44 protein-coding genes and 2 pseudogenes are annotated in these 57,671 nt (G+C 37.9%); 29 read left to right on the top strand and 17 right to left on the bottom strand.

Going from position 1 to position 57,671, the window contains the following annotated elements; all coding sequences use genetic code 11:
* Positions 1-580 precede the first annotated feature (580 nt).
* From ACFINW_RS06740 to parA, 7 genes are all read right to left on the bottom strand, one after another.
* Positions 581-799 (bottom strand): EexN family lipoprotein, encoded by a 219-nt coding sequence (locus tag ACFINW_RS06740; RefSeq protein ID WP_375621545.1) that lies wholly within the window; start codon positions 797-799, stop codon positions 581-583.
* A gap of 3 nt (positions 800-802) precedes the next feature.
* The gene (locus ACFINW_RS06735; RefSeq protein ID WP_375621544.1) at positions 803-1,072 is read right to left on the bottom strand and encodes an EexN family lipoprotein; all 270 of its coding nucleotides are present in this window, start codon (positions 1,070-1,072) and stop codon (positions 803-805) included.
* 46 nt (positions 1,073-1,118) lie between these two features.
* Positions 1,119-1,331, bottom strand: a complete 213-nt coding sequence (locus ACFINW_RS06730; protein WP_375621543.1) for an EexN family lipoprotein — start codon at positions 1,329-1,331, stop codon at positions 1,119-1,121.
* A 3-nt stretch (positions 1,332-1,334) separates the two neighbouring features.
* Positions 1,335-1,601 carry an EexN family lipoprotein gene (locus ACFINW_RS06725; protein ID WP_375640962.1) on the bottom strand — a complete coding sequence of 89 codons (267 nt, stop codon included), beginning with the start codon at positions 1,599-1,601 and terminating at the stop codon, positions 1,335-1,337.
* A gap of 189 nt (positions 1,602-1,790) precedes the next feature.
* Positions 1,791-2,078, bottom strand: coding sequence for an EexN family lipoprotein (locus ACFINW_RS06720; RefSeq protein WP_375621541.1), 288 nt, complete (start codon positions 2,076-2,078; stop codon positions 1,791-1,793).
* Between the two features lie 1,087 nt (positions 2,079-3,165).
* A complete protein-coding gene (locus ACFINW_RS06715; protein WP_375613561.1) occupies positions 3,166-3,396 on the bottom strand; it encodes a plasmid partition protein ParG in 231 nt (76 codons plus the stop codon).
* Positions 3,393-4,022, bottom strand: coding sequence for a ParA family partition ATPase (gene parA / locus ACFINW_RS06710; protein ID WP_375613562.1), 630 nt, complete (start codon positions 4,020-4,022; stop codon positions 3,393-3,395). The genes ACFINW_RS06715 and parA overlap by 4 nt, the downstream gene beginning before the upstream one ends.
* Positions 4,023-5,019: 997 nt before the next feature.
* Here parA and ACFINW_RS06705 point away from each other — a divergent pair.
* Positions 5,020-5,349, top strand: coding sequence for a TIGR01244 family sulfur transferase (locus ACFINW_RS06705; protein ID WP_375610590.1), 330 nt, complete (start codon positions 5,020-5,022; stop codon positions 5,347-5,349).
* A 2,116-nt stretch (positions 5,350-7,465) separates the two neighbouring features.
* Here the strand turns inward: ACFINW_RS06705 and ACFINW_RS06700 are convergent.
* Both ACFINW_RS06700 and ACFINW_RS06695 read right to left on the bottom strand, forming a co-directional pair.
* Positions 7,466-8,467, bottom strand: coding sequence for a bifunctional riboflavin kinase/FAD synthetase (locus ACFINW_RS06700; protein ID WP_375640963.1), 1,002 nt, complete (start codon positions 8,465-8,467; stop codon positions 7,466-7,468).
* Positions 8,467-9,312, bottom strand: a complete 846-nt coding sequence (locus tag ACFINW_RS06695) for a TIGR01459 family HAD-type hydrolase (RefSeq protein WP_375612197.1) — start codon at positions 9,310-9,312, stop codon at positions 8,467-8,469. The genes ACFINW_RS06700 and ACFINW_RS06695 overlap by 1 nt, the downstream gene beginning before the upstream one ends.
* Positions 9,313-10,506: 1,194 nt before the next feature.
* On the opposite strand from ACFINW_RS06695, the gene ACFINW_RS06690 reads away from it, so the two are divergent.
* Complete coding sequence (locus ACFINW_RS06690) at positions 10,507-10,866, top strand: helix-turn-helix domain-containing protein (protein ID WP_375613566.1); 360 nt, start codon at positions 10,507-10,509, stop codon at positions 10,864-10,866.
* Positions 10,867-11,907: 1,041 nt separating this feature from the next.
* Here the strand turns inward: ACFINW_RS06690 and ACFINW_RS06685 are convergent.
* Both ACFINW_RS06685 and ACFINW_RS06680 read right to left on the bottom strand, forming a co-directional pair.
* Positions 11,908-12,120, bottom strand: a complete 213-nt coding sequence (locus ACFINW_RS06685; RefSeq protein WP_375640964.1) for an EexN family lipoprotein — start codon at positions 12,118-12,120, stop codon at positions 11,908-11,910.
* 1,059 nt (positions 12,121-13,179) lie between these two features.
* Positions 13,180-13,905 carry a hypothetical protein gene (locus ACFINW_RS06680; RefSeq protein ID WP_375638527.1) on the bottom strand — a complete coding sequence of 242 codons (726 nt, stop codon included), beginning with the start codon at positions 13,903-13,905 and terminating at the stop codon, positions 13,180-13,182.
* A 398-nt stretch (positions 13,906-14,303) separates the two neighbouring features.
* Here ACFINW_RS06680 and ACFINW_RS06675 point away from each other — a divergent pair, with 398 nt between their 5' ends.
* The 26 genes and pseudogenes from ACFINW_RS06675 (at position 14,304) to ACFINW_RS06550 (ending at position 47,309) form a co-directional block, all read left to right on the top strand.
* Positions 14,304-14,627, top strand: coding sequence for a TrbC/VirB2 family protein (locus tag ACFINW_RS06675; protein WP_375613587.1), 324 nt, complete (start codon positions 14,304-14,306; stop codon positions 14,625-14,627).
* Entirely contained in the window at positions 14,628-14,936 is a 309-nt protein-coding gene (locus tag ACFINW_RS06670) for a type IV secretion system protein VirB3 (protein WP_273723684.1), read from the top strand.
* A 22-nt stretch (positions 14,937-14,958) separates the two neighbouring features.
* Positions 14,959-17,313: a VirB4 family type IV secretion/conjugal transfer ATPase gene (locus tag ACFINW_RS06665; protein ID WP_375673973.1), complete on the top strand. Its 2,355-nt coding sequence runs from the start codon at positions 14,959-14,961 to the stop codon at positions 17,311-17,313.
* A complete protein-coding gene (locus tag ACFINW_RS06660; protein WP_375621534.1) occupies positions 17,310-17,795 on the top strand; it encodes a type IV secretion system protein VirB5 in 486 nt (161 codons plus the stop codon). Before ACFINW_RS06665 ends, ACFINW_RS06660 begins: the two co-directional genes overlap by 4 nt.
* A complete protein-coding gene (locus ACFINW_RS06655) occupies positions 17,782-18,768 on the top strand; it encodes a type IV secretion system protein (protein WP_375610597.1) in 987 nt (328 codons plus the stop codon). Before ACFINW_RS06660 ends, ACFINW_RS06655 begins: the two co-directional genes overlap by 14 nt.
* A 210-nt stretch (positions 18,769-18,978) precedes the next feature.
* Complete coding sequence (locus tag ACFINW_RS06650) at positions 18,979-19,281, top strand: type IV secretion system protein VirB7 (RefSeq protein ID WP_375610598.1); 303 nt, start codon at positions 18,979-18,981, stop codon at positions 19,279-19,281.
* The gene (locus tag ACFINW_RS06645; RefSeq protein WP_375621533.1) at positions 19,235-19,939 is read left to right on the top strand and encodes a virB8 family protein; all 705 of its coding nucleotides are present in this window, start codon (positions 19,235-19,237) and stop codon (positions 19,937-19,939) included. Before ACFINW_RS06650 ends, ACFINW_RS06645 begins: the two co-directional genes overlap by 47 nt.
* The gene (gene virB9 / locus ACFINW_RS06640; RefSeq protein WP_375612192.1) at positions 19,936-20,802 is read left to right on the top strand and encodes a P-type conjugative transfer protein VirB9; all 867 of its coding nucleotides are present in this window, start codon (positions 19,936-19,938) and stop codon (positions 20,800-20,802) included. The genes ACFINW_RS06645 and virB9 overlap by 4 nt, the downstream gene beginning before the upstream one ends.
* A complete protein-coding gene (gene virB10 / locus ACFINW_RS06635) occupies positions 20,795-21,955 on the top strand; it encodes a type IV secretion system protein VirB10 (protein ID WP_375612191.1) in 1,161 nt (386 codons plus the stop codon). The genes virB9 and virB10 overlap by 8 nt, the downstream gene beginning before the upstream one ends.
* On the top strand, positions 21,952-23,022 hold the full coding sequence (gene virB11 / locus ACFINW_RS06630) for a P-type DNA transfer ATPase VirB11 (protein WP_375610602.1): 1,071 nt from the start codon (positions 21,952-21,954) through the stop codon (positions 23,020-23,022). Before virB10 ends, virB11 begins: the two co-directional genes overlap by 4 nt.
* A gap of 61 nt (positions 23,023-23,083) precedes the next feature.
* Entirely contained in the window at positions 23,084-23,302 is a 219-nt protein-coding gene (locus tag ACFINW_RS06625) for an antitoxin VbhA family protein (protein WP_375621556.1), read from the top strand.
* A gap of 10 nt (positions 23,303-23,312) precedes the next feature.
* On the top strand, positions 23,313-24,947 hold the full coding sequence (locus ACFINW_RS06620) for a BID domain-containing T4SS effector (RefSeq protein WP_375630152.1): 1,635 nt from the start codon (positions 23,313-23,315) through the stop codon (positions 24,945-24,947).
* 155 nt (positions 24,948-25,102) lie between these two features.
* The gene (gene traG / locus ACFINW_RS06615) at positions 25,103-27,019 is read left to right on the top strand and encodes a Ti-type conjugative transfer system protein TraG (protein WP_375630151.1); all 1,917 of its coding nucleotides are present in this window, start codon (positions 25,103-25,105) and stop codon (positions 27,017-27,019) included.
* A gap of 516 nt (positions 27,020-27,535) precedes the next feature.
* The gene (locus tag ACFINW_RS06610) at positions 27,536-29,164 is read left to right on the top strand and encodes a BID domain-containing T4SS effector (protein ID WP_375640965.1); all 1,629 of its coding nucleotides are present in this window, start codon (positions 27,536-27,538) and stop codon (positions 29,162-29,164) included.
* A 248-nt stretch (positions 29,165-29,412) separates the two neighbouring features.
* Positions 29,413-29,595, top strand: a pseudogene (locus ACFINW_RS06605) (type IV secretory system conjugative DNA transfer family protein); the annotation flags it as partial.
* Between the two features lie 703 nt (positions 29,596-30,298).
* Positions 30,299-30,475: a hypothetical protein gene (locus tag ACFINW_RS06600; protein ID WP_375621528.1), complete on the top strand. Its 177-nt coding sequence runs from the start codon at positions 30,299-30,301 to the stop codon at positions 30,473-30,475.
* Positions 30,476-30,791: 316 nt separating this feature from the next.
* Positions 30,792-32,390 (top strand): BID domain-containing T4SS effector, encoded by a 1,599-nt coding sequence (locus tag ACFINW_RS06595; RefSeq protein WP_375640966.1) that lies wholly within the window; start codon positions 30,792-30,794, stop codon positions 32,388-32,390.
* 309 nt (positions 32,391-32,699) lie between these two features.
* Positions 32,700-33,869 carry a BID domain-containing T4SS effector gene (locus ACFINW_RS06590; protein WP_375673972.1) on the top strand — a complete coding sequence of 390 codons (1,170 nt, stop codon included), beginning with the start codon at positions 32,700-32,702 and terminating at the stop codon, positions 33,867-33,869.
* Positions 33,870-34,212: 343 nt separating this feature from the next.
* Entirely contained in the window at positions 34,213-35,172 is a 960-nt protein-coding gene (locus ACFINW_RS06585) for a BID domain-containing T4SS effector (protein ID WP_375640968.1), read from the top strand.
* Between the two features lie 353 nt (positions 35,173-35,525).
* Positions 35,526-36,806: a BID domain-containing T4SS effector gene (locus ACFINW_RS06580; RefSeq protein ID WP_375640969.1), complete on the top strand. Its 1,281-nt coding sequence runs from the start codon at positions 35,526-35,528 to the stop codon at positions 36,804-36,806.
* 292 nt (positions 36,807-37,098) lie between these two features.
* The gene (locus ACFINW_RS06575; RefSeq protein WP_375640970.1) at positions 37,099-39,063 is read left to right on the top strand and encodes a BID domain-containing T4SS effector; all 1,965 of its coding nucleotides are present in this window, start codon (positions 37,099-37,101) and stop codon (positions 39,061-39,063) included.
* Between the two features lie 316 nt (positions 39,064-39,379).
* Complete coding sequence (locus ACFINW_RS06570) at positions 39,380-42,625, top strand: BID domain-containing T4SS effector (RefSeq protein ID WP_375640971.1); 3,246 nt, start codon at positions 39,380-39,382, stop codon at positions 42,623-42,625.
* 789 nt (positions 42,626-43,414) lie between these two features.
* Positions 43,415-44,986: a murein biosynthesis integral membrane protein MurJ gene (gene murJ / locus ACFINW_RS06565; protein ID WP_375621521.1), complete on the top strand. Its 1,572-nt coding sequence runs from the start codon at positions 43,415-43,417 to the stop codon at positions 44,984-44,986.
* A gap of 60 nt (positions 44,987-45,046) precedes the next feature.
* Positions 45,047-46,117 (top strand): tryptophan--tRNA ligase, encoded by a 1,071-nt coding sequence (gene trpS / locus ACFINW_RS06560; protein ID WP_375640972.1) that lies wholly within the window; start codon positions 45,047-45,049, stop codon positions 46,115-46,117.
* A gap of 62 nt (positions 46,118-46,179) precedes the next feature.
* Positions 46,180-46,671 (top strand): universal stress protein, encoded by a 492-nt coding sequence (locus tag ACFINW_RS06555; protein ID WP_375621519.1) that lies wholly within the window; start codon positions 46,180-46,182, stop codon positions 46,669-46,671.
* A 59-nt stretch (positions 46,672-46,730) separates the two neighbouring features.
* Entirely contained in the window at positions 46,731-47,309 is a 579-nt protein-coding gene (locus ACFINW_RS06550) for a NifU family protein (protein ID WP_375612176.1), read from the top strand.
* A gap of 448 nt (positions 47,310-47,757) precedes the next feature.
* Here the strand turns inward: ACFINW_RS06550 and ACFINW_RS06545 are convergent.
* The 3 genes and pseudogenes from ACFINW_RS06545 to ACFINW_RS06535 form a co-directional block, all read right to left on the bottom strand.
* Positions 47,758-47,838: pseudogene (locus ACFINW_RS06545) on the bottom strand (DUF4102 domain-containing protein); the annotation flags it as partial.
* Positions 47,839-48,714: 876 nt separating this feature from the next.
* Positions 48,715-49,050 carry a zinc ribbon domain-containing protein YjdM gene (locus tag ACFINW_RS06540; protein ID WP_273790940.1) on the bottom strand — a complete coding sequence of 112 codons (336 nt, stop codon included), beginning with the start codon at positions 49,048-49,050 and terminating at the stop codon, positions 48,715-48,717.
* 1,081 nt (positions 49,051-50,131) lie between these two features.
* Positions 50,132-51,760 (bottom strand): alpha-D-glucose phosphate-specific phosphoglucomutase, encoded by a 1,629-nt coding sequence (locus tag ACFINW_RS06535; RefSeq protein WP_375613582.1) that lies wholly within the window; start codon positions 51,758-51,760, stop codon positions 50,132-50,134.
* Positions 51,761-51,977: 217 nt separating this feature from the next.
* On the opposite strand from ACFINW_RS06535, the gene ACFINW_RS06530 reads away from it, so the two are divergent.
* Positions 51,978-52,502: a peroxiredoxin gene (locus ACFINW_RS06530; protein WP_375613588.1), complete on the top strand. Its 525-nt coding sequence runs from the start codon at positions 51,978-51,980 to the stop codon at positions 52,500-52,502.
* Between the two features lie 882 nt (positions 52,503-53,384).
* On the opposite strand, the gene ACFINW_RS06525 is transcribed toward ACFINW_RS06530, so the two are convergent.
* The 3 genes from ACFINW_RS06525 to pyrF all read right to left on the bottom strand — a co-directional run bounded on the left by ACFINW_RS06525 (position 53,385) and on the right by pyrF (position 57,185).
* Entirely contained in the window at positions 53,385-53,918 is a 534-nt protein-coding gene (locus tag ACFINW_RS06525) for a replication protein (RefSeq protein ID WP_375613583.1), read from the bottom strand.
* 588 nt (positions 53,919-54,506) lie between these two features.
* A complete protein-coding gene (gene hisS, locus ACFINW_RS06520) occupies positions 54,507-55,991 on the bottom strand; it encodes a histidine--tRNA ligase (RefSeq protein ID WP_375673971.1) in 1,485 nt (494 codons plus the stop codon).
* 348 nt (positions 55,992-56,339) lie between these two features.
* Positions 56,340-57,185 carry an orotidine-5'-phosphate decarboxylase gene (gene pyrF, locus ACFINW_RS06515; RefSeq protein ID WP_375621514.1) on the bottom strand — a complete coding sequence of 282 codons (846 nt, stop codon included), beginning with the start codon at positions 57,183-57,185 and terminating at the stop codon, positions 56,340-56,342.
* Between the last annotated feature and the right edge of the window lie 486 nt (positions 57,186-57,671).

The following is a 57,671-nucleotide window of genomic DNA, read 5'->3' as shown; positions in this document are numbered from 1 at the left end:
AAGATGTGGAGAGCGCTCAATTCCTCACACATCCAGCAAAACCGTCCTAGCAAAACTGTCTCACAACTTAACTAATGTTATAATATTCTCAAATCAAAAGAAATTTTTTAAAAATAGTTTGAGAAAAACATTTGAGTATGAAACGATAATAATTCTATTCTGAATGTTTTTCTCTTTATTAAAACAGAGAAAGTAATTTCCAAACAAATGTTTCCTCCTAATTTTTCCGAAATTAGCCGCAACACTTAAAGACGATCTTAGTGTGATGAAACATTTATTTGTGATAAAGGCAAAAAAACACCCCAAAGATAGATTTAATCTCATATTTTAAATACATATAACCAAAACATTAAAAAATTAGCAGTAACACGTAACAACTCATTGGGAGGCAATACTATCTACAATTGAAAGCACTTTTGGGCTGAACAAATGACAGTATAGCATACGTTTACACAAAGAGTACTGATCGTAAACAACTAATTCTTGAAGCCATAAAAAGACTCTCTAAAAGTTAGAGAGAGCCTAAAAACGCAATAGAATCAAGAACTAAACAATTCCTTATTTATTGAACTGTATGTTTTTAATTAATGCCAAACATAAGTTCCATATATGCTTGTCTGGCATGTTGGCAATTTTTAGATTTCTCCATAGAAGATTGATCCAGCTTTTCACATTTTTTTGCCCACTCTTCAAGTAATATTTTATCTTTCTTAAATTCCGCTACGCTGTAGTTTTTTTCGCAACCAGCAACGACAAGTCCAGTACAAAGCAGCAATGCTGTAATAATAACTTTATTCATGATTTAATTCCCTTCCTTTTTCTCTTCAGTTTTTTTCTCGTCATCATGTACAAAGCTTGAACCAGGCCAATCTCGGGCATGAACTTCACGATACGCTTTATCTGCATTTTTACAATTTTGAGAATCTAAATCCTCTGATATCATGCATTTCATTGCCCATTGCTCGAGTAATTTGGGATCCTTCTTAAATTCCGCTACGCTATAAGTTTTTTCACAACCAGCAACGACAAGTCCAGTACAAACCAGCAATGCTGTAATAATGGCTTTATTCATCAATAAAATTCCCCTTTTTTCAAATTTACAAAGTTTAGGACACAATTTAGGGCCTTAAAAAAAGTTCTACATATGCTTGTCGAAGGTTTTTACAATTTTGAGAGGATTTGAGCGGTGAATCATCGTTCTCACATTTCTTTGCCCATTCCTCGTATAATTTTTCATTTGTTTTAAATTCTTTTACACTATAAGTTTTTTCACAACCAGTAACAGCAAGTCCAGTACAAAGCAGCAATGCTGTAATAATGACTTTATTCATAATTTAATTCCCTTCCTTTTTATCTTCAGTTTTTTCTTGGTCGTCCTTTCCAGAGCCAAAAATTCCCCATTTTTTACGTGTCTCTAATTCAGCTTGTTCTGCGTTTTTACAATTTTTTGAATCAAAACTTCCTGCAATAAAACATTTCTCTAACCACTGATTGAGTAATTTGGGATCTTTCTTAAATTCCGCTACGCTATAAGTTTTTTCACAACCAGAAACGACAAGTCCCACGCAAAGCAGCAGCGCTGTTATAATGGCTTTATTCATCAATAAAATTCCCCTTTTTTCAAATTTACAAAGTTTAGGACACAATTTAGCACCCGATTAAAATTGTACATTCGGTTCATTGTGCATTTTCAAAAATTTAAAAATCTACTTCTGTACGCGATTTTTCCCAACCTATGATGATAAATCGCGTACAAAGAAAAATACCGCTATCAATATATTTTTTATGATTTAATTGTTATCCTGCTTTTTTTCAGTTTCATTCCCCTTTTTGCTACTTTCACGAAGTTCCTTTGCAAGATTTCTATAATGCTCTTGAAAAAGTTCCATATCGGCTTGCATGACATTTTGACAATTCTTGGTTTCAAAAGCAGAGGGGCCCATTTTATCGCATTTCTTTCCCCATTCTTGCATCAATTTTTTATCTTTCTTAAACTCTGCTACGCTATAAGTTTTTTCACAACCAGAAACGACAAGTCCCACGCAAAGCAGCAGCGCTGTTATAATGATCTTGTTCATGATTTAACCCCTCTCTTTGTTTTATATTTTATTAACAATATCTTTGGGTTCACATCCCCTCCTATATTGTGACCTTGCGTCTAATTTTCCTTTGCAAATACGCACATTTTCAACGCAAACATGTTAAATCATGAGAGCCGCTTTCATTTATCAGACTTGCATTTGTAACATTATCTGCACGGCAGCTCTTTGTATTTGAAGTGTTAAAACTTCAGCAAAAATTCTGATATCTTGACATTCTCAAAAAGCTTTTTAATCATTTTTTTTCCTTCAAGAACCTCTTGGTAACGAGAAGCAGCACGATTTCTTACCCCAAATTCGTCATGCCTATACCCATTGCAAATTCCCTGCAAACGAAAGAATACAGCTTTTAGTCAACTAATTGCGCTCTTATCATTTCTAAACCACCGGAAAAGAAAGAAAGCTTTAAGTCCCCTGCACTTTTTAAAAGCCAATAGAAATGCTAAAAAAGCAATCTTATACATTCCAATTGAAGAAAAAAGCCTATTGCCTTGCGTACCATTACAGCTGGCATTAACTATTTAAGACTATAAAATCATATAAATGTAAGAAATATTGTCTATAATATGCTCAATGAATTCTTTTGTTTATTAGGAAAAATTATAGCGCGTCAATATCAGTAAATTTTACTTATTTTTATCCCCCCCCTTTATAAACATGAATATAATTTAATAAAACGGATTACTGCATAACAGAAAAAAATAATCAACGCTACTCTTAATTACATTATTGACGCATGTATTAAGTACAATAAACAAAAATAACCTGATGTTTAAAATCATTATCAAGATAATTTTTATGGAAGAATAAACTTATCTACTCATCTAGCGGATAAGATCACAAGTAGTATGATGATTATCACATTTATAGGGAAAAGTTTGAAACGGAGAATTTTTCGCAAACTCATAGCTCTTTCATGCGATGATACAGAACCTTATGAAAAACAACTTGAATGAAGCAACCATCGTGAAAAAAGAAGAGCACTTTTATTATTAACTTCGTATAAAAACAATCGATATCATCTCTAGAAAAAGAACTCAAACCAATGAAATTATCGTATCATTTTTTACACTTTTCCGTATTTTTGTGAAAGCAATTCGCGGACCTCATCAGCTATTTTAGTTCCACGACTTGCACAACTGACCTTAATCAACCGATGCAAACTTTCTGGTATATCAATCGTGAGGCGCTTCATACCTCCACTCATGCTCCCTTTGTGGCTTCCTATCCATGCATCCGCTGTTAAAGGAATTGATTTATTGGTTGGTTTTGTGCCAATTTTAATTTTTTTACTCATCGTGCTAACTCCTTGATTTCCGCTGCAACCGCTTCAATCTCTGCCGCTGCGGGTCCTTGCTTATCAACTTCATAAACGGCCTTCCCCTGTGCTGCTGCTTCTGCAAAAATCACGCGCTGCGCAACACTAGAAGAAAGAACATGCACAGGGTATATGCCAAGAGCTTCGTTCACATCGCGCCCTATCGCTGTATTGACGATTTTACGATTAATAACAAAAGCAGATTTGAGATTCTCTTTATAAACGCGTGCTTCATCAATCAGCTTTACAATTCCATCCGCTGCCCAAATATCATAGGGACTAGGCAAAACAGGGATAAGCACCAAATCCGAAGCCATAAGAGCACTACGAGCAAGATCCGTCACACGCGGAGGACCATCGATAATAATATGATCATAACCATGACCAATCTGTGTAATCTCTTTGTGAACCGTTGCACGCGGTAAACCAATAACTGAAAACAAAGGAGCATCTTCACGTACAGCAGCCCAATCCAATGCGCTTCCCTGTGGGTCAACATCAATAAGCAATACCCGTGTACCAGTACGTGCAAAACTGGCAGCAAGATTAACACTCAACGTCGTTTTTCCGACACCTCCCTTTTGATTCAAAAGTCCAATGATCATCCATTACGCCTTTCAGTATTATCGTTTTTACGATTATACTGAAAGTAATAAAAGAAACAAGCATCCAATACGTGCAAAATAACCATTTCTCCCATTTTCAGGATAAATAACAATAGCCCGCAATTTTTTATAATATTCTTTAACATGAGCAAAACATTATGAAGATGATATTCTTGAAAATAACAAAATAAATTTAAAAGAGGCATGCTCTTCTTCCCCCCCACCCTAAAACGAAGTTTCTTAATTCCATGTCGATCTGTAAACAATGCGCTGTAAATGATCCAGCTTCTTATTTTGCACCGGCCTTTTGGGATTCTCCCTTCATGCAATCCACTTAATGCAACTCTACAAACAAGCTCCACTCTGAATATACAACAAACTATAAGGAGAATTCATTGTTTTGCACGTTGAATGAGAGAGCCGAAATCAGGAAGATTCTCTCATTTCATGCCTCTTATATTAAATTAATCAAAATCATATCTCTTGTACGTACAATCAGGGCTGGCGTGTGGGTAAAAACTGTACAAGAAAGGATTTAAAATGCTTCTTATGCAGAATCTCCAAGTACCAAGAACTATTACAATATTGGAGGTTGGCAAATATAACAATGGTACCGACTTCCTTCTTCATAAGCGTAAAAAGGGTGGTGATCCATGAATTTTATACTCTTTGACGCTCGACAGAGTAAAATGGGCTTAAGAGAAATAAGGGTACCTCTAGCAAGCGCGTAAACAAACAACACAATGAAATGTCTATGCTGAGTAAACACTATAGATTATCCATAAAGACCAAACATCCGTCTTTTATAAGATCGCATAACGAACATGTTGCGGAATGAGATATTTTGCATCTTACAGCTCATTTTTCCCAAATAGATCTTCTCGACAAAAAGAATATTTTTGTTAAGATGCCACTGAAAAACTTACCTTCATTATGTTCTTTCTATATATTAGACCAGAGGGTATCGTGAAGATCGTGCAATTGAGAATAAATAAAAATGAATTTACAACAAATTGAACCTGATATTTTTATCAGCGCCCAACTTAGCATAGAAAATATCAAAACATTGGCACAAGCTGGTTTTAAAACAATTATCTGTAACCGCCCCGATCACGAAGAGCTCCATCAACCTGACTTTTCTAGCATTAAAACGGTCGCAAATGAATATGGCATAAAAGCCTATCACATTCCCATTTCTCCTCCAACTATAGAAAAGTCAGCTGTTGAAGCCATGCAAACAATTTTAAAAACAGCCTCTCTGCCTCTTCTTGCCTATTGTCATCACGGATCACGCTCGCTGCATCTTTATCGTTTAGCGCGTCTTTAAACAGAGGGGTTGCACACTTCCGCCTCGCCTTAAAAGACGAAGATTCTTAAATATACATCGATCTATAAAAAAATAATCAGTCAATAATCTTTGTCTTGCACCTTTCCACTCAGGCTTCACATTTCATAAAACTCTATGAGCAAGCTTTGCTCCTCAATATACAACAAGCATGCACACCCGAAGCCATAAAAATGCATGAAAATTCATATGATGATCAAAGAAAATTATTTTCACCTCACTTTTTATCACTGCTCCACCTTCTTTTTCTCTTCCTTTACCAATACGAACTCATTCGTACGCCACAGACACCTAAAATGACAGTAAAACCACTAAGAAAACCCTATATTCCGAATAAAAGGCGTGCAGAGTATTTTATAAAAAAAGTCGTAAGCCATAATCTATGGTTAACTACAACATATTGATTTATAACAATTAATTATTTTGCACGTTGAATGATAAATCCTAATACCGTAAGATTCTCTCAAGCCTATTTATAGTGAAGCAATCAAAAGCGTGTTTCTTGCATGTCACAAGCAGGAAGTGTTCGTGTGAAATAAAACGAGTTAAGAAAAAACTCTCATAAGCGCTCTCAAATAGCCTAGACTGTACAACACTAAAGGCTTGTCAATATAACGGATGGTGTCGGATTGCTCTTTTATTAGGCATAAAGATGATAGCCCTCAACGAAGCTTTCAAGATACCATTCATGAATGTCATCATGAAAATGAATATGGGAAGCGTTGAAAGATATTTCTTTAAAAGAAGTGCATAAATTAGCAACACAAGGATATTCCAGCATTTTATTTTACCTGTAGGGCGTGATATCCTATTCAAAGAACAAGAACAACCTGAAACTGTTATTTTCATGATTTAAGAGATATTGCTCTGGACCCTTTTGAAAGTGGCAAACCCGAATGTAAAAAAGACTGTCATCTGGACTGATTTTCTCCTTTATAACTTCATATTTTTCACCAATAAGGCTGTAAACCGGTTTCAGAGATTACGCAAATGGATAATGCAATAGGGCTCTCCTCATCTAGTATACAAAAGCTGTAACAGCAGAGAGAGCATTAAAGCGCTTTAATCTTCGTCTCAAACATACTGCTCGCGTTGAGGAACACTAAAGCAAAAGTTTTATGAGAAAAACAATACGATACAGTCACGAATAGAGCGAACATAGATTGGAAAGATGTCCCAACTTTTATCCAATATTTCTATCAAAAAACAACAAAACATTATTGGCTTTGTGTTTTCATATCCTTACAAGACTGTCTTTCCTTTGCATTATAGGCGTTACATTTGTGAAAGACAAAGGAAATATATGGATAGTTTTTAACTTGAAAATCTGAAAGATTGACGTGTTACGACAACAAAATTGTGCCTTTATCCATCAAAAGCATTAGAAATTTTGAAACAATACACCTGCTTTCTCGCAATGATTTCTTTTTATCTGCAATCAATCGCAGTCTCCTTAATATGCATTCCCCATCACAATATACAAGAGAAAGGAGACTTAAAGCATTTTCCAGCAGCTTCATTCTCGTTTACGTGATTGGTCAGCACGAAAACTGCTGCTAACCACTGATCTTCTTCACAAGACTCGACAAACAAAACTTTTGTAAAAATATTCATTACATAATACAAAATATCACATGCGTAAGGTTACACGAACCAACTCTCATCATAAACGATGATACGGCATAAATGACATAATAAGCCAAATTAGAAAGAAGAAACAATAACCTTTTAAAATAAAAAAAGTCATCAATTAAATTTTATCAAACTATAAGCTTAAAATCGCAAGAAATTTTAAAAACAGCCTTTCTCCTTCTTCACGTCTATTATTGCTAAATAGGCTGGTTGCTTATTCTTTACTGCATCTTTTATGACGAGTTTTAACGGATCAGAAAGAAACAAGCAGTAAAGTTTTGAATGACAACAAAAACCATAACGTTAACTTTGAAAAAAATGATGCCAAAATCAGATCTTCAGATATTCGATTCTCCCTCTCAACAACGGAAAAAACATATATTCCACGATGTTTTGGAATATATCTTTGTGATTATAATCACTTTAAGTGCTATTTTTACAGCTCTTCTCTCTTTTTCAGATCAGTTTAGGACATATTTTTAAAAGTAAGCAGCCTATCCAACGTTGATAATGGTTGTACTGTCTTTAAAACTTCTTTTGCTTTTTTTTCATCACGATGCATTTGCACAATCAAAGGTTCAAGTCCATCAAATTTTTCTTGTCCTCGCAAAAACTGGAAAAAAGAAACGGTACAGCTTTCCCCATAAAGGTCGTCGTTAAAGTCAAACAAATAGGTTTCCAAAAGGGGCGCCCCATCCTTAACAACCGTTGGACGACAACCAAAGCTTGCAACACCATCATACAAAACACCGTTCGCACGACGCAAACGTACCGCATAAACACCATGAGCCAAACGAACTTGGGGAGGCAACATTTGATTAGCGGTAGGAAATCCCAAAAGACGTCCAAGTTTTTCACCTTGAATAATATTGGAGCGTATCCGATAGTGATACCCTAACAAATGGGCTGCTTTGTCCACTTCCCCTTGTGAGAGAAGTTGCCGAATAAAACTCGAGGAAATGATCAAAGATTGTGACTCTTGAGGACGAGCAACGCAAGAAACTTGCACAACCTCAAATCCATATTTCTCTCCTCTTTGGCAAAGAAGATGTACATTTCCACTTTTCTGATGACCAAATTGAAAATTTTCGCCTGTCACCACAACTGAAACATCAAAAACTTCCTTTAAAAACGACTTAATAAATTCGTCCGCTGAAAGAGCGGCAAACTGTGCATCAAAGGGCTGTTCAATCACGCCGTCAAAACCAAGGGTTTTAAAAATTTCAGCTTTTTCAGCTGCCTCTGTCAAACGATAGACAGGAGCTGAATGTTGAAAAAAACTTCTTGGATGGGGTTCAAAAGTTAAAACAACAGATGGTTTCTTTTTTATACGCGCGAAATCAAGTGCTTTTTGCAACACCACCTGATGCCCACAATGAACACCATCAAAATTTCCAAGTGCCAACACTGCTCCCCGCCAAGCCGAGGGAAACATATGAATTCCCTGAAGACGCAAAAAATTAGTCATTACTGAAGTGCCCACATGATTGCTTGTGGTTTATAACCATGATGTTCAAGAAAAGAATGCAAAGCTTGCTTATCAACCACACCCTTTTGCGTATAATCATAATGATGAATCCCCCCCATAATATAAAGGGCATCAAGACCAAAGTGAGCCGCCCCCTTAATATCCGTTAAAAGACCATCACCAATAGCTAAAACTTGACTTTTTTCTACTGTTCCCCGTATTTTTTGAAGTTTTTCAAAGGCACATTCATAAATAGGCGCGTGAGGTTTTCCAGCAATGCGCACTTCCCCCCCTAATTGTTGATAAAGACGAGCCAATGCACCAGCGCACCAAAATTCTTTATTTCCATAATGGACAATCACATCTGGGTTCGCACAAATAAAAGGTAAATTCCGCGACCGCATGCGACGAAACATCTCCTCATAAGCAGAGGGTTCTTCGTCAAAATCTTCAAGAAAACCGCTACAGACGACAACAGAAGCCTCCCATTCTTCAACAAATTCACACTCTAACCCTTCAAACAGCACCAAATCACGTTGTGAACCAATGAAAAAAACTTTACGTGGAGCAGTCTGAATGAGATCGCGCGTTACATCCCCTGAAGTGATAATGGCATCATAATAGTCGCTATGAACATTCATGCTTTGTAATTGAGCAGCAACATCTTCCCGTAGCCGAGGAGAATTAGTTAATAAAATGACAGTTTTTCCCATTTGTCGGATTTTATACAACGCCTTCAACGCTGGTTCAAATGCATGTACACCGTTATGCACAACACCCCACACATCACAAAAAACAGCATCATAATGCGCTATAATAGTCTCAATATGGGTAAGTTCATTCATGGAGCACCTATCTCTATTTGTCATTTAAAGCTGTCTTTTACTTCAAAACTACTTACCGAAAGATAATACTTGTGTCATCTGCTTTCTCAAACCATATCCCAACTTTTTATCGTCTATAGAGATCATAAGAAATGATAAAATAACTAAGTTATCATTAAGTTGTGCAAAATTCTAAAATGCTTGATAGCAAAAGCTTATCATTCCCCAATGCTATTTTTCTCATAAAAATTTTAATTCTAACAACAACGACGTTGATAGAGTTTTTTATCTAAAATACTCAAATTCTTCACTGAGAAAATAAACATATCCCCCTCTTAAAAACATGCATCATGAGAAAGCCCAATATATTTTCTCATTTCAAATCCGTTTATATTGAATCAATCAAAACCTATTGACTTACACATTATAAACGGAGAGCGTACAGATAAAAACACGTGAAGAAAGAAAAAATAGCTCTTAGGCTCCCTTTCAAAGGCAAAAACTGTCGTAATATTTTGAACTGGCAGAGAGTATGTGCCGTCCGAGCATCTTTTTTTCAGTAAAGATAGCAATATAGCTTTTATCCCATTCATAGAGGCTTTTACGCTATATACTTTACGAAGCACCATTGTAAAATAGGCGCTAACATTGAGAAATATCTTCTAAAACAAACATGTGAATATACAACAATAAGATCTATAATGTTTTGAGTTTATTTTGCATGAGGGCTCTTTACTCATAAAAGCTTTCCCCTATCATCATGATATCTCAGACGCATCAAAACAAGTCATTTTGATTATTGGTTAAGGACAGCACCGTAAGCGGTGACTTGAGCTTAAAAACCAAGATTTACCTTCGTAAAATGCATATCTGATGTCATGAGTTGAGTAAGCAAACCTTAAAACTTTGAAAGGCAAACAACCTCCTATTTTAAAAAATCTATCCGTCTCAAGAAAAACTATTTTTATTGCCAATCTCCTAAAATTACTTTATGAATCGAAAAATGTTTTGATCGCATACGCAACGATCAAAAGGGGTCTTGAAAACCCGAAACCCTAGCGTAAAAATAAACCCACTATGTGGGTATCCCGGAATTCCGGGAGATTTTGCTATGTCCAGGTGCTCCAAGCACTAAAAGCAAAATGCTGACTAGGGTTCAGTGTTTTCAAGCTCCCGGAATACCAATGCGAGGGCGCTCGCACTTGGAGGGGGAAAATGCAAGCTCAAAATCTTAATATTGATCTTTTTGTAGGCAAAAAAATTCGCTTTAGGCGAAAAGTGCTAAAAATGTCTCAAAAAACATTAGGACATCATTTAGGTGTCACTTTCCAACAAATCCAGAAATATGAAAAAGGCTTAAATCGCGTGAGCGCAGGACGTTTAAAGGAAATTTCCGATATTTTGAATGTTCCACTTGCCTTTTTTTACACTGATATCATCAAAAAAGACAACACCCCGTACCATTATGATGAAATCGCCTCGAGCAAAGAGGAATATTTGCTTTTAAAAAGTTTTAGAGTCCTCACATCTGTCAAGCAGAAAGCGATTTTAAACTTAATTTGTGATCAAAATTAAAACGCTTTAAAAGCATAGCTATAAAGTGCTACACACCCTATTCTTGTCTTTCTCCCCACACCCCAAAAGGATGCCCCCCTCCTCAAACCGGTTGATAAACGATCCGCCTTTTCAAAAATAGCTCCTTCTCAGCTTCCCATTTCATATGGTTCCTTTCACAAAATTATATAAACAAACCCTCCCTTGAATATTCATCACACTCTCTTATCAAAACACCCCATGTATAAAGTTTTATGTCTTATATCACCACACCCGCAAACAATAGCGTTTTACAGTACAACAGAATAAGTATTTATCTGTATTTAAAGAGTGGCCCCCTTTTCGCTATGGACGCTCTATTTATTTTAAATGATGTACATTTAATATACCTGCTATTAAAAACTTAGTATCTGTTATAAAGTCTTAAAGGCATATTTTCCCTCTAAAATCTCAATGCTACACCAACTCTATCATAAGGCAACACATTGATTTATAAAGATAATTTATTATTTTACATGTTGAATGAGAATCCAGAATATCGTAAGATTCTTTCATTTCAGACTTGTTCCATGTTGAATCAACCAAAACTATATCTCTTGCAGGTTACAAGTGGGAAGAGGCGTATGGATAAAAACTATTAAGTAAGAATTAAAAATGCCTCAAACGAACCGTCTCAATTACCAAGAGCTGTAAGCAACACCCACAAGCTGACAAACTGTGTGATGGTGCAAGGCTTACTCCGTTATGAAGTGTAAAGATGGAGGTGCTCAATGGATTTACCCTTATACCCTTTACGAACAGCGTCGCAAAATAGGTTTGGATACCTTGAGAGATATTTCTATAAGACAATGCTATCCAATTCTCTCATGATTATAATCCTCAATCTGATAAAGTTGAAACAAACAATAAGATTGCGAATATGATTTGGGGAGCTCATCTGAAAGATGAAAAATGATAAAAAAATTCCGCTATAACAATTGAAGAAGCGAGCATTCGTTGAGCCGTAACTTCTTTATTTTAGAATTTTTATATCACACTTTACTGTTGAGTAATATGTATTTATTAAAATACATGACCACGGTCTAGAGCATCAAGCTTTGGCGAGAAAAACATTTCAGTATCTGCTTGTAAGACATTTTGACAATTTTTAGATTCCTTAACAGCTTGTCCTGAAAGAAAACACTTCGTTCCCCATTCTTCTCTTAATTTTGCATCTTTTTTAAAATCTTCTACGCTATAGGTTTTTTCACACCCCAAGACGAATAATAGAGTCATGCATAATAAATAATTTTTTTCATTTTACTCCTCTTTAAATACCTTATCTGTTAATATCATCCCCCCAAATGAGGGTTGAATTTTCACACTGTATGAGAATACAGCCTCACTATCACTTGCTTGCTTTCAAAGTGAATACTCTGAGTAAAATAACGCAAGAAGAGCTCACAATAGCCATCGTATGAGTTTGTCATAAAATACAATGAGAAGGGAAAGAGCCTAAACTGAATACAAATGATGAAATCAGAAGACGCATTAATGCTTTTGTCCGACTGATTTCAAATAGTTACATTGCAATAGGCATCGCCCCTAACCCTATAGAAAGCCTATGAGCATTATAATACTTAAATCTCACGATCAATGGACTATGCAGCCATAACAAAAAAGTATGAGCTCTTTTTACCTATTTGTATGTTGATTATTGTTCCTCCATCGAGGCCTAAATAGAAACGTTTTGTGATATATAGAAAACAATCAGCAATGCAAATCATTTTACGAAGATTTCTTCGTGTAGAGTCTATTTGAAATCCATCCATCATTTGGAAGTCTGAATTTAAAAGCAGATAATTATGAAAGCTTTTCAAGGAATGCAACAGATTGATCACTTTTAAAGAAGTAAAAAACGTGATTTAATCCTGAAGACAAAATTCTGATGAAAAAACTTTTGCTATGAATTCTTTTAAGGCATTGTGAAAGATTTTATCCATTATATCAAACGTTACACCATTTTTGGGTCTGTTTATTTTTTACTTTTATCAACACCGCTCTAGAAATCCGTTTCTTGAGCGTTTTTTATCGCCTCACTTTCTCCTTCAAACACAAATACTCAAAAATGCTTTGCCACCAACAATGACATTTTCCTGCTTTTATAAAACACATAAGTAAAAATAGAGAAGCGATTTTGAAAGCAACCCTGCCTTGAAAAGGGAATTACCATCCATTTACTTCCTAAACGAAAATAATCTCACCGTTTATTCAAATTTGCTCTACGATTTGGTACAATTTTATTGATAAAGTTTTCTCTATAAAAATTTAAGTAAATATGTTCGTTAAAACCAATCATGGACTAGCAAAGGGGTTATAGGATCCATTATCTCGCCGCCATTTTAAAGGTTCAGTGAAATCACTCGACCAAAGACCAATCTTGTTGCCACGTGCTTTTTCTTCCGCATGATGATACTGGGCTGGAATAGGATTTTTCCCCTCTTTTGAGAGTACCAACATACCTTCTTTAAGACCTTCCTCAGCTAAATCAACCCCTTGAACAAAACATTGCGCATAATAAACACCATTGTGCATCAAAGCCTGTTTACAGGATAAATCCTGCCCAAGTGTTTTGGTGACAAGCCAAGCCGTTGTAACCGCACCACAGGGCCATTCTTGATCATTTAATCTTGCTTTTTGACGGGGTGCACATGTGTCAACACCATAAAGATGAATATCACGGGAGATATGTGAGCGCCAAGATTGTGCAGCAGGCGTCAGTAATTTAAATGTAACCCCACTTGTAACAGAAGCCTTACCATGAAAAACAACAGCATTATTTGCAACATCATTTAATGAAACACTCTTCTGCAAATCGAGAGCTGGTTCATTTTTTTCTAATTGCTGTTTGGTGATAGATCTACCCAACTTTTTTTCTTCTCGATAGAGATCGACAATATCTTGGATATCTTGCGTCTCAAATGTTTTAAGAATGCTGAAATCCATTTTATCTTTATATTGGCTTAATCCCCACACCGTAGCCCCCATAATGTAAATAATAACAATCAATTTAAATAGCATCTCTTAACACGCTCGCTCAAAAAATTCGTTTTTTTCCTATCATGTCAGATTATTGATCAGCAATCCCCTTGTTTTTAAAGAAAAAATCCAAATATAAGTGTTGCAGATTAACTACATTTTGTAAAGAATGATATTCTTTCTTTCATTATTTTAATATTGTTATTTTTACCAATATACACAACTTAAAATTGCCATTTTCATGTAACACAATCTCAATTTGAAAAGACTTCTGTCTCTTTACGAAGAAGAGCTTGAGAGTGAACAGATCCACGATCAAGGCTTTTAAAACAAACAAACGAGAAGAATTAAACTGTCATCAAATGACAGCACTTTCCAGTTTGTTAGAGGCAATGGAATGTCGACATATGAACAAATATTATTTGTTAAAGAGAGGTAAAATGACAGATAATAGATTCCAAAACATCATTTTTATCGTGACCATGCTGCTTTTTACGGCAGTTTTTGTATCTGATTTTTCTTATGCTGCTTCTTCTACTACTGGTGGAGGTGGTCTGGGAAATCTTGATGGTGTTTTAGGCAACATTGTCACAATGATGACGGGTCCAACGGCAAAGCTTATTGCTATTATATGTGTTGCTGCTGTGGGGATTGGCTGGATGTACGGCTTTATTGATTTACGCAAAGCAGCTTACTGTGTTCTGGGGATTGCTATTGTTTTTGGTGCCCCTGCTCTTGTCGGTAAATTAGCGGGCACAACATAAATGAACGAAGATACTCTTTTCCTTGCCTGTACGCGCCCAGCCATGTTTGCTGGTGTTACAATGGAAGCCATGGCGCTCAATGTCATGGCGACATCCATTCTTTTCATTTTGACCAGTGATTTTACCATGTTTGGTCTTGGGATTGGGATACACTTTATTTTGCGAGAAGTGACAAAGTACGATCACAACCAATTTCGCGTATTATTTGCATGGCTCAATACCCGAGGAAAACAAAAAAACCTCAACCGATGGGGAGGAGGTTCAACCTCCCCTTTACGCCTTATCCGCACTTATAAGGAACTAAGCTGAAGGAACGAAATTGGTGAAACAGATGTCAATAATGAAACGGGAAACTTTGCCTGAAGAATATATTCCCTATATACGCTACATCAACCAACATGTCGTTGCTTTAAATTCACGCTGTTTAATGGTTGTGATGGCTGTTGAGGGTATAAATTTCGACACCGCGGATATTGATCAATTAAATTCTTTACACAACCAATTAAACACCCTTTTAAAAAATATCGCAGATGAACGGCTTGCTTTATATTCTCACATCATCCGCCGCCGTGAAACGATATACCCAGAAGGTCATTTTCTTTCATCTTTTGCAACAACATTAGATGAAAAATATAAAAAGAAAATGGTTTCGCAAGAACTGTATAGAAATGATCTATTTATTTCACTGGTTTGGAATCCGGCCGCGGATAAAACAGAAAAGCTGGTTTCATTTTTTCAGCGCTTGAGCAAAGCGAAGAAAACACAATCTGAGCCCGATGAAGAAGCTATTCGTAAACTCGAAGAGTTAAGTCAAGATCTTATGCAAGGTTTGGAAGAGTATGAAGTCCGTCTACTATCAATCTATGAACATGAAGGACTTTTATTTGCCGAACAAAGTGAATTTCTCCACCAGCTAGTGGGGGGAAGACGTGAGCGTATTCCTCTCACATTTGGAACTATTGCTTCAACAATTTACTCGGATCGTGTTATTTTTGGGAAAGAAATTATCGAAATTCGCCATGAAAGCAATGAACGCTTTGTGGGCATGTTTGGATGGAAAGAGTATCCTTCTAAAACACGCCCAGGTATGACTGATGGTCTGCTTACGGTGCCATTTGAATTCATTTTAACACAATCCTTTGTCTTTAAAAGTAAGGCAGCCGCCAGTGCGATTATGAGCCGCAAACAAAATCAAATGATCAATGCAGCTGACCGTGCTAGCTCACAAATCGATGCACTGGATGAAGCGCTAGATGATTTAGAATCAAACCGTTTTGTTTTGGGAGAACACCACATTTCTTTAGCTGTTTTTGCTGATCATCCTAAAATATTGTCTGAAAACTTATCAAAAGCACGTTCCCATTTAACCAATGGAGGAGCCGTGATTGCCAGAGAAGATTTAGGATTGGAAGCAGCATGGTGGGCACAGCTTCCTGGAAACTTTAGCTATCGTGCGCGTTCAGGCGCCATTACCAGCAGAAATTTTGCCGCTTTATCGCCCTTCCATTCTTTCCCTGTTGGCAAACTGAACGATAATGTTTGGGGAGCTGCTGTCGCATTGCTAAAAACACAGGCTGGTTCACCTTACTATTTTAATTTTCATTATGGCGATCTTGGAAACACATTTGTTTGTGGTCCATCAGGATCTGGTAAAACAGTGATTGTTAATTTTCTTCTTGCACAATTACAAAAACACAATCCAACAATGGTTTTTTTTGATAAAGATCAAGGAGCAGAGATTTTTGTACGGGCTGGAGGAGGGAAATATAAACCTTTAAAAAATGGGCAGCCCACGGGTATTGCTCCCTTAAAGGGCATGGAATACACCGAAAAAAATAAAATCTTTCTTCGTAATTGGATCTTAAAGCTGGTGACCGCTGAAGGGCAAATCGTAACAGAAGAAGAGCGACAAGATATCGCCAAAGCCATTGATTCCTTGGAAAACTTACCCCCAACCCAGCGCTCTCTTGGTGCCCTTCAACTATTTTTTGACAACACATCCAAAGAAGGGATTGCCATACGGCTGCAACGCTGGATTAGAGGCAATGATTTAGGATGGGTTTTTGATAATGATCAAGATGATCTCAATTTAAATGCGCAGTTCATTGGCTATGACATGACCGATTTCTTAGATAATGAAGAAATTCGTCGCCCCTTAATGATGTATCTCTTTCACCGCATTCTTGATTTGATTGATGGGCGGCGCATCATTATCGTCGTTGATGAATTCTGGAAAGCTTTAGAAGATGATTCATTTAAAGCTTTTGCGCAAGATCGGCTAAAAACAATTCGTAAACAAAATGGCATGATGCTCTTTGCAACACAAAGCCCTAAAGATGCTTTGAACTCAACAATCGCGCACACAATCATTGAGCAATGCCCCACCCAAATATTTTTTCCAAATCAAAAAGCAAATTACAATGATTATGTCGAAGCTTTCAAACTTACTGAGCGTGAATTTGAACTGATACAGTCAGAGTTAAGCAGAGAATCCCGTCGTTTCCTCATCAAACAAGGACAAAGTTCCGTCGTTGCAGAACTTAACTTACGTGGAATGAATGATGAGATCGCCGTTTTAAGCGGCACAACAAAAAACATTGAACTCATGAATGAAATTATCAACGAATATGGAGCTGACCCTGACAAATGGCTGCCCATATTTTATCAAAGGAGAAAAAATCAATGAAAAAATATGGCTTAGTTACACTGTTATCTTTTTCTTTTATTTCTCATGCAATAGCGCAAACAACACCTGATGTGGATGAATATTATAAACAAGCACTCGAGAACACACAAAAATTAGATGCTGCAAAATCAGAAACAGCTGAAAACATTTATAAAAGCGCAACTGAAACTGCAAAAAAAATCAAAGACATAAGTCAACAACTTGAAAATATTAAATCAAAACCAGAAACAAAACCAGAAGAATTGCAAGCTCTTCGGCAAGATCTTCAAGTAAAGCTTTCTCTTCTTCAAGCCGGTCTTCAAGTAAGTTCTTTAAAACTTCAGTCTCTTGATATGATTCAAGCAAGAGATACGAAAACAAAAGATGAGCTACGTGAAGAAAAGGAACAAAAAAAGCATAAATATCTTGAGGCACAATTAAAAGAAAAAGAAAAGAAATTAAAAGAAAAACTTGAAAGTACAAGTACAAATGTCAGACTTTAGTTTTTCTCCCTTTGAAAGCGTTTCTGGGTATATTTTAAAACCCCTTGATAATGTGATGGACACGACGGTGAGTGGGCTGTCTTCTGCTATTTCAGCACCCTTAAATCTCGCCGCAATCATTTTTATCTTTCTTTATGGCTATAATGTTATGACAGGTCGCGTTGCGCTTTCCATGCATAGTCTTCTCAATAATGTTGTTAAAATCGTTGTTGTTACAACAATGGCAACAAATGCGGATACATTTAATACTTATGTCAAGGATATTTTCTTCAATGATTTATCCAATGCTATTGGGAATGCGCTTAACAGTAATCCTGCAAGCTCCAATGTTTTTGATTATATTTTGTTAAAGGCAAGTTCGCGTTATCAAGAAGTCTTATACAATGCTTGGTTTTTTGAAAAGATCATTGTGGGTCTTCTTGGTTCTATCATGCTTCTCGCGGTTATTCTTTTTTGTATAGGTGGTTTTATTGTGCAAATGTTTGCACAAGTTGCACTCGTCATGATTATAGGTCTTGGGCCTCTATTCATTAGTTTGTATTTGTTCAATGCAACGCGAAAATACTCCGATGCATGGATTACAACTTTGATCAATTTTACCATTTTACAAGTTCTCGTAATCATGCTTGGAACCATTATATGTCAAGTTATCCTACAGGTTCTCAAAGTTTCATATGAATCAATTTATGTTCTTTTTCCCCCTGTCATCGTCATTTCGATCATAGGAGTTATTATCTTCCGTGCGCTTCCTGGTATTGCAACAGCGCTGGCCTCTGGCGGACCATACTTTAACGCTGGTGTCTCTTCAGGAGGACAGATTTTTACAATGCTTTCCAATGGTGCAAGAGCGAGTGGCAATGCAGTAAAAAGTGCCACTTCACAAATCTCAGGAGCTGCCGGTAACGCTGTTAGAAGTGCGGCAGGGGCGGCAGCAAAAGCAGGTAAATCCGGAGGCGGTCGTGGTCGATTTTAAGATAAAGCACCTTTTTAAAAGAATAAGCATTTTTGTTTTTGCCTTGTGTGCGCCCTTTGGCGCACACGCCATGATCCTGTTTCAGATAAGATCTAACATCTTGGGTCTAACAACAAAACCAATCAAAATCTTGCATCACATAAACTTGTAAAAATGTTCAGAACAAAGGCTCTCATGCATTGTATTCCAAGATATTTGTGAGTTCAAAAAATGAAACGAAAAATAACTTTTGTTATGGTCCTAACAATCGCTCTTACTGGTTGTGCCTCTTTGAGTGGCCCTAAAAAACCACCACGCTGTAATGGCAAACATACACGCGCTTTAAATAAAGATAAGTGGAATTGGGACAATAAAAACATTGTCTACCCAGAAAAGAGCGTAAAGCCTGTTACCACTCCCATCATTCTCAATACTTTGGAAAGTGAAAAAGTAACAGCCAATTCAGCTTTATTAAAGCCGGTTATTCATGAAGCACGATCTGATAAAACTGTGGAGGTTATGCGTGAAAAGTGATGCCCTTGAAGAATATATAAAAGAAGCGCGCTCATTTGACATTGATCGCATGCATAGCATGCGTGTGCGGATGAAAATCTCCATGGCTTTAACAGTGCTTTTTGGATTGATGACAATTGCGCTGGCTTTAGCTGTCGCAGCTTTGACGCCTTTGAAAACAGTAGAGCCTTTTGTTATCCGCGTTGATAACTCAACAGGCATTATTGATACTATAAGCGCCCTAAAAGAATCCCCTAACGACTATGATGAAGCGATAACGCGTTATTTTGCCAGCCAATACGTTCGCGCTCGTGAAGGTTTTCAAGCATCAGAAGCAGAAAACAATTTTCGCTTAGTCTCTCTTTTATCTTCTCCAAAAGAACAAAACCGTTTTGCAAAATGGTACGCGGGCAATAATCCAGAAAGTCCGCAAAATATTTATCATAACATGATTGCTACGATCACAATCAAATCAATCTCTTTTATAAGTAAAGATCTTATCCAAGTTCGTTACTATAAAACGATCAGAGACTTGAATGAAAAAGAAAATATTTCCCATTGGATTTCAATCTTAAATTTTTCCTACGTGAACGCACACATTTCAACGTCTGATCGTCTTATCAACCCTCTTGGTTTTCAAGTATCGGAATATAGATCTGATCCAGAGGTGATAAAATGATCAGACTTTTACAAACAATCTCTTTAATTTTTACGATCACTGTCAGCTTTCACACAGCTCTCTCACTTGCGGAAACAGCGCCTGTCAGTGCACGTAAAGATAACCGCATCAGATTTGTCAATTATGACCCCTACAACGTCGTACAAATCATTGGCTCCATTCGCTCTTCAGTTCAACTAGAATTTGCCGTTGATGAAGAAGTAACCTATGTAGGAATTGGAAATTCGGTTGCTTGGCAAGTTGCACCGGCTGGACACTTTGTTTTTCTCAAACCACGTGAAGTTCAGCCTGTGACAAATTTACAAATTGTCACAAGCCGCCAAGATGGAACACAACGCTCTTATCAATTCGAGCTACAAGTCCGTGAAGGCGATGTTTCAGCCGGCAATGAGACGTATTTCTTGGTAAAGTTTCGTTATCCAGAAGATGAAGCCTTACGTAAGAAATTAGCCGAAGCAGAAAAAGAAAAACAACGTGAAGAAAACTTTGTCAATGATATTTTAAATATCCATGAAGATTTTGGACCACGCAATTGGGCTTATGAAGCTCAAGGCTCATCTCTTATTGAACCTGCTTCTGTCTATGATAATGGGAAAACAACAACCTTTACCTTTTTAGGCAACATTGAAATCCCTGCCATTTACATTGTATCGCCTGATGGGCAAGAAGCGCTTATTCCCAAATCGATTAAAGGCAACAAGGTTATTGTTCATGCAACAGCTGCACAATTCACGCTACGACGTGGGAATGAAGTATTGTGCATCTTTAACAAAAGGTTCGTACCAAAAGGAATTAATCCTGAAACAGGTACGACATCACCATCTGTACAACGTAAAGTGAACCTAGGAAGCAGCCATGAATAACACCGTGGATGAAAAAAGCATTAATGATCGCGATACAATAAAAAATGCTCAAGGGAAAAGTCAACAAAACAATGTGGGGAAAGCTATTGCTCTTATTATTCTTTTCAGTGTCTGTCTTTATTTAGCCTATTCAACACTTGTTACAGACAAAAAGCAACCAATTGAATCTTCAAAAGAAGGAAAAGTTATAAAACAAACAGAGCTTTTTCATCCTGCAAAGCCTACCCCTCCCCCCTTTGAACAGCCTCAACGAAATAACGCTCTATTACCAAAAGTCGAGCTACCAACACCAAACATCAATCAATTAAATTCTGATGACTCACTGCTGGAGGCAGCACAACGTGCTCCTGTATTAGCTTATGCAAGTACACAACAAGGCAAAATAGATTCACAAACAAATAATGGTGCTTTGCCTCACCAACTTGAAAGCAAACCTGATGAAACGACACAACGTTTTAATCATCTTCTCAAACCCACAGTGCTTGAAGGTATTCGTGCTTCAACCCTTGGCAATCGAAACTACATCATCGCGATGGGAACTTCTATTCCTTGTATTTTAGAAACAGCCATCAACAGTGATCAACAAGGTTTTGCCAGTTGTATCATCTCCAGAGATATCTTATCAGACAATGGTCGTGTTGTGCTTCTTGATAAAGGCACCCAAATTGTTGGTGAATATCGCGCCGGATTGAAAAAAGGCCAAACACGTCTCTTTGTACTATGGAATAGAGCAAAAACCCCCAATGGTATCATTATATCTTTAGCTTCACCGGCAACGGATGCTTTAGGGCGTTCTGGTATGGATGGAGATATTGATAACCATTGGCTCGAGAGGATTGGGTCTGCGCTTCTTGTCTCACTAATAAAAGATGCAACACACTATGCCAATAAACGTTTATCAAAAAAACAGGAAAAAGAAGAAACTGAAACAATCTCTTCAGGACAAAACATCGCAAACATTCTCGTAGAAAATTACGCCAATATTCCTCCAACATTATCCAAAAACCAAGGGGAAATGGTGAATATCTTTGTTGCCCGCGATTTAGATTTTTCCAGCGTTTATAAATTGAAAGTCATCGAAAACAAAAAACAGATTATCAATCGAGCTGTTTCAAGAAACTTTTACAAAAATTCGGCGGTAACTTTAGAATGAACTCAAACTTACATACCATGAGCGATGAAACCGTTGCGATTGTTCTCACAAAACTTGAACCCATCAGTGCTTTTTTGAAAGATGATAGACTCTTTGAAATTGTTATCAATCGTCCCTATCAAGTCATGACTGAAGGATTTGATGGATGGAAAACAATAGAAGCACCGGGGCTCTCTTTTAATGAGCTTATGGGGATTGCGAAAGTTGTCGCCTCCTATTCCAAGCAAAACATATCGGACAAAAACCCAATATTATCTGCAACGCTACCAGGCAATGAGCGCATTCAAATTGTCATTCCGCCGGCTGTCGAAAAAGACACGATTAGTATGACAATTCGTAAACCATCATCGCAGAGTTTTTCTCTCGAAGAACTCGCCAAGAAAGGCCTCTTCTCGCTCTGTGAACAGGTCTCTTTCACACCTTTGAATGACTATCATTCTCGTTTTAATGAACTCAAAATCATCGAGCATAAATTAGCCAATGCCTACTGTAATAAAGACTTTGTCTCTTTTTTAAATCAAGCTGTAGAATGCCAGAAAAATATTTTAATTGCGGGAAAAACCGGTTCGGGTAAAACAACATTATCAAAAGCATTAATCGCCAAAATCCCTCAAGAAGAGCGTATTATCACCATTGAAGACACGCAAGAATTGGTGATACCACACCCTAACCATGTCTCAATGTTCTATTCAAAAGATGGACAAGGCTTAGCCTCCGTTGGGCCCAAAGAGTTACTTGAATCATCTTTACGGATGCGTCCTGATCGTATTCTTTTGCAAGAACTTCGAGATGGTACAGCCTTTTATTATATCCGCAATGTCAATTCAGGCCATCCAGGTTCCATTACGACGGTTCACGCATCAACAGCACTTGCAGCCTTTGAGCAGATGACCCTTTTGGTCAAAGAAAGTGAAGGCGGTGGTGATTTAGAGCGTGATGATATTCGAGGCCTGTTGATTTCAATGATTGATATCATCATCCAATGCAAACGGATTGAAGGAAAATTTAAGGTCACAGAAATTTATTACGATCCCTTCAAACAACGAAACATCTTTGGAGGTGACTAAAAGAAGATCACACCGGCTGCCAAAGGCTCTTTTAAAGCAACAATTGCAAATAAGAGAAAAAATGCATGAAAACCAACGAAACAGAAATAGAGAAAATCTTTTATCGATGACAGAGGAAGAATTAAAAAAACGCCGTGAAGCCGTTGAAGCAGCCATCAGCACCCATACGATAGAGGGAATAGCGCTTCATCCTACAACACTCAAAATTTTAGAAGAATACGCAAAGGGGAATATTTCACTCGAGGAATTTAACACTCTTATGGACAACGTAAAATTATAAGGAAGCTGCGATGCCAAAAGCAAAAGCAAAGACAAAAAATATACAGACAGTTTCTCCCCATCATTATGTCTACCCAAACACCACAACACTCAAAAATAAATATGGAATAAAAGACTTAAAATCCTTTCTGGAGAAATGCTCACATGATACAGCAGAAGCAATGGTTAATCTGCGTGAATCCCCCGTACCAGAAAAGTTTGATAGCTCCTATCTATGCTCTATACATCACCACTTATTTAAAAATACCTTTGAATGGGCTGGATATCTGCGCCATCTCCCCTTTACATTTGAAGATGGCACCATAGCCGCTATGCCCGAAATGAAAAGAACAGGATGGGAAAATCCTTTTGCACTCGGCGATGAAATCCAAGACGGTTTACAAAAATTAGATCAAACGCTTGCCGAAAAAGATAATTTGCAAGGCTTAACGCGTGAGAAATTTAACGCTGAAGCAATAAGCTTATTTAACGCCCTTAACCAACTTCATCCTTTTAGAGAAGGCAATGGACGTACACAACGGGTCTTTTTTGAAAATCTTGCCAAAGCCGCAGGGCATCAGCTTGATTTTTCACTTGTTACAAAAGAACGCATGATGCTCGCCAGTGTTGCTGTAGCAGAAAATGGTGATCTAGAACCAATGCAACATCTGTTTGAAGATATCTCTAATCCCAATAAAATACTTCTTTTAAAGGAATTCATGAGCAACATGAAAGAACTTGGGCGCAATGTTAATGATCGTCCTGTTATGGTTGCAAAAGAAGGTGAAACCTACACAGGTACCTATAGGGGTGCTGGTTATGATAGCTTTGCTTTCAATGTGAAAGGCGCTTACATCATCGGCAATAAAGAACAGCTCACGCCAGAACAACTCAAAACATTAAAACCTGGTGATAGATTTACCTTTACCGTTCCCAAAACAAAAAAGCTTGAAAGCATTCTCATTCCAGAAGAAAGATTAGCCCCTTTGACAGAAAATGAAACGGCCCAAATGGTTGCAGAAGATTCTTGTGTCCACGCAAGCCTAAAACAGGTTCAGCAATTGTCAAAAATTGTTTATGGTAACGAAAAAACATTAAACAAACAGATGGTAGAAATCATCAAAAATCCAAGCTTAGGCCAACAGCTCGCTAACCAGATTGAAAGAGCACCGCACTCTATTTCTCATCTTGCCGGTTTCAGTTTATGTGGACTACAAAACCAGACACGTGCAAACGCTAAAAATCATCTTGAGATGCTCTGTACTGCCGTTGCAAATTTCGCGTATGCTGTAAAACATGCTGAAAAGGAAATTACGCAAGAACATGCAACAGAACAAAGTCGTCGTGCAAAAACGGTAGAAATGCCAAGTCAAAGCTTGCAAGACCTCTTCGCCTTGCCAAAAGAATTACAACAAGAAGCTTTAACAAAAAATCCTTTATGTCAAAAAGAGCTCAGCAACTTTGTAAAAAAGATCAACACCCGTCTCTCACCAAATGAACATAAAGCAGTTCAAAATAATGATTATGAAACATTGGCTCAAAGCATTGGTGTATCAGAAAATAAAGCCAAACAAATTACACAAATTATTAAGCAAACCAAAGAAGTACACCAGCAAGCACAAGTATGCACAATGCACCGTTCCAAAGCATTCGCTATGGCCTGCTAAGAATAGACAAAACCTTCCTCCTTAATGAGAAAGGCTCATAAGCGAAAACTGTTTGGCGTTATCTGCACCTTTGCAAAAAGAGATGAGAGTTCATATCACACAACGGGAAAAGAGCACTTCGCAACATATTCTGACAGAATTGAAAGTAAAATACAATGAAATATACCAAAACACAAATGGTACTCATTTTAACACCGATCGCTTTAGGTGCTTTAACGATATTCCTTGTCCCTCATTTTTTATTGTTTATAACAAATGGACTAAAAAGCGATCAAATTTATTGGACACTTCGTTCTGAGCCTTTATTAGTCTTAGCACTAACGGCTGCTGTTTCATTGTTGTATAGTCTCTCGCAAAAACTGCACCTGCGTAAAATGATCACTTTTGTCTCCGTTGTCTTTTTTGGAACAACCGCTCTTTACTATATTAGTGGTGAAATAAAACGTTTAAGTCCCTATGTTGGCCAACAAGGAATAACATGGGGCTATGCTCTTCAATTCATGGACCCCATGGTTGTTTTTGGCATCATCATTGGTGTTTTTTTTTCCATCATTCAATTCGTAACAACCCTTCCCCCTAAAAGTAAGGTCAAGCGTGCAAAAAAAGGTATTTTTGGTGAGGCCGCTTGGATGAATTTAAGAGAGGCAGCAAAAATCTTTCCTGCCAATGGGCAAATTGTTGTGGGTGAAAGATACCGTGTCGATCAAGATAATGTGTGCAACATTCCCTTTGCACCTGGCAATAAAACAACATGGGGAAAGGGTGGAACAGCCCCTTTGCTAACCTTTAATCTTGATTTTGGTTCAACTCATATGATCTTTTTTGCTGGTTCTGGTGGCTATAAAACAACAAGTACAGTAGTTCCCACGTGTTTAACCTATCCAGGGTCTATTATTTGTCTTGATCCTTCAACAGAAGTTGCCCCAATGGTCAAATTTGCGCGTCAAAAAATGGGAAATAGAAATGTCATTGTTCTCGATCCCAACTCATTGTTAACAAAAAACTTTAATGTCATCGATTGGCTTTTAGACGACAGCGTACCACGCACACAACGCGAAGCAAATATTGTAAGCTTTTCAAAGTTGCTTCTTACAGATAAAAAATCAGATAATTCTTCAGCGGAATATTTCTCAACACAAGCCCATAATCTATTAACAGCTCTTCTTGCTCATGTTGTATTTTCTGATGAATATGAAGACAGCGAGCGCAATTTAAAAACATTGCGTGGTATTCTCTCTCAATCAGAAACAGCTGTTGTTAATCAATTACGCATGATTCAAGAAACAACACCTTCTCCTTTTATTCGTGAAATGGTTGGTATTTTTACAGAAATGGCAGAGCAAACCTTTTCAGGGGTTTATACCACCGCCTCAAAAGACACCCAATGGCTTTCTTTATCCAATTATGCAGATCTTGTCTGCGGAGATGATTTTTTTTCCTCAGATATTACCAATGGCAATACAGATGTTTTTCTCAATCTCCCCGCAAGCATTTTAAACAGTTATCCTGCTATTGGACGTGTGATTATTGGCGCCTTTCTCAATGCCATGGTTACAGCAGACGGTAACTATAAAAAGCGTGTTTTATTTGTCTTAGATGAAGTTGATCTTTTAGGCTATATGAATATTTTAGAAGAAGCCCGCGACCGTGGACGTAAATACGGTACATCCTTGATGCTCTTCTATCAATCCTCTGGCCAGTTGGTCAACCACTTTGGAGAAGCAGGAGCACGTTCATGGTTTGAAAGTTGTTCCTTTGTCAGCTATGCTGCCATTAAAGATCTCCAAACTGCCAAAGACATTTCAGAACGCTGTGGCCAAATGACCGTTGAAGTAACCGGAACAAACAAATCAAGAGGTTTATCTTTAGGAAAGAGTTCATACAACGTCAATTACCAACAAAGAGCCCTGATTTTACCCCACGAAGTTATTCAAGAAATGCGTCAAGATGAACAAATTATTCTGATGCAAGGACAACCCCCTTTACGTTGTGGTCGAGCGATCTATTTTAGAAGAAAAGAAATGTTAGCCGCAGCTGCAAAAAACCGCTTTGCTCCACAAAAGAAAAACTAAAAAACACCCTCTAATGGAGGCAATGCATCAAAACAAAAACATCAAAGGATAAAAGCAGAGATTCTATCTCATAAAAGCCTATAAAGAAGGAATTCCCGCTTGATACAACAAGAAAAATATGGGGAAAAGTCTTTAAATGATGGTATTATGCCTGTGCTTACCAATGCCAATTTTCTTTATAAAGCACTCTCCTCATCTCCAAATAATAAATACCAATCATATCTATGCCTTGAGAATCCTATCAGGAAACTTTTGAAGGCACCGCTTTCATAGGGAAATTTTTCTACAAAAAAATTAAAAGACAATATGCATGAAAACAACCCAAATGAACCATTCTCTCTCAGTAAAAGAAAAAAGTGCCAAGATAAAGATTGATACACTCAAAAACACCTACGAATTTGAGGGATTTTTTCCTCACCCAAGTCTCAACATCTCAAAACAATATGCGTGGGGGATTTTCAAACAAAAAGTTTAACACACTCTCATAGACAATGTAACATTATAAGGAATGTAACAATGCCCAAAGCAAAAGAAAAAACAAAAGGAATTCCCTCACCCCATAATTATATCTATCTTGGTACCCAAATTCTCAAAAATAGATATGGAGAAACAGATTTAAAACGTTTTCTGGAAAAATGCTCACATGATAGGCAAAAAGCCATGATCAATCTGCGTGCAGAACCCCTGCCAGAATATTTTAATTCAACTTATCTATGCCATATCCACCAACAATTGTTTAAAAATACCTTTGTATGGGCTGGACATCTGCGCCATATCCCCTTCGCATTTACAGACGATAGCATTGCCGCCATGCCAGAAATGAAAAGAATGGAATGGGGCAATAATTTTGCAACCGGTGAAGAAATCCCTGAACTCTTACAAAAATTAGATCAAACGCTTGCCGAAAAAGACAATTTGCAAGGCTTAACACGCGAAGAATTTGTCAAGGAAGCAACGAGTCTATTTTATTCTCTTCACAAAATCCACCCATTCATAGATGGCAATGAGCACACAGAACAAGTCTTTTTTGAAAATCTTGCCAAAGCTGCAGGACATCAGCTTGACTTTTCGCTTGTCACACAAAAACGTATGATGGCTGCCTGTAGCGAAGCAATGCAATATAGCAATACACAACTGTTGAAAGATCTTTTTGAGGATATCTCCAATCCCCCCAAAATACGTCTTTTAAAAGAATTTATGGACCACGTAAACAATACGGGACGCAACGTGGATGATCGCCTTGTTATAGCAACAAAGGCAGGAGAAACCTATATAGGAACTTATAAAGGTTGTTATTCAGAAAGTTTTATACTCGATATGCAAGGAACTTACATCATTGGTAGCAAAGATGATCTCACACCAGAACGATTAAAAACATTAAAACCTGGTGATATCATTACCTTTACCGCCCCCAACAGCAAAGAGCTTGAAAACACGCTTATTCCAAAAGAAACATTAGCGCCTCTCACAAAAAGTGAATGTGCCAAAACAGTTGCGCTAGATAGTTACGTTCTCAAAGCTCAAAAGCAAGTCCGAGCTTACGCAAAAACTGTTTATGGTGACGCAAACGTATTAAACGAACAGATAGAAGAGATTATTAAAAATCCAGAATTAGGCAGACAGTTTGCTAATCAGATTAAACAGGCACCGCACTCTGTTTCTCCTCTTGCAGGTTTTAGTATATGCGGTCTACAAAATCCGGCACGTGTACACGCTCGAAATTATCTTGATGTGCTCTCTCTTGCAATTGAGAATTATGTGTATACTGTAGAAGCTACCTATAATATAGTCACTCGAGACCATAAAATTAAACAAGAACGCCTTGGAAAAGCGGTAGAGAATCCCAGTCAAAACTTGCAAAATATTTTTGCTTTATCACCGGAAAAACAAAGAGAAATCTTGTCTCAATCTCCTCAATTATACCAAGAGCTCCGTACTTTTATAAACAGTTTAGAACATCGTCTCTCATCAAACGAATGTAGTGCGATCACAAACAAAGATTATGAAACACTTGCACAAAGTATTGGTATATCAGAACAGAAAGCACGAGAAATTACCGACATTGTTCAAAAAGCAAGGAACACTCATAGCCAATTCTACACACGCACACAAAATCGTTCAAATACACTTGCTATGGCCAACTAAAAAATATGAAACTTTGTTTTTTTGATTTAAACACCTATGTGAAAGAGATATTTTAATATTCTTATCATACATGCAAAAAACAGACTACTTAGGCGCCCTACCACCAATTTTGCACATAGCATATACACCATATCCAAAGCAATTGGACAGGATAATTGTTAATTCCTTTTAAACGTCATGATTACTACCGACGAAAGCTACAAAAGCCTATTTTATTTGTCTTAGATGGAGTCGATTTTCGTGGTTATATGAATATTTTAAAAAGAGCACTCATTTTACCCCACGAAGTTATCCGAGAAATGCGTCAAGATGAACAAATTATTCTGATGCAAGGCTCCCCTTCGCGATGTGGTTGCGCCATCTATTTCAGAAGGAAAGAAATGTTAGCCGCAGCTGCAAAAAACCGCTTTGCTCCACAAAAGAAAAACTAACTTCCTATTATGAGATCTTGACTATGAAAAGACCAACCACAAAAACAACATACATTTCTATTTTTTAAAAACCCGTTAACAAAAAGTTTTTGACCGCTTCTTCACACATAAGGAAAACATGATAAAAAATCCGTGTGTTTTCCTTTTTGTATTTTGTGTATCGTTTTACCAGTACCATCGTCTTTACAAGAAAGTCCACCCCCCTCAAATCACCTATAACCAAACCAACATTTCCACTTGAGAACGTCCTGCAAATACATTCCTACAAAGCTTTTTGTTTATAATTTATCCCCTACAAACAAGCAAAAACATTTCACAACGCTAATCACCAATATCAAGACTTAAAAAAAACGGTTGATCTTTGAGACAACAACTCTCAAAACACCTACACTCAAGAACATCGATTTTTTCCCAAAAAATATTTAAGATATACATCAAAATGAATAAATCATTCTTATACAAGCTTTTCCCCCTTTACGATATCATAAAGTGTTCTATTTTAATGATAAAGCGCTGAAAAAGGCTTTTCTCCCCAACCAAAGAAAGGGTTTCCTCTCTTATGGATCTTAAAGCAGCGCAATATAATAAGAGCAACAATACAAAAATAAAAAACATTTTGTTGCAAAAATACACAAAAGAGATGTTCGTATGGCAAGATATTCATATGGAACAATAAGAAAAACATAATGGAGAAAAATTTTTGATGACTGCTTTTGCCCATAGATTCACCAATCTGAGAGCTGTGTATGAAAAGTACCAGCACCATCCGCTAACCAAGAGCGATTACACCCGCTATATCCACGCTCCTCATCAAAGCGCTCTTGCAAACAACTTTGTTAAAGGAAAAAACAACAATTTTAAGCAACATTTTTCTTTTTGACCTCTTCCTTACACCTCAAAAAACGAAGATTTTACCCAGAGTCAATTTTATAGAAAATCCATTTTCTGACCACTCATGGGCTTCATATCAGCATCCTAAATACCAGCATTTTACAGTACAAGATAATAAACAAAGGAAACATCAGAAAAGCTTTTCAAAAGCATCACAAAACGATTGATACATCCCATACACTGGAGGGAAAAGTGCTCCCTCTCATAACAACCAAAATCTCAAAAGAATACGCGAAGGGGAATTTTTCACATGCAGCGTTTAAGACGCTCATCAACCATCACCCTACCTACTTAGGAGAGATTACATGTTAGAGCAAAATTATCTATATAAAGGAACCAAAACACTCAAAAATAAATATGGCATCAAAGACCCTAAAAAACTGTATCAACGCAGTACCCATGACGTCACTAAAGCAGCCGTCAATTTTCGCCATGAACCACCCCCACGAAAATTTGATTTCACTTATTTAAAATTAATCCATTGGAGCCTCTTCCACGAAACTTTTGAATGGGCGGGCCACACCCGTGATACATCCTTTACATTTGAAGACGGCACCTCTGCCCATATGCCGGCGATGCGTCCCAAAGGTTATGAAATTCCTTTTGCTATTGGACCGCAGATTCAAAAAGAACTCACACAACTCGAAAAAACACTTAATGAAAAGAACAATTTAAAAGGTTTATCGCGCCAAGAATTTGCTGAAAGTGCCGCTGATGTTTTTATGGCGCTCGAGCACGCACATCCTTTTAGAAAAGGCAATGGGCGCGTCAATCGAATGTTTATGGAAAAACTTGGACAAGCCGCAGGACATACCATTGACTTTTCTTTCATCACAAAAGGACGCATGACAACAGCTTGTATTGAAGCCATGCAATATGGCAATTCCCAACCGATGAAAGATCTTTTTGAAGATATCACCCATCCGCAAAAATCCCTTGTTTTAAAAGAATTCGTCTCCCAAATGAGAAACGCTGGACTGGATGAAATTAACGATCGTGTTGTTGTTGCAGCAAAGGAAGATGTAACCTATGAAGGCGTCTTTAGAGGTTTTTCAGCAGAAGGTTTTGTCATGGAAATAGAAGGGGCTTTCGTCGTCGGACACAAAGATGATCTCACCCCAGAACTCGTCAAAACATTACAAAACGGTGCCCGCCTCTGCTTTCAAAAAACCAACGTTCAAAGCTTAAAAGAAACACTGATCCCAAAAGAAACTTTAGCCCCTCTTACCCATGAAGAGTTATTTGAAAGGATTTCAAATGACGCTTATGTTGAAGCATGCCGAAAAGAAATCGAAAATTTATCAAAGACTGTTTATGGTAAAACCCAGTCCTTAAAGACAAAATTGGATATCATAACGGCAGCTCCAAACTTAGGAAATCAGTTTGCCGATGAAACTCTACAAAACCCTCAATCAATTTCTAAATTTGCTGGGAGTAAAATACTTGGCATGAAAAGTTCAAATCGCAGACAAGCCGAACAAGCTGTTCCACAACTCAGCCAAGCCCTTAAAAATTATGGCGCAATAACACAACAAACAAAAGATGCAATTCTAGAGCAACACCAAAGAGAACAAAATCGCCTGAACCACACTGTCGAAAAACCTGGAAAAAATTTACAAAACCTTTTTGTCTTACCAGAAGAACAACAAAGGGAAGCTTTATTGCATTCTCGTTCACTGCGACAAGAACTCCATACCTTTTCACGACAACTACACAATCGTCTATCCTCAGAAGATCGTAAAGCCATACAAGAAAAAGATTATACCAGACTAGCTTGCCTCCTTGGGACATCGGAAAGCAAAGCAAAAGAAATTGCGAATACTGTAAAGAACACCCAAGAAGCACAATGCCAAGCTCGCAGCTTGAAAGTTAGTCGTTCCTCATCGCTGGCTCTTACCGGCTAAAAACGCGTGAACTTTTGCCTTCCAACAGAACTCTTTATACCAATCATTTTATCTCCATTACGCCCACCAATTGTTTTAAAATGTTACAAAAGATAGTCCTAAAAATGAATCCTGTAATCTACTATAACTTATTGATAATATTTCATAAAAAAACTGTATAAAAGACATAAATGTCCATTACATATCAATATGAATAGCGCGAAGTCTTTGGAGACCATTCAGTTTGATATTCTTCTTTTGTCTTAAAAAATATCAAAAAGTGGGAAATGCGCCAAAGAGGTTTTCTAAAAATATTGAAAGGAAACAGCCATGAAAAAAAGTCACCCAAGCCCTTCTACCAATGTAGAGGAACTAAGACAACAAATTGACCAACAAAACCTAGAAGCTTCTAATGTAGAAGACCTCTACGCAAAGGTTAATAAACCACCTAAAAAACAGCGCACCTCACCTCAATATACACTTCAACAACCACCAGAAACGGTTTATGCTCCCAAAAAGCCACTTGACCAACAAAACCTAGGAGCTTCTAATGTAGAAGACCTCTACGCAAGGGTTAATAAGCCACCCAAAGAACAGCGCACCTCACCTCAATATACACTTCAACAACCATCAGAAACGGCCTATGCTCCCCAAAAGCCACTAGGAAATCCCTATGACAGACTTGGTGAAAGACCAAGTGATGGGCGACGCACCGACGGACTCGTAAACCCCTATTCAATAACGGATCTGGCGGCGCAAGGTTGGCAAACACCCTACGACACAGTTGGTGAAGGTGCACAGGGTGGACGACATCCCCAAGAACCAAAACATTTCTATGCAGAGCTTGAAGTTGGTGAAAATGGTAGGCACTCTCCCCAAAGACCACTCGAATCCGTCTATGCAACGGTTGGCATGGGAGCTGAAGGCGGGCAAGAATCTGAACAACTAGAAAATCCCATCTATCAAGGCGTTGGCGGAGGCAGAGTCTCCCCTCCCAGAACCCCAAAAGATGTGGTTACAACAAAGCTTTTAACAAGCGTAGACTTTCAATATGGTGTAAGAGAAACGCAAGAATGGTGCAGAGTTGTTTATGGTAACGAACATGCTTTGAATCAACAACTGGCTAAGATTCTTGACGACCCTCAAAATGCAGAAAAAGTCTTATGGAGCCTTGCAGAAAATCCTGAAAGCGCTGGTAAGCTTGCAGGTCACAAAATACTTGGTGTAAAATCTCTAAGCCGCAGAGAAGCTGAAGATGGTTTTCGTCCTCTTTGCTCAGCTCTTGAGAGACATATACATAATACACAAAAGCTCCATAAAAAGTTTACACGGGAGCATGAAAGAGAAAGAGGTCAAAGACACGAAAGTCCAGAAAGAGATACAGAACACAGACATCACCACCATCATCATCGTCACGCAAGAGGACAAGAACAAAATAGTCCAGAGCACAGCCCACAACAACAAAGACATGGAGAAAAAGGAATGGCTTTTGCCATGTAAGGGGAGCATAAACATAAAAACAGATAGTTTTTGTTTTTCATGTAATCTTTTTTTCAGTGAGTTTCTTGGTGCAAATCATTTTATCGTGATTGCACCAAGAGTTGTTTTAAAATATTACAAAAAATAGTTCTAAAAAAGAATCCTATAATTTATCATAACTTATTGATAAAATTTCATAAAAAAACTGTATAAAAGACATAAATGTTCATTACATATCAATATTGAATAGCGCGAAATCTTTGGAGGTCATTCGGTTGGATATCTTCCTTATATAAAAGTTATCAAAACTAAAAGTGGGGAATGCACCAAAGAGGTTTTCTAAAAATATTGAAAGGAAACATGTATGAAAAAACATCATCCAAGCCCTTCTGCAAATCCAGAAGCCCTCTATGCAAAAGTTAATAAACCAACCAGAGGAAACCAGCGCGGTCCAACCCCAGAAGAGGAAGTTCTATACGCATCAGTTAGCACCTCTTCCCCTCCTTCAAGAGACAGACATCATGCTCAAAGGAGTGAAGATCCTGAAACCGACTATACAACGGTTGCTTCTCCAAGACATGAAACTGATGTTCTATACGCATCAGTTAGCAGCGTTACCCCTTCTTCAAGAGGTAAACATCAAAGGACAGAAGATCCTGAAACCGACTATACAACGGTTGCTTCTCCAAGACACGAAACTGATGTTCTATACGCATCAGTTAGCAGCGTTACCCCTTCTTCAAGAGGTAAACATCAAAGGACAGAAGATCCTGAAACTGACTATACAACGGTTGCTTCTCCACAACAAAGAGGAAGATCTTCATCTTCCCTCACAACGGAACAAATAAGTGTCATGCTTTTAAAAAATCCACACGTCCAAGCACATGCAGAAGAGATCATGCATTGGGGTAAGATTGTTTATGGCAATGACAAGCTTTTCCAAGAACACTTGCAAGGAATACTTACAGATCCCAGTAAAGGAAAAGAGCTTTCAGATCGACTTGCTGAAAATCCTGAATCTATGCATAAGCTCGCTGGCCATTCCGCACTTGGCATAAAAAGTCAAGCACGCAAAGCAGCTGAAGACGGTTTTAAACCGCTCATTGATGCCATTGATGGTTATACAAAAGCTGTACAAGACGCAACAACAAGACTATCGCAAACCCCTATGGCAGAACAAAGACGTCGTCAAGAAAATTCTCAGCAAGTTGAGAGACACCATCATCATCGTCATCATCACGCAAGAGGACAAGAACAAAATAGTCCAGAGCACAGCCCTCAACGACAAAGACATGGAGAAAAAGGATTTTCTTATGCCATGTAAGGGGCATAAACATAAAAACAGATAGTTTTTGTTTTTCATGTAATCTTTTTTTCAGTGAGTTTCTTGGCGCAAATCGTTTCATCGCGATTGCGCCAAGAATTGTTTTAGAATGTTACAAAAAATAGTCCTAAAAATGGCGCCTGTAATTCACGATAACTATTGATAACTTATTGATAATATTTCACAAAAAAACTGTATAAAAGACACAAATGTCCATTAAGCTGATTGCAAATAGCGCAGATCTTTGGAAGCTCATTCAGCTCGATATTTCTTTTGTCTCAAAGCGATCCAAGCATAAAAGGCAAGAATGCACCAAAGAGGTTTTCTAAAACAATTTTTGAAAGGAAACATGCATGAAAAAAAAACACCCTCATCCTTTTCCATCCTCTTCAATACAAGAACTTATAAAGCTCTATGAACAAGCGGCGGCAGAAGTCTCAGGCGCAGCCCCCTTTCCTAAAGAAACACCTTCAAAAAGCAAAAGACTGTCATCCATACCGGAAGAAGATGAGGAAAGACAATCTCTTTTAAGCGAAGAAACTGTACATGCATCAACAAACCCAACAGCTTCGTTAACAAGAGGCAGCTCTACCAAAAGGCAGCAAAAACCTGAAACGACACACTCAACAGTTACTTCACAAATTACCCAAAGAGCAACAAGAGTTCTCTCAGAGGAAGAAATCATTCTATTGCTTCCACACCATTCATTGGTTCGAACCTATCAAGAAGAAATCCAACATTTATCCGCAAAAGCCTATGGCAATCCAAATATTTTGCAAGAAAAAATGCAGGAAATTCAAAAAAATCCTGCTGCAGGAGAGGAGCTCTCATGGCGCATGGCAGCTCATCCTGAAAGCATCACTAAACTTTTCGGCACCAACATGTTGGGCTTTAAAAATCGAACGCGTAGACAAGCAGAAGAAAGTTTTTCCGCTCTATGCATTGCTATTGATTGTTATACAGAAGCTGTAAAACAGGCAAGAGAGAGCCTCGTACAATCTCCAGAGCAAGAACTCAAAAACTATGAACGCTTAATGGGGAAGGAAGCCGTCGCTAAACTTCTGCAAAAACCAGATCATCGTGAAAAAGAAACTCTTTCAGAGACAGAAATTTCTACCCAAATTCAACAACATTCAAAAGTCAAAAGACACCGCGCCCAAATCCAATATTGGTGTAAAGTTGTTTTTGGGAACGAAAACATTTTGCAATCACAAACAGAAGAGCTTTTCCAAAACCCTGAAACAATAGAAGCACTCGCACAGCAACTTGTCGGAAATCCTCAATCTTTTCACAAGTACGCTGGTCATAACTTTTGTGGCTTTAAAAATCAAGCACGCAGACATGCTGAAGCGGGTCTTTCTCACCTCATTGACGCCGCTGACAATTATGCAACAGCTGTAACACAAGTAAGAGAGAGCCTTTCAAAAACTCAGCAGACAAAACAAGGACACAATGAAGCATCTTCTGAGAGAGCGAAAATCTTGCATCAACAACAAAGCGTCTCACAGTCTGCTCAACGCGTTGAGCTTTCAACAGTAACGCATGAAGGAGCAACAACCTCTACTCAACAAAGAGAAACAGATATTCGTCCTCGCAAAACTGCCGCCCCAAAAGCGATGGCTTTTGCCAGCTAAACAGACATAAGTTTTCACGTTGAATCCAACGTCTTGGCGCAACCATAGCAGAGGTGATTTGCGCCAAGAAATGGAGAAATTCATTCCTCCACTACTTAATCTCAGCTATTGATCAAACAATATTTAGAGAGTGATCATGATCTGCACTAAGAGAGTCAAATCTTGTGAAACTTCTCAGTTTCATATCCTCTCTCATAAAAGCAAATGAAAAAGCATAAAACAGAATAAAAACCAACGTACATTTTTAAATAGTATTTAAAAACAATATTGGAAGAGTTTGAAAGGAACATGCATGAAAAAAAGAAATCCCTCCCCTTTTATCACCGAAATGATGGAAAAATTTCAACAACCGGCTGAACAATCCCCCACCAGAACCCCTCCTTCCCAAGTTTCTCAAAGTTTGCCAAAACCAACTGTACAAAAACGCCCAGAAAATTTATCACACCACCCAAAAGTTGCTCCACCACCACCCCCTCGTATGAAAAGCCCAATGCAAACCAACACAATGCCTCTTAACGCCAAAAACCAAGAGACGCCTCCCCCACAAAAAAAAGCAGCTCCACCAAAACCTCCGCGTGTAAAAGAGAGACAACAACATAAACAAACAGTTCAAGAGTCCCCCTCCCTACAGACAAAAGTGGCTCCGCCCCCTCCTCCACGCATGAGAGAAAAAGCACAAACCGGCACAACAATCTCCCACTCAAAAAACCAAGAAAGCTCCTCCACACACACAAAAGCAGCTCCACAAAGACCCCCACGTGCAAAAGAGAGGCAACAACATAAACCAACAGTTCAAGAGTCCCCCTCCCTACAAACAAAAGTGGCTCCGCCCCCTCCTCCACGCATGAGAGAAAGAGCACAAATCGGCACAAAAATCACCAGCTCACAAATCCAAGAACATTCCTCTCCGCACACAAAAGCAGCTCCACAAAGACCTCCACGCGCAAAAGATAAGCAACAAAACAAAACAACAGCTCAAGAGGGAGAACATCTCTATGCAACGCCTGCTCCGCAAACACCCCCACGCATGAGAGACAGAGTGCAAAACGGCACAAAAATCCAAAATCCTGAAACACACGAACCAAGTGTTAGACCCAAAACACCATCACATATGAAAGTCAGGCAGCAAAGCAGTTCATCATCACAAGACAGTGGAACATATGCCATCCCGCCTTCAAGAAAATCGCACCGTATGGAAAACAGAAAACAAAGCGATACTGTCGTCCAAAAGCCTGCCTCTCCACACACAGCAATTGAACAACCAAAACCGTCTCACGAACAAAAACCATCTATTAATACAATGGAAAGAGAGCTATTGCTCGTAGCATATCAAGAAGAGATACGATTTTTGTGCAAAAAGGTTTATGGCGACCGACTTATTTTAGAAGAAAAAATTGCAGAAATTAAAGAAAACCCTGATATGGGAGAACAACTCTTATGGGATGTTACAGAACAGCCTAAGTCTATTTCTAAGCTTGCTGGTAGAAAAGTTCTTGGCATAAAAAATCATGCGCGCAAACAAGCTGAAGAAGCCCTTCCCACCCTATGTGCTGCCATTAACGGTTATGTGTATACTTCAAAATATACAAAAAGTGAAAATATTTTACAAGGTTCTCACACGGAACAACAACATCAGCGACAAGCACAAGAGGAAGAGCTAACAAATCAACATTTACAAAATCCGCTCAATTCAGAAAAGAAAATAAAGCCTCTCTCAAATGAGGAAATTGCCCGCAGAGTTCAAAAAGATCCATCGGTTCAATATGGTCAAAGAGAGATCCAATATTGGTGCCAAATTGTTTATAAGGATCCATTTATTTTGCAATATAGACTAGAAGATATGCACAAAATTCCAGAGATGGGAGAAGAGCTTGTATTTCAAATTGAAAAGGATTCTACATCTTTTGCTCCACTTGCTGGTAGAAAAAACCTTGGCGTAAAAAACGGAGCACGCAAAGCTGCTGAAGAAAATCTTCCTACCCTTTGTACCGCCATTAAGGATTATGCTGATACGATAAAACAGTTAAGAGAAACCATTGTGCAAAACCATCAGGAAGAACAACAAAAACGTCATCAACCACTTACCGATCTCGATAAAAAATTACAAAAGCAGCAAAGCTTATCGCAGCCCCCGAAGCTGCCTGAACGCTCAACAGCAAAGCGGCATCAAGAAGTTGCAGCAACTTCTAGACAAGAAGACCAGCCGCATGTTCGACCGCGCAGAGCCGAAACATCAAAAGCAATGGCTTTGTCGTGATAAATCTCCTAATTGTTGGCTTTTTATCCAAAACTTTGGTGCAATTATCTTGCCAAGATTGCACCAAAGACGGTGTATGAAATACAGAAATTTTTGAATAAGACACCCCATTATTTTACAGAATTCATTGATAAAATTTCACGATAATACTTCAAAATTATAAACTTTAACTTTGTTCCATGCGAATAAGATCAATTTTTTCAATCATTCAAATAGGCATTCTTCTTTGAAGAAAACGCTATGAAAATAATATAAGGCAAAAAATGTAAACAAAGAAGATTTCAAAAATAATGTTACCATTTGAAAGGAAATATGCATGAAAGAAAACACAGAACATTGTGCCTCCTCTACACAGGAAGAATTGCAAGAACAACACTCTGTAATTAATGCAGCCATTTCAAAGCAAATCAATGAAAAAGCGCAAAATTTTTTCTACCCCAATAGCAAAGTGCTTAAAAATAAATACCGCATCAAAGATAAAGAAATATTAAAAGAATGCTGTTCTAATGATGTAAAAAAAGAAATGATAAAACTGCACCAAGAACCTCTACCAGAGCAGTTTAATGCCTCTTATCTAAAATACCTTCATCAACGCCTCTTTTCCCATGCATTTGAATGGGCCGGACAAACACGCGAAAAGCCTTTTACATTTGAAGATGGCACTGTTGCTTCTATGCCCATTTTGAAAAGAAAAGAATTTACAAAAACTTTTGCGATTGGCAGAAAAATACAGGAGGGACTAGAAAAGTTAGATAAAACGCTTGCTGAAAAGAATAATTTACAAGGCTTAACGCGCGAAGAATTCGTTGAACAAGCAGCTAGTATAATGATAGATTTGCACCACTTGCATCCTTTCAGAGAGGGCAATAGGCGCACAAAGAGACTGTTTGTTGAAAAACTCTCTCAAGCAGCAGGACATGAGCTAGACTTTTCTCTTGTGAGCAAAAAACGTAAAGACTTTGTCCGCGCCGCTGCCATGGAACATGGCAACCCAGAGCCTATGAAGCATCTGCTTGAAGATATCTCAAATCCAGAAAAATTGCTCCTCTTACGAGAATTCACCAACTCTATGAGAGAGCTTGGATTGGATGAAAAAAATTATCATCTCGCTGTCGTTGCAAAAGAAGGAGAAACCTATCATGGTACCTATAGAGGCAGTGGACCCAATGGCTTCATGCTTGATGCCAACGGGATTTTCATCTTGGGAAATAAAAAAGATCTCACCCCAGAGCAAATACAGACATTAAAAATCGGTGATGCCCTCTCCTTTACAGCACAAAAAGTTCAAAACCCAGAAAAAACCCAGCAAAAAACATTGCTTCCAGAAGAAAAAGAAGAAAAAAGAGCCACTCTTAAAAACGATGAAATAACTGAAAAGAGCAAAGACAACGCATCCATTCAAACAAAGAAAAAAGAACAAGCCCATTTTTCACCGTGTATTGCCCCTCATGCTTTACATGACAGCGTTAAAGTTATGCCCCAAAGTTTGCAAGAACAAGAAAAAGAACAAATGGCACAACCAATTGCTCAATCGGCTTCCGCTATGAGGCAAATGCAAAAAGATTTTCAAAAAAACATTTTACAGAGCAGTAATACAGCGACAAATAATCCAATATCTGTCAAAATGACAAAGGAAACACGCTCTGATCATCAAGAAAGAACAAAACAGCCCCCAAAAAAAGCAATGGCATACTGGGATACTGGTACAAGAAAAACGGACACCGTCCCTCTCACCTTACAGGAGAAATTATCATCACCGCCTGAAACCGAAGAAAATAAGACAATACATCGTAATTTCTTTTATCCCAATAGTATCACCTTAAAGAATAAATATGGAATAAAAGACTATGGAAAATTAAAAGTGCAATGTGCCCATGATACAACAAAAGCAATCATTCATCTGCGCCAAGAAGCGCCACCACAAAAACTAACCTCCACATATCTCCAATATATTCATCACACCCTATTTAAAAATACTTTTGAATGGGCCGGACAAACACGCGAAAAACCATTTACATTTGAAGATGGTACCGTTGCTTATATGCCAATGATGAAAAAAGCTGGTATTTCTTTTGCCTCAGCAAAACAGATACAGGAGGGTCTAGACAATTTAGATAAAACACTTGCTGAAACGAATAGTTTAAAAGGCTTAACCCGCGAAACATTTATTGAACATGTCACTGAAATGTTGATACAACTCAACTATACGCATCCTTTCAGAGAAGGTAATGGACGCACACAACGAATGTTTTTTGAAAAACTTGGGCAAGTTGCTGGCCACACACTCGACTTTTCTCTTGTAACAGAAAAACGCATGAATCTTGCCAGCATTGCATCGCTAAAACATAAAGATAAAGAAGAAATGAAACATCTGCTTGAGGATATCTCAAATCCAGAAAAAATACTTATTTTAAAAGAATTCATGGACAGTATGAAACATATCGGGCTTGAGAGTATTCATCATCATCTTATTATAACAGCAAAAGAAGGTCATACCTATAAAGGCTTTTACAGAGGCAGTGGACCCAATGGCTTTATGCTTGATGCTAACGGAACTTTCATCTTGGGAAATAAAAAAGATCTCACCCCAGAGCAAATACAGACATTAAAAATCGGTGACGCCCTCTCCTTTACAGCACCAAAAATTCAAAACCAGCAAGAAGTGCTTATCCCCGCACAAACAATAGCCCCCCTTACCAACAATGAAATTGCCACAAGGATAAAAAACAACGTTTCCATTCAAGCAAGAAGAAAAGAAATAGAAACTTTGTGCCAAATCATTTATGGCAATCGTCATATTTTGCGGGAAAGAATTGAGATGATCCATGAAAATCATACTGAAGGAGAACAACTCACCTATCAAATTACCACCTCTCCCCAATCGATTTCTAAGCTTTCTGGTAGCAATGTATTTGGCATAAAAAACAACGCGCGCGCCCATGCTGAAGAAAATATTTTGCCCCTCTGTAGAGCCATTGATCGTTATATCAATATTTCTAAACAAACAGAAAGAGACATTCTCCATACCCATCATGTAAAACAAAGGCGGTGTGAACAGTCGGTAGAAATGCCTAAGGCTTGGATGAAAAATCTCCTTTCCTTGTCAAAAGCACAACAGCAAGAAATGTTATCAAACTCTCCTGAATTAAGGGGGGAGATAAGGACTTATATCAAAAAAATCAATGAGCGCTTATCTTCAAACGAGCATGAAGTTATAAAAGAAAATAATCCTGAAAGACTTGCGAAGAGTCTTGGCACATCAACCATTAAAGCAAAAGAGATTATGGAAATAATCAAGCAGATAAAAGAGATAGAACCGCATATACAACCCATGTATTTTTATAACCATAAATTCGATGAGCGCTTCGCACCAAACCAGTATCAATCTATCCAGCATCAATCTATAAAGAAAAACAATGAAAAAAAATGTTCCAACACCCTTGATAAAGAAGCAATTAAAGTGCAAAAAATGACAGAAAACGTCAATCAGAGTCCCAAAAGACAAGAAAATATTCAACCTCACAAAACGGCGCACGCAAAAGCAATGACAATGAATGTCTAAAAGGTTCATAAACTTTAACTTTTTCTCCCCCTCTGGTAAAAATGATAGCCTTTATCCCCTTGCCTTCATCGGCAAATCAATTGCACCTCAACGAGAATGGAAACCATGAGAGAGTAATTTTATCTTATTTCCTCAGATTTTATCCTCATCAACTGTGAAAAGAAACCTGAACAGCAAAAATGCTGTTGAAAGATCATATCTTCCTATCCTCTTGTTTATGTAATCTCTAAAACGGGAGGGCAGACAAATTTTGGGAGAACATAAAGCCGTAAAAGTGAAAAGTAATCACCAGTTTTACCATCACCTTTTAGCTTAGCCTTACGACTTTTTAAAACATCTAAAGCGCTGTTTTTTTTTAAATAATGAATAAATAATGGAAATTACGTATTGCTCCACGCTTTTATTTTATTTGCATTCTTTTAATAGGGGCACACCCCTCACATAAAACAGAACGGCATTGGGTTGCACTATTCACGACATCACACCATAAAGAGAAATTATCATTATATATCCCTACATGTCTCTTCAAACTGTTATGATATCACTCCCATATTTCAGTTTGAAAAAGAAATTTTAATTATTTTATGGCAACAATAAAAATTTTAATGCAACAGTAAACAAGGAGCATAAAAAAGTCTTCAAGCACCATTGTTGACAGAAAGATAAACACCGTCGTAAAACGCTTTCAAAAAGTATCCTTGATTAGGATAGAGATCAGATTTTTACGATTTAAAACGCTTTATTTCTCCTGTCATCGCTTCTCTTTTACAACAAAGTTGATATATCTTTATGACATTGATTAAAAAAATTGCAACAGTTGCTTCTGGAACCCTCATGAGCCGTATTTTTGGCTTCGTACGCGAAATGCTTATGGCAGCAGCACTAGGAACTGGTCCTGTTTCTGATGCGTTTAATGCTGCTTTCCGTTTTCCCAACACATTCCGCCGTTTTTTTGCTGAAGGTGCCTTTAATGCTGCTTTCATTCCTCTTTTTGCCAAAAAAATCACTGAAGATGGTCACGAAACGGCATGCAAGTTTGCAGAAGAGGTGTTTGGCGTTCTCTTTTCACTGCTCTTACTGTTAACGATTGCGATGGAACTCAGTATGCCTTTTTTGGTACGAACCATTATTGCTCCAGGTTTTACCGAAGATGCAACAAAGCTTAACGCCACAATTCATTTTACGGCGATCATGTTTCCCTATTTAACCTGCATGTCGCTTGCTGCCATGATGGGGGGCATGCTTAATGCACTGCGACGCTATTTTATTGCCGCCATTGCCCCACTCTTTTTAAACATTATTCTGATTGGTGTGCTTGCCTATGCTTGGATCTATAAACTTGACGCTTGGCATATCGGTTTAAATCTCTCTTGGGGTGTATTGGCAGCAGGTCTTATTCAACTCACCTTAATTGCCCTTGCTTTGCGTCAAAGTGGCATGAAAATTTCCTTCCGCCAGCCCCATTTAAGTCCTAATGTTCGTAAGCTATTAACTTTAGCATTCCCCGCAGCCATTACGGGTGGCATCACGCAAATTAATTTGCTTATTAATACCAATATTGCTTCTAGTCAATCGGGTGCTGTCTCTTCTTTGATGTATGCTGATCGTCTTTATCAATTGCCTTTAGGCGTAATCGCCATTGCCGTTGCAACCGTTCTTTTACCAGAATTAACACGCGCTTTGCGAAGTAAAAAGCATGAAGAAACCCACCATTTACAAAACCGCTCTATTGAATTAACGCTATTTTTAACACTTCCAGCATCCATCGCTTTTTTGCTGCTCTCCACTCCCATAGTCAGTTTGCTCTTTGAGCGAGGACAATTTACCAGTCAATCAACACACCATGTTGCACAATTACTAGAGCTTTATGGACTAGGACTTCCAGCTTTTGTTCTTATTAAGGTCTTTATTCCTAATTTTTTTGCCCATGAAGATACCAAAACACCGATGATTTTTACAGGTATTTGCGTTTTTATCAATATCGGTCTCGCCTTAACATTATTTCCTATTCTATCTGCACGAGGCATTGTTATTGCTGAAATTACCTCTGGATGGGTCAACACACTGTTGCTTTGGGGGGTCCTTATCAAACGCGGTTATTGGAAATACGACTTCCAACTGATAAAGCGAATATTATGTCTCATGATGGCAACTCTTTTGAGTGCACTAGCCCTCTATTACGGATTGAATGTGCTTGGTTTTTTGTCTTTTCCTTTATCCTCACAAGCATCCTTTTTCTTGCGCGCGATCACCTTAGTAGGGATTATGCTCGGCATATTCTTGATCTATTTTAGTGCCTATTTTTTATTCAACACCCGTTCCTTTTTTCACACGCTTAAAAATTTGAAAAAACGCTCATAATATCTATACTTTGTCAAAAACAATAAAATGAATAACCTTAATTGAAGAAAGAGCACTCCTATGGATACCTTCACACCACTTGTCTTTTCCGGCGTACAACCGAGTGGTCACTTACATCTTGGCAATTATCTTGGAGCCATTCAGCATTGGGTTGAACTGCAAAACTCTCATCACTGCCTCTATTGTGTTGTGGATATGCATGCGCTCACCGTCAACCCAGATCCCCTTACTTTACGCGAATCCACCAGAACAGTGACAGCAGCCTTTTTAGCCGCCGGTATCGATCCTCAAAAACATATTATTTTTAATCAATCACGTGTTTTTCAACATGCTGAACTCGCCTGGATTTTAAATTGTGTTGCCCGCATTGGCTGGCTTCAACGCATGACACAATTTAAAGATAAAGCGGGAAAAGATCGTGAAAAAGCATCCCTCGGGCTTTTTGCCTATCCCACTTTGATGGCTGCTGATATTTTAGTCTATCGTGCAACGCATGTTCCAGTGGGTGAAGATCAAAAACAGCATGTTGAACTCACACGCGATATTGCACAAAAATTTAACAACGACTATGCACAGCGTATTGCCGAATTAAATTTTGGCGTCTCTATGCAAACGGATGAAGAAAAAAGACAAGGCTTTTTTCCCCTCCCAGAGGCGCTTATTGGAACAACAGCCACACGCGTTATGTCTTTGCGCGATGGGACGAAAAAAATGTCAAAATCAGATCCTTCAGATTTTTCACGCATTAATTTGACCGATGACGCTGATCTTATCGCAAAAAAAATACGCAAAGCCAAAACGGATTCGGCTCCACTTCCCGATACCCTTGCCGCTTTAAAAGAACGACCAGAAGTAGATAACCTGCTTGGTATTTATGCCGCCTTTGCCAAAGTTAGCAAAGAAAAGATTCTTTTAGAATTTTCTGGTCAACAATTTTCGCATTTTAAAACAGCTCTAGCCGACCTTGCCGTCCATAAGCTTGCCCCTATAACAGAGGAGTTACGTCGACTTCATCAAGAAAATGATTATATCGACTCTGTTTTGCATGATGGCGCTAAACGTGCTAGTATGCTCGCAGAAGAAAATATGAAAAAAATTCGTGAAATTATTGGATTTTTGCACGATACATAAAAATAATAAAACTAAAAACTGTAGAGAGCAAAAAAATCGTTTGTACAAAATAGAGAAAGTGCATGATTTCCAAACCCCAAAATCCGAAAAAAAAACCAAAGAAAAAAAACTTAGTTATTATCGATGAAACACCAGAGTGTCGGCGTGCCGTTGCGTTTGCCGCACAGCATGCCCAAAATACCAGTAGAACATTGGTATTACTTTGTGTCGTTGATAGTGCAGAATTTCAACATTTTCTGGGTGTAAACAACGTTATGCGTACAGAATCAAAGCAAAGTGCTCATAAAATATTAGGAGACATTGCCAGTGAAGTCCGCACCACCCATGCGCTTGAAACAGAAATAGTAGTGCGTGAAGGAAAAAAAATTGATGAGATTTCTAAACTGATCGACGAAGATAAAAGGATTGCACTGATTGTTTTAGCAGCCAGTGGACATACAGAAGGACCAGGACCCCTTGTTCAATTAATCGGGAATAAAGGAACAGCTTTTTCAATCCCTGTCATTGTTATTCCTAGCAATCTTGCCGATGAAGATATTAGATCTATTGCCTAAAAAATATAATATTCTACAATGTAAGATCTTCCCAATCCTTCATTATAAAAGGAGAATTTATGTTTATTCAAACTGAAACCACCCCAAACCCTGCAACACTTAAATTCTTGCCAGGACGCGTGGTTCTTTCTGAGGGAGTATTAGAATTTCGTGACCGTGAAGAAGCAGCTAAAAACTCACCTTTAGCGGCTAAACTATTTAATATTCCCAATATCAATGGTGTTTTTTTAGGCTATGATTTTATCACCGTAAGCAAAAAAGAAGGAGAATGGCAACATCTCAAGCCCGTCATTTTAGGCACAATTATGGAACATTTTCTATCCAATGAGCCAGTGATCACCACCAACGCCACAACACAAGCACAAACCCATGCCCTTAACGAAGAATTTTATGACGAAAAAGATGCTGATATTGTTTTAACCATTAAAGAGCTCCTTGAAACGCGTATCCGCCCCGCAGTTGCCAATGATGGTGGAGATATTACTTTTCGTGGATTTGAAAATGGTATTGTTTATCTCAATATGCGCGGCTCCTGCGCTGGATGTCCCTCTTCAACGGCAACCCTCAAACATGGTATTGAAAATCTTTTACGTCATTTTATCCCTGAAGTTTTAGGCGTTGAAGCCATGCCACAATAAATATTGACCTCAATAGGTAAAATAACCACACCGATTGCCCCTCTTCAACAGCGCTCAAACATGGAGTGCAAAAATCTTACGTCATTTTATTCCTGAAATTTTCGAAGTAAGCCATGCAGTCATAAAAATAGAGTACTGTTACAAAAATCTGTCCAATAATGATACCTTCACTCACCTTTCACCTCCACATATGCCTTAAAAAGATTTCAAAGCCCCCTTTAAGAAGCATAAGTTATTTCAACAAACCAATCGTACACAGAAGTACAATGTATGGGTGTGCACTTTAAATTTATTTTATCTCATAATCTTGTCATGCAATTTTAACGAGGAAAACACGACCTCGTTACAAAAAAAGAAAACCCAAAAAAGAAAACATTGTACGATAGAGTGCTCATTTGCTCTATCTTTCTCAGTGCTTCCAACGACAAATCACGCAAAATACTTCTTGTAGCAAGCCGGCACCATCATCATATCTGCCAGCCCCTAATGATGCGACAGCTCTTTCATTAAGACGATTCATAAGAGTCATTTTTAATCCTTTCTTTCCTCATTTTTACCCACACGCCAGCCCCGCGTGTGGTGTGCAAGCAAGTGATTTTAATTGATTCAACATGGAACAGATTTGAAATGAGAGAATCCCACGTTATTCGGGGTTCTAATTCAATATGAATAACGCTAATTTATTATTATAAATCAATATGTTGTTTCAGCCACTCGACAAAGATCACATTTTGCAACTTGCAATGAGAATTCTGACATTCTTCTTATTTCAATTATGTTTTTATTGCATCAATCAAAATCGTCCGCTTACACAGCACAAACTGGATAATAACAAAAACTATTTTTAATAGCTCTTATGTACACTTTTATAAGAGACTGTTGCAGTACTAAGAGCTGGAAAATGCATGGCAATAAGACCTTATCAAGATCATAGCGTCCTTTTTCCATTCTTAAAATCAAGAATTTCCTCTATCATTTTCAATCTCATTTCCATAAATATGACGCAAAAGGTGTAACTACCCATAAAAAATAAATACATTGAAGCCAGATCTATTATGGTTGTTTGAGAAATTATCTGATAAAAAAAATGAGAATATTTTTTCAATTCAGCAGGAATAAGTTTGTCTACTTTACGGTATTGTTCTTCTCATAAAGCGCATACTTTTATTGTTGCTTATGAGTCAACATCCTGTCCCCTCATAACCGCATATTAAAAGAAAAGACAGAGTCGCTATTTCTCTGCTATACATGGCCTTACACTAAAGGAAAACATATTGCTTTTATCTGATTGGTGTAATCTATGAAACAAGAAAAGAAGCCACTGGAGAAAAATATGCCCAATTAGAGAAGAATGTAAAAATAGAAAACCAACGAAATCCAAAAACAATTGCAAGAGGACAAATGCTTAAACTTTTTTCACAAACTCCGACTTTAAACTCATCTGACCGATCCCAGGAATTTTGCAATCGATATTATGATCCCCATCCACCAAGCGAATATTCTTTACCTTCGTCCCCCCTTTTAAAACAGATGAAGCGCCTTTTACTTTCAGATCTTTTATCACCATAACGGTATCTCCGTTTGTTAAAATCTGACCATTGGCATCATAAACAGTATTGGCAAGAACCGTATCATCGTTTTTTTGTGGCCATTCATGCGCGCATTCAGGACACACAAAATTTTCACCATCTTCATAAGTATAAAGACAATCACAACGAGGACATTTGGGATATTGGGTCATAAATTCCCCTTTTAAAAGAAAAATCATTCATTATGACTGGTCATAAAGCAAGAAGTGCTTATTGTCCATTATTTTAGAAAAATGTTTCCCTTTGTTTCAATCCTCATCTGCCAACTGTGTTCATGAATGCTATCATCACATACTATACACAAGTTTATAAAAATGATTGATCATTATACAACTCAAATAAGCCCCCCGCATATCATAAAATTTACTCACTGCATTCTCTCTAATAAATTAATCAAAATCATTTTCTTATACATCACCAATGCAATTAACGAATGGATAACAAAACAATTAGAAAAGGAACATCTCTGAATAAAACGTTCTCAGAGAGCTAAAAACTATTTCAGCATTGAGAAACAAGAAAATGATGTCCCCAACTTAACCTTTTATTTAAGTAAAGATAACAGTCATAATGTTAGAGAACAGACTGATTTATGATCATAGTTAATGGTTTTGTATATTGAATGAAAGCCGATAAATAAGCTGAGATTCTCTCAACCCCTTTTACATTGAAACAACCAAAGCCTTTTGTTTGCATGTTACAAGTAGGAAAATCCGTGTAAAACGATTATCCAAAATACTAAATACTCTCAAATATAAGAGCCAACATTGAAAGCGGGCAAAGTGAATAATGGTGCCGTCTTACTCTCTCATAAGCGTAAAAATGGTGCTGCTCAATGGATGGATGGCCGGTTATCCCTTTCAAAGCAACACGCATAAGATGCGTTTTTAGTGTCTTGAGAGAGAAGATTCTTTAAAACAAACATATGAAATGTGCAACAATGATCGTATTTTGTTTTGTATGAGAAACATTCCCCTATTAAACAAAAATTGCTATCAAGCCATTGAGCAAACCCATTGGACATAAATGATCCGATTATGCTCGATTATAATTTCCTACAGCATTTAGTTTTAAGAATCCCGCAGTTTTAGGAATCCGATTGATATGTAAGGGAGGAAAAAACAAAGAGAGCTTGAAAATGGAAGATCTCCCTTATGCACATAAAATCACACCCCTAAAATCACACCCATGTGATCAATCATCATACCTTTACAAAAAAACATTCCAATGATCTTAGGTGATAATATCAGGACGATCTCGCCCCAATGCTTGTTGTATGTTTAACAGTTTTAGTGCTACCTGTTGCAAAGGTTGGAGAACTTCTTGCGGATTAAAATTGTGTTTGCGCGGATCACTTTCATACTGTTCAAAATAAAGTCGTAAAGTAGCACCTAGCGTCCCTGTTCCCGACAAACGAACCACCAACCTTGCTCCATTCTCGAAAAAAATACGTATACCTTGCCGCGTGCTAACGCTCTGATCAACGGGATCATGATATGTAAAATCATCTGCTTTTTTGACGAAAAATCCAGAAATTTCAGTTCCTGCATGTGGTAAGTGCGCACGCAAATGCTCTAGTAATGCCAAAGCTTTATCTGCTTCGACTTCTTCATAATCATGCCGTAACGTGTAAAAACGCCCATAGGTGGACCAATGCTGTTGAACAATCTGTGCGACAGTTTTTTCTGTTACCGCTACAAGATTTAACCAAAATAGGACAGCCCATAAACCATCTTTTTCGCGGATGTGATGAGAGCCCGTTCCAAAGCTTTCTTCACCACAAAAGGTTACTTTTCCCGCATCCAAAAGGGTTCCAAAAAACTTCCATCCCGTTGGCGTTTCAAAAAAATTTAATCCGTGTTTTTCCGCAACTAGATCAGCAGCACGCCCCGTCGGCATAGAGCGCGCTATCCCCACAACACCTTTTCGATATCCTTTAATAAGGTGTGCATGTTCAGCCATAATAGCCAAAGAATCCGAAGGCGAGACAAATTGTTGACGACCAATAATGAGGTTACGGTCTCCATCACCATCAGAGGCGGCGCCAAGATCTGGTCCTTGCTCTGACATCAATAAATCATAAAGATCCTTAGCATAAACCAAATTGGGATCTGGATGACCGCCTCCAAAATCTGGCAAAGGAATACCATTAACCACCGTCCCTTCAGAAAATCCTAAGCATTTTTCAAAAATTTCATGGGCATAAGGCCCTGTTACCGCATGCATGGCATCAAACCGTAAAGTAAGACCTCGAGCAACAGCCTTGGCAATACAGTCAAAATCAAAAAGCTCCTGCATCAAAGCAACATAATCAGCGACAGGATCAATAATATCAATCCGCATGGCTCCCATAAAGATCGTACCTTGCCTATCTAAATCAATATCTGGTGCTTCAAGAATTTTATAAAAAGAAAGACGTTGCGATGTTGCAAAAATAGCATCACATAAAGAATTAGGAGCGGGTCCCCCATTGGAAATATTATATTTAATACCACAATCTCCTTCTGGACCACCAGGATTATGGCTTGCAGAAAGAATAAGTCCACCATGGGCATGAGTTTTACGAATAAGATGCGAAACAGCAGGTGTAGAAAGAATACCGCCCCTTCCCATTTTAACACAAGAGACACCATGCGCCGCTGCCATCTTCAACACAATCTGAAGGATAGTACGATTAAAAGTGCGCCCATCCCCCCCCAGAATCAACATTTTTCCTTCAAGAGGTCCAATATTATCAAAAAGAGATTGTATAAAGTTTTCTACATAATGGGGTTGTTGAAAAACAGACACTTTTTTGCGCAAACCAGACGTTCCCGGTTTTTGCCCCTCAAAAGCCGTGGTTAAAACTGTCTTTATGGTCATATCAATACCTTTATATTCTTTCCTATAATTTTAAGGTGAAGAGTATCCAAAGTCGACCATTAATTCTACTTGACGGAAGTGTGAAATATTTGCACACTCGTTAGAAGTAAGAGTTTTTAAAGAAGCCCTTTTATTTAAAACGCTTTTTACCATATGTTTTTAAATACAAAGGCTGTTTTAAAACAAAATTTTCGTAAAAGAATACAGGAGCATCATGATGATGAAAAAAACAGTTCCCAATGTAACATTCCACACACGCGTACGCGATGAATCAGTGGCTGGAGACAATCCTTATCGGTGGCAAGAAGTTAACAGCGATGCTTACTTTAAAGGAAAGCGTGTTATTCTTTTTTCTCTTCCTGGAGCTTTTACCCCTACTTGCTCAACCTTTCAGCTGCCTGATTTTGAAAAGCTCTATGATGAATTTAAACAAGCGGGTATTGATGAAATTTATTGCCTTTCCGTCAATGATGCTTTTGTCATGAATGCTTGGGGAAAAGCACAAAATATCAAAAACGTGAAGTTAATTCCCGATGGCTCTGGTGAATTCACACGCAAAATGGGTATGCTGGTTGCAAAAGACAATGTTGGGTTCGGCATGCGATCATGGCGCTATGCAGCTGTTATTAATGATGGTGTGGTTGAACAATGGTTCGAAGAAGCAGGTTTTTCAGATAATTGTGCAACAGATCCTTATGAAGTTTCTTCACCACAACATGTTTTAAAAGCCTTGAAAAGCTAATTCCCCCAATCGTCTATTTAAACAAAATTTTACGACACAAATCTCCCTCCTCAGGGAATTTGTGTTGTTTACTTTTTGCAACCTCTATTCGTGAAAACAGACACGATAAGTTGATTGTGCGCCTTCTGTGAGAAAAGATTACAGCAATAATTTTTTCAATAAATATTTTATGTTTTAACTGCTTTGAAAAAGTTTGAAAAATTGCTGATGAAAAATCTGGACCCGTTGTGGGGCTAAAAAATCAAAGAGTTAAAAGCTGTTGCACGCTATCAAAAAATGGGGATGCAATTGCCAAATGCGCAAATTCATGCAAAACTCTCTCAGAAACATCAAGGACTAACGTATTGATGAAATATGCAAGATCAATGCTAAATTTCTCATACTGAGAAAAACTTTGTATTAAACAATACTTTGATTTATAAAGATAATTTATAATTTTGCATATTGAATGAGAGGAGCCGAATATCATAAGATTGTTTTATTTTATCCCTTCTTATATTGAATCCCTTAAAACTATTTTCTTGCTCATTAGCAAGCGGGATTGGCATATGAATAAACGATTAAAAAGAGTAAAAATACCTCTCGTAAACGCGCCAAAATACAAGAGCTATGAACATCATTACTGCAAAGTTCACAAAAGTACCAAGAAAGAAAATACAGATCAAACATTTGTTTGAAGAGGTGCACAGTTCAAATTAACTTATGTCTCATAAAAAGAAGAAAATATGGCATAAAAACCGCTCTGCATAAAGAACCATTCATGGAGAATATTAAATCAAAACAGATCCCGCAAACATTCCAATTCACATACCATAAACAGACTCATTGCTGTTCTCATAGCCATTTATTCTAAGCCTTTATTTTTCTCTAAGAGAAAAACGATTAAAGGAGTTGTTTATTCGGGTATTCTACCGTAAAGTGTGCTTCTATCTCTTCCTCTTCATCGAACTCAAAATCTTCATCACATTCAGGAAGACCAAAAATATCTGGATTGATGAAATAACAATCTTTTTTTGTCCCCTTCGCTACAATTTTATTCTTTTCTAATTCTTTGATACCTTCTTTAAAACTTTCAAAATTAAGATATTCTGGTTCTTGAATTGAAAGATCGCAAGTCAAAAATTCTTCAAGAATATCATGATCCAATGTTATCTGATCAAACCATAAATCCACATCATCCCCCTCATCTAACATTTTCCCTACCTGCCACAACATCACAAAAAATGCTTTCATACCACTAAATGATAACCCAAAAATCATACGCCGACACGACGAGGCGCCTGAAAAGGTAATTTGCGGAAGATCTTCAAATCCGAAATTTGAAGGAGGAAGTTTAAATGATTTTCCAATATTCTCAGGTCTTTCAAGAATAAAGGGATTTCGTTCATAGAGCAGAGTAAAATCATATTGGACCATTTTCATTTCTCCGTTAAAGAATTGACTTTATGAAAAATGCATATTATCAGTAAGTTACCATTATGGCAGCTTACAATTCATCCAAACATGCTCCTGTAAAAAATTGTTCGATTTAAGTCATTCCATTGTTTTTTGAAGCTTAAAAAGTCTTTTAGGATAAAACGCTCTAGTTCTCCCTCCTTTTGCAATAAGGCTAGATTTTGTAATGTCCAAGAAGAGAACATCAAAGGATTTGATACTCATAGATGAGAATTCAAAGATGAAGCCAATATGAACTTGTCAATATTTTTATAAACTTTTGGGAAAGCGTTGCGTGAAACCTTTTAATTTTCTCAGAGTTTTTGTTCGTTACAATTTTTTTGCTCATTTTAACGCATTATCATCGCATCCTCAGAAGGGCACGTTTTATAGCAAATAGTGCTTATTTATCTCTTAAAAATCTCTCTTTTATGCCGCACGCACTTCAAAACCCCGCTTTTGAACGCGTGCACCAACACGTATAAACGAGCAAAGCACAAATTTTAAAAATTGAATTTCAAATTTCCAAAATATTTCGAACAATCACTTCGATAAAGACTTTTACCATTATCATTTTTGGGCGGCTAAAATATCCTGTACTGTTTTGACCAATTGATCTTCATCAACCGTCACTTGTGCTGGTCGACTTTCACGCCATGTTTGATTATCCTTAATTTCATGAGACAAACGCGCCCCTTCAATCAAATCTTTAATCTGTATTTTTCCGCTCTCACGTTCTTGTGAGCCTTGGATAACCACACAAGGCGCTTGGCGTCGATCTGCATATTTCATCTGCGCTTTTATCCCCGATGCCCCCAAATAGAGCTCAGCACGAATTCCCGCACCACGCAACTGCATCACCATTTTTTGATAACCAGCAACCGCCTCTGGCTCTTTATCCATCATCAGCACCACAACCGGCCCTGTTGTCTCCTTCATAGGCAACTTTTCAAGATTTTGCAAAGCAGCGATCAAACGCGAGACCCCGATTGAAAAACCTGTTGCTGGAATGTTTTCACCACGAAAGCGTGCCACCAATCCATCATAGCGCCCACCACCACCAACGGAGCCAAAAACAACTTTCTGCCCATCATCATTGAAAACATCAAACAGCAACGTAGCCTCAAAAACAGGACCTGTATAATAATCCAGTCCACGCACCACCGATGGATCAATCTTGATACGATTCTGAAAGCCATTTGCGGCAAAAATTGCTTGCATTTCCTCAAGCTCACGAATTCCCTCACGCCCTTGAACATGACCACCAACCACTTCTTTAAGAGCCTCAAGCGTTTCTTCTGCTGTTTCAGCTCCAGCAGCAGTTAAGGTAAGAATACACTCAATCTCTTTATCCTTAAGCTCCGCCCCTTTTGTAAAGTCACCACTTTCATCCAAACGCCCTTTTCCCAAAAGCAGACACACCCCTTCAGAACCAAATTTATCCAGTTTATCAATTGCTCTTAAGACAGTTAAGCGCTTTTCAACCTGCTCATTTCCCCCCAAACCAATTTTCTCTAAAACGCAATCGAGAATTTTTCTGTTGTTCAGACGAATGGCATATTCATGATGCTGAAACCCTAATTTTTCCAAACTATCAGCTGCCATCATACAAATTTCGGCATCAGCTGCTACCGTTGGTGTTCCAACAATATCCGCATCAAACTGCATAAATTGCCGAAACCGCCCTGGACCTGGTTTTTCATTGCGAAAAACAAAGCCAAGACGATAACTGCGATAAGGCTTTGGCAAAACTTCAAAATTCTCGGCAAAATAACGAGCAAGAGGCGCGGTAAGATCATAGCGCAAAGACATCCATTGCTCATCATCATCTTGTAGCGAAAAAACGCCCGCATTTGGACGATCTGAATCCGGTAAAAACTTACCCAGCACATCTGTATATTCAAAAATTGGAGTTTCTAGCGCTTCAAAACCGTAAAGTTCATAAACTTCACGAATTTGCGCAATCATTGTTTCAGTTGCATACAACTGTGCACTTGTACGATCAACAAACCCACGGGGTAAACGGGCTTTGGTTTTTTCTTGTTTTGATGACATGTTTTTCTCTAACAACAATATATATTCACCGATAACGTGTGTCTATCTTATAGAAACAAACGCTGCAATAACTTTATCAACTGGAAACTGGTAACAATATGCATAAGCTTTTGCTTTTTAAAGATGCAAACCTTTACCCTTAAGGCAATCTACTGAAAATATTTGCATTTTCAATAAGAACATAGCCCCCGCTCAACATGAAATGCCCGCTTAACATTCAATGAAAAGACATCTGTGCTTGTTGAAAGAAACCTCAAAGCGACAGTTGATTCTTGATAAATCGAAAGCATCCCCCTCAAAACCCCTCCCTCTCAGAATTCTTCAGATTTATTACAGATGCAAAAATCCTCAAGACATCAGTGTGCTTTGCGCTTGTTCTGCAAAATGATTGATAACATTTTTTAAATCAACAATATTTCGTCCAGCATCTGTAATAGAGCGTGATACAGAGGGAATAACATTCTGCAAAAGTCTTTGTGGAAATTGATTTGCTAGTTGTGTCATTGTTCCACCTTGAGCGCCAATACCCGGAACGAGAAACAGACTATTGTTTAACTGCTCAATTGTGTCTTTTGATTCAGATCCTAATGTCGCTCCTATAACCGCACCTATGGGGCCAATATTATGATGAATAACCGAAGACTGACTATTATAATCACAAATACACTGTGCAAGATGAAGAGAGAGTGTCTGATCACCAATAAGGGCATTTCGTATTTGTTTCCCCTCTGGATTAGAAGACTGAACAACCACAAAAACCCCTGCTCCTGTTTCTTCTGCAACCTTTATCAGAGGAATAAGAGCATCAAAACCCAAAAAAGGATTAACTGTCATGGCATCCACCTTGAACGCACTACTTGGACCAAGCCAAGCCTTACCATAGGCTTCAGCAGTAGAGCCAATATCCCCCCTTTTTGCATCCGCCAGAACCAATATGCCTTGTTCGTGTGCATTTTCAATCAGTTCTTTGAGAGCTTGAAGACCTTCCACACCATATAATTCAAAAAATGCGACTTGCGGCTTTATAATACCTACTTTACCAACAACTGCTGTTAAGAGAATATCACAAAAATCTTTTAGACCTTTATAATCAAAGCTTAGTTTCCACGATTGCAAAACTTTATGGCTCGGATCAAATCCAATACAAAGAGGTCCATAGATTTCACGATTTTTAAAAAAAGTTGAACGAAACATTTTATATCCTAACAAGGTCTCTCTTTAAACTTTTTGATACAATCAAAAAGAAAAGCATTTGTCAAAAGAATACAATAGCGCAAACACAAAGAAAGAGCTCTCTATACAAAATGTGCTTTTATTTATGAAACATAAATATATTCCCATTCGTAACGCTTATCATATGTTTATCGACCAAGACGTTGTCATGAGATAAAAATTCAAATTTATGAAAGAATATAAACAAAACAGCATCTATATTATAATGACCTCATAAAGCCCTATAGGCATGCCTTGTCGTTTTCACCCCCCTTTTTTATGATCAACAAAAACTCTCTATGAACGCGCTTTAAACAAAAGTTTCAAAAGAAAATGCCCCACCATGATGATCTCGATCTTAACTTTAGATCTTTCCTATTCCTTTTTAGCTGCTCTATATCCCTTTTGGAACATAATTAGCAAAAAGGCATTGTATCTCCAGCATATTCAAGGAGATAAAACATGGAA

This window comes from Bartonella sp. AA18HLJMS (assembly GCF_042197245.1).
GTDB lineage: Bacteria > Pseudomonadota > Alphaproteobacteria > Rhizobiales > Rhizobiaceae > Bartonella.
The sequence above is the reverse complement of the archived record's forward strand: the minus strand, read 5'-3'. Positions and strand labels throughout refer to the sequence as shown.

Coding starts and splice junctions, on each gene's coding strand:
- ACFINW_RS06740 (WP_375621545.1), bottom strand. CDS start 799: ATGAATAAAGTTATTATTACAGCATTGCTGCTTTGTACTGGACTTGTC.
- ACFINW_RS06735 (WP_375621544.1), bottom strand. CDS start 1,072: ATGAATAAAGCCATTATTACAGCATTGCTGGTTTGTACTGGACTTGTC.
- ACFINW_RS06730 (WP_375621543.1), bottom strand. CDS start 1,331: ATGAATAAAGTCATTATTACAGCATTGCTGCTTTGTACTGGACTTGCT.
- ACFINW_RS06725 (WP_375640962.1), bottom strand. CDS start 1,601: ATGAATAAAGCCATTATAACAGCGCTGCTGCTTTGCGTGGGACTTGTC.
- ACFINW_RS06720 (WP_375621541.1), bottom strand. CDS start 2,078: ATGAACAAGATCATTATAACAGCGCTGCTGCTTTGCGTGGGACTTGTC.
- ACFINW_RS06715 (WP_375613561.1), bottom strand. CDS start 3,396: ATGAGTAAAAAAATTAAAATTGGCACAAAACCAACCAATAAATCAATT.
- parA (WP_375613562.1), bottom strand. CDS start 4,022: ATGATCATTGGACTTTTGAATCAAAAGGGAGGTGTCGGAAAAACGACG.
- ACFINW_RS06705 (WP_375610590.1), top strand. CDS start 5,020: ATGAATTTACAACAAATTGAACCTGATATTTTTATCAGCGCCCAACTT.
- ACFINW_RS06700 (WP_375640963.1), bottom strand. CDS start 8,467: ATGACTAATTTTTTGCGTCTTCAGGGAATTCATATGTTTCCCTCGGCT.
- ACFINW_RS06695 (WP_375612197.1), bottom strand. CDS start 9,312: ATGAATGAACTTACCCATATTGAGACTATTATAGCGCATTATGATGCT.
- ACFINW_RS06690 (WP_375613566.1), top strand. CDS start 10,507: ATGCAAGCTCAAAATCTTAATATTGATCTTTTTGTAGGCAAAAAAATT.
- ACFINW_RS06685 (WP_375640964.1), bottom strand. CDS start 12,120: ATGACTCTATTATTCGTCTTGGGGTGTGAAAAAACCTATAGCGTAGAA.
- ACFINW_RS06680 (WP_375638527.1), bottom strand. CDS start 13,905: ATGCTATTTAAATTGATTGTTATTATTTACATTATGGGGGCTACGGTG.
- ACFINW_RS06675 (WP_375613587.1), top strand. CDS start 14,304: ATGACAGATAATAGATTCCAAAACATCATTTTTATCGTGACCATGCTG.
- ACFINW_RS06670 (WP_273723684.1), top strand. CDS start 14,628: ATGAACGAAGATACTCTTTTCCTTGCCTGTACGCGCCCAGCCATGTTT.
- ACFINW_RS06665 (WP_375673973.1), top strand. CDS start 14,959: ATGTCAATAATGAAACGGGAAACTTTGCCTGAAGAATATATTCCCTAT.
- ACFINW_RS06660 (WP_375621534.1), top strand. CDS start 17,310: ATGAAAAAATATGGCTTAGTTACACTGTTATCTTTTTCTTTTATTTCT.
- ACFINW_RS06655 (WP_375610597.1), top strand. CDS start 17,782: ATGTCAGACTTTAGTTTTTCTCCCTTTGAAAGCGTTTCTGGGTATATT.
- ACFINW_RS06650 (WP_375610598.1), top strand. CDS start 18,979: ATGAAACGAAAAATAACTTTTGTTATGGTCCTAACAATCGCTCTTACT.
- ACFINW_RS06645 (WP_375621533.1), top strand. CDS start 19,235: ATGAAGCACGATCTGATAAAACTGTGGAGGTTATGCGTGAAAAGTGAT.
- virB9 (WP_375612192.1), top strand. CDS start 19,936: ATGATCAGACTTTTACAAACAATCTCTTTAATTTTTACGATCACTGTC.
- virB10 (WP_375612191.1), top strand. CDS start 20,795: ATGAATAACACCGTGGATGAAAAAAGCATTAATGATCGCGATACAATA.
- virB11 (WP_375610602.1), top strand. CDS start 21,952: ATGAACTCAAACTTACATACCATGAGCGATGAAACCGTTGCGATTGTT.
- ACFINW_RS06625 (WP_375621556.1), top strand. CDS start 23,084: ATGCATGAAAACCAACGAAACAGAAATAGAGAAAATCTTTTATCGATG.
- ACFINW_RS06620 (WP_375630152.1), top strand. CDS start 23,313: ATGCCAAAAGCAAAAGCAAAGACAAAAAATATACAGACAGTTTCTCCC.
- traG (WP_375630151.1), top strand. CDS start 25,103: ATGAAATATACCAAAACACAAATGGTACTCATTTTAACACCGATCGCT.
- ACFINW_RS06610 (WP_375640965.1), top strand. CDS start 27,536: ATGCCCAAAGCAAAAGAAAAAACAAAAGGAATTCCCTCACCCCATAAT.
- ACFINW_RS06600 (WP_375621528.1), top strand. CDS start 30,299: ATGACTGCTTTTGCCCATAGATTCACCAATCTGAGAGCTGTGTATGAA.
- ACFINW_RS06595 (WP_375640966.1), top strand. CDS start 30,792: ATGTTAGAGCAAAATTATCTATATAAAGGAACCAAAACACTCAAAAAT.
- ACFINW_RS06590 (WP_375673972.1), top strand. CDS start 32,700: ATGAAAAAAAGTCACCCAAGCCCTTCTACCAATGTAGAGGAACTAAGA.
- ACFINW_RS06585 (WP_375640968.1), top strand. CDS start 34,213: ATGAAAAAACATCATCCAAGCCCTTCTGCAAATCCAGAAGCCCTCTAT.
- ACFINW_RS06580 (WP_375640969.1), top strand. CDS start 35,526: ATGAAAAAAAAACACCCTCATCCTTTTCCATCCTCTTCAATACAAGAA.
- ACFINW_RS06575 (WP_375640970.1), top strand. CDS start 37,099: ATGAAAAAAAGAAATCCCTCCCCTTTTATCACCGAAATGATGGAAAAA.
- ACFINW_RS06570 (WP_375640971.1), top strand. CDS start 39,380: ATGAAAGAAAACACAGAACATTGTGCCTCCTCTACACAGGAAGAATTG.
- murJ (WP_375621521.1), top strand. CDS start 43,415: ATGACATTGATTAAAAAAATTGCAACAGTTGCTTCTGGAACCCTCATG.
- trpS (WP_375640972.1), top strand. CDS start 45,047: ATGGATACCTTCACACCACTTGTCTTTTCCGGCGTACAACCGAGTGGT.
- ACFINW_RS06555 (WP_375621519.1), top strand. CDS start 46,180: ATGATTTCCAAACCCCAAAATCCGAAAAAAAAACCAAAGAAAAAAAAC.
- ACFINW_RS06550 (WP_375612176.1), top strand. CDS start 46,731: ATGTTTATTCAAACTGAAACCACCCCAAACCCTGCAACACTTAAATTC.
- ACFINW_RS06540 (WP_273790940.1), bottom strand. CDS start 49,050: ATGACCCAATATCCCAAATGTCCTCGTTGTGATTGTCTTTATACTTAT.
- ACFINW_RS06535 (WP_375613582.1), bottom strand. CDS start 51,760: ATGACCATAAAGACAGTTTTAACCACGGCTTTTGAGGGGCAAAAACCG.
- ACFINW_RS06530 (WP_375613588.1), top strand. CDS start 51,978: ATGATGAAAAAAACAGTTCCCAATGTAACATTCCACACACGCGTACGC.
- ACFINW_RS06525 (WP_375613583.1), bottom strand. CDS start 53,918: ATGGTCCAATATGATTTTACTCTGCTCTATGAACGAAATCCCTTTATT.
- hisS (WP_375673971.1), bottom strand. CDS start 55,991: ATGTCATCAAAACAAGAAAAAACCAAAGCCCGTTTACCCCGTGGGTTT.
- pyrF (WP_375621514.1), bottom strand. CDS start 57,185: ATGTTTCGTTCAACTTTTTTTAAAAATCGTGAAATCTATGGACCTCTT.